The organism is Streptomyces sp. NPDC047043 (genome assembly GCF_040644055.1).
GTDB lineage: Bacteria > Actinomycetota > Actinomycetes > Streptomycetales > Streptomycetaceae > Streptomyces.
Map to the genome: position 1 here is coordinate 109,570 of NZ_JBEYVO010000011.1, position 50,268 is coordinate 159,837.

Annotated in this window: 42 protein-coding genes and 2 pseudogenes (1 of these 44 only partly in view); 17 read left to right on the forward strand and 27 right to left on the reverse strand. The window is 71.2% G+C overall.

All coding sequences use genetic code 11. The annotated features are described in order from the left end of the window. A protein-coding gene (locus ABZ880_RS18915; RefSeq protein WP_361263808.1) for an AlkA N-terminal domain-containing protein crosses the window boundary here: on the reverse strand, positions 1-40 show its start. 1,442 nt of this gene lie to the left of the window's left edge; the window shows 40 of its 1,482 coding nt (coding positions 1-40); it begins with the start codon at positions 38-40; its stop codon lies off the left edge, out of view. A 170-nt stretch (positions 41-210) separates the two neighbouring features. Here ABZ880_RS18915 and ABZ880_RS18920 point away from each other — a divergent pair, with 170 nt between their 5' ends. Further along, entirely contained in the window at positions 211-1,380 is a 1,170-nt protein-coding gene (locus tag ABZ880_RS18920) for an MFS transporter (protein ID WP_361264280.1), read from the forward strand. Beyond that, positions 1,377-1,577, forward strand: coding sequence for a hypothetical protein (locus ABZ880_RS18925; RefSeq protein ID WP_361263811.1), 201 nt, complete (start codon positions 1,377-1,379; stop codon positions 1,575-1,577). The genes ABZ880_RS18920 and ABZ880_RS18925 overlap by 4 nt, the downstream gene beginning before the upstream one ends. 151 nt (positions 1,578-1,728) lie before the next feature. Here the strand turns inward: ABZ880_RS18925 and ABZ880_RS18930 are convergent, their stop codons facing one another. Next, a complete protein-coding gene (locus ABZ880_RS18930) occupies positions 1,729-2,112 on the reverse strand; it encodes a BlaI/MecI/CopY family transcriptional regulator (protein ID WP_361263813.1) in 384 nt (127 codons plus the stop codon). Positions 2,113-2,254: 142 nt separating this feature from the next. On the opposite strand from ABZ880_RS18930, the gene ABZ880_RS18935 reads away from it, so the two are divergent. Further along, on the forward strand, positions 2,255-2,668 hold the full coding sequence (locus ABZ880_RS18935; protein ID WP_361263815.1) for a BlaI/MecI/CopY family transcriptional regulator: 414 nt from the start codon (positions 2,255-2,257) through the stop codon (positions 2,666-2,668). After that, the gene (locus ABZ880_RS18940) at positions 2,665-3,600 is read left to right on the forward strand and encodes a M56 family metallopeptidase (RefSeq protein ID WP_361263818.1); all 936 of its coding nucleotides are present in this window, start codon (positions 2,665-2,667) and stop codon (positions 3,598-3,600) included. Before ABZ880_RS18935 ends, ABZ880_RS18940 begins: the two co-directional genes overlap by 4 nt. 38 nt (positions 3,601-3,638) lie before the next feature. On the opposite strand, the pseudogene ABZ880_RS18945 reads toward ABZ880_RS18940, so the two are convergent. Next, a pseudogene (locus ABZ880_RS18945) lies at positions 3,639-4,665 on the reverse strand (beta-galactosidase small subunit); the annotation flags it as partial. A gap of 134 nt (positions 4,666-4,799) precedes the next feature. On the opposite strand from ABZ880_RS18945, the gene ABZ880_RS18950 reads away from it, so the two are divergent. From ABZ880_RS18950 to ABZ880_RS18965, 4 genes are all read left to right on the forward strand, one after another. Further along, a complete protein-coding gene (locus ABZ880_RS18950; RefSeq protein ID WP_361263820.1) occupies positions 4,800-6,662 on the forward strand; it encodes a M1 family aminopeptidase in 1,863 nt (620 codons plus the stop codon). A gap of 299 nt (positions 6,663-6,961) precedes the next feature. After that, positions 6,962-7,348: a hypothetical protein gene (locus ABZ880_RS18955; RefSeq protein ID WP_361263823.1), complete on the forward strand. Its 387-nt coding sequence runs from the start codon at positions 6,962-6,964 to the stop codon at positions 7,346-7,348. Continuing rightward, positions 7,345-7,539 carry a hypothetical protein gene (locus ABZ880_RS18960; RefSeq protein ID WP_361263826.1) on the forward strand — a complete coding sequence of 65 codons (195 nt, stop codon included), beginning with the start codon at positions 7,345-7,347 and terminating at the stop codon, positions 7,537-7,539. The genes ABZ880_RS18955 and ABZ880_RS18960 overlap by 4 nt, the downstream gene beginning before the upstream one ends. A gap of 183 nt (positions 7,540-7,722) precedes the next feature. Beyond that, entirely contained in the window at positions 7,723-9,240 is a 1,518-nt protein-coding gene (locus ABZ880_RS18965) for a serine/threonine-protein kinase (protein ID WP_361263829.1), read from the forward strand. Between the two features lie 6 nt (positions 9,241-9,246). Here ABZ880_RS18965 and ABZ880_RS18970 read toward each other — a convergent pair. The 5 genes and pseudogenes from ABZ880_RS18970 to ABZ880_RS18990 all read right to left on the reverse strand — a co-directional run. Further along, positions 9,247-9,357: pseudogene (locus tag ABZ880_RS18970) on the reverse strand (O-acetyl-ADP-ribose deacetylase); the annotation flags it as partial. 90 nt (positions 9,358-9,447) lie between these two features. Continuing rightward, a complete protein-coding gene (locus tag ABZ880_RS18975; RefSeq protein WP_361263832.1) occupies positions 9,448-9,960 on the reverse strand; it encodes an O-acetyl-ADP-ribose deacetylase in 513 nt (170 codons plus the stop codon). Beyond that, entirely contained in the window at positions 9,957-11,366 is a 1,410-nt protein-coding gene (locus ABZ880_RS18980; RefSeq protein WP_361263835.1) for an NAD(P)/FAD-dependent oxidoreductase, read from the reverse strand. Before ABZ880_RS18980 ends, ABZ880_RS18975 begins: the two co-directional genes overlap by 4 nt. Before the next feature lie 111 nt (positions 11,367-11,477). After that, a complete protein-coding gene (locus ABZ880_RS18985; RefSeq protein WP_361263838.1) occupies positions 11,478-12,323 on the reverse strand; it encodes an inositol monophosphatase family protein in 846 nt (281 codons plus the stop codon). A gap of 106 nt (positions 12,324-12,429) precedes the next feature. Next, a complete protein-coding gene (locus ABZ880_RS18990; RefSeq protein ID WP_361263840.1) occupies positions 12,430-14,307 on the reverse strand; it encodes a gamma-glutamyltransferase in 1,878 nt (625 codons plus the stop codon). A 289-nt stretch (positions 14,308-14,596) separates the two neighbouring features. On the opposite strand from ABZ880_RS18990, the gene ABZ880_RS18995 reads away from it, so the two are divergent. Then, on the forward strand, positions 14,597-15,589 hold the full coding sequence (locus ABZ880_RS18995) for a phospholipase D-like domain-containing protein (protein ID WP_361263843.1): 993 nt from the start codon (positions 14,597-14,599) through the stop codon (positions 15,587-15,589). Between the two features lie 134 nt (positions 15,590-15,723). Here the strand turns inward: ABZ880_RS18995 and ABZ880_RS19000 are convergent, their stop codons facing one another. From ABZ880_RS19000 to ABZ880_RS19010, 3 genes are all read right to left on the reverse strand, one after another. Then, complete coding sequence (locus ABZ880_RS19000; RefSeq protein ID WP_361263845.1) at positions 15,724-16,551, reverse strand: class I SAM-dependent methyltransferase; 828 nt, start codon at positions 16,549-16,551, stop codon at positions 15,724-15,726. Positions 16,552-16,591: 40 nt separating this feature from the next. Next, a complete protein-coding gene (locus tag ABZ880_RS19005) occupies positions 16,592-17,257 on the reverse strand; it encodes a response regulator transcription factor (protein WP_361263847.1) in 666 nt (221 codons plus the stop codon). A gap of 74 nt (positions 17,258-17,331) precedes the next feature. Next, complete coding sequence (locus tag ABZ880_RS19010; RefSeq protein WP_361263850.1) at positions 17,332-18,435, reverse strand: sensor histidine kinase; 1,104 nt, start codon at positions 18,433-18,435, stop codon at positions 17,332-17,334. A 165-nt stretch (positions 18,436-18,600) separates the two neighbouring features. Between ABZ880_RS19010 and ABZ880_RS19015 the strand changes: the two genes are divergently transcribed. Continuing rightward, positions 18,601-19,605, forward strand: coding sequence for a carboxymuconolactone decarboxylase family protein (locus ABZ880_RS19015; protein ID WP_361263853.1), 1,005 nt, complete (start codon positions 18,601-18,603; stop codon positions 19,603-19,605). 115 nt (positions 19,606-19,720) lie between these two features. After that, positions 19,721-20,377 carry a hypothetical protein gene (locus ABZ880_RS19020; RefSeq protein ID WP_361263856.1) on the forward strand — a complete coding sequence of 219 codons (657 nt, stop codon included), beginning with the start codon at positions 19,721-19,723 and terminating at the stop codon, positions 20,375-20,377. A gap of 28 nt (positions 20,378-20,405) precedes the next feature. Here ABZ880_RS19020 and ABZ880_RS19025 read toward each other — a convergent pair whose 3' ends face one another. From ABZ880_RS19025 to ABZ880_RS19065, 9 genes are all read right to left on the reverse strand, one after another. After that, positions 20,406-21,932, reverse strand: coding sequence for an NCS1 family nucleobase:cation symporter-1 (locus tag ABZ880_RS19025; protein WP_361263858.1), 1,527 nt, complete (start codon positions 21,930-21,932; stop codon positions 20,406-20,408). 298 nt (positions 21,933-22,230) lie between these two features. Beyond that, entirely contained in the window at positions 22,231-23,253 is a 1,023-nt protein-coding gene (locus ABZ880_RS19030) for a TIGR03842 family LLM class F420-dependent oxidoreductase (protein ID WP_361263861.1), read from the reverse strand. A gap of 11 nt (positions 23,254-23,264) precedes the next feature. Further along, a complete protein-coding gene (gene hydA / locus ABZ880_RS19035) occupies positions 23,265-24,668 on the reverse strand; it encodes a dihydropyrimidinase (RefSeq protein ID WP_361263864.1) in 1,404 nt (467 codons plus the stop codon). A gap of 94 nt (positions 24,669-24,762) precedes the next feature. Continuing rightward, complete coding sequence (locus ABZ880_RS19040; protein WP_361263867.1) at positions 24,763-25,605, reverse strand: nitrilase-related carbon-nitrogen hydrolase; 843 nt, start codon at positions 25,603-25,605, stop codon at positions 24,763-24,765. Between the two features lie 332 nt (positions 25,606-25,937). Next, positions 25,938-27,503: a PucR family transcriptional regulator gene (locus tag ABZ880_RS19045; RefSeq protein ID WP_361263870.1), complete on the reverse strand. Its 1,566-nt coding sequence runs from the start codon at positions 27,501-27,503 to the stop codon at positions 25,938-25,940. 27 nt (positions 27,504-27,530) lie between these two features. After that, positions 27,531-28,814, reverse strand: coding sequence for an aspartate aminotransferase family protein (locus ABZ880_RS19050; RefSeq protein WP_361263873.1), 1,284 nt, complete (start codon positions 28,812-28,814; stop codon positions 27,531-27,533). Next, a complete protein-coding gene (locus tag ABZ880_RS19055) occupies positions 28,811-29,653 on the reverse strand; it encodes a nitrilase-related carbon-nitrogen hydrolase (RefSeq protein WP_361263876.1) in 843 nt (280 codons plus the stop codon). Before ABZ880_RS19055 ends, ABZ880_RS19050 begins: the two co-directional genes overlap by 4 nt. 180 nt (positions 29,654-29,833) lie before the next feature. Beyond that, positions 29,834-31,546, reverse strand: coding sequence for a hypothetical protein (locus ABZ880_RS19060; RefSeq protein WP_361263877.1), 1,713 nt, complete (start codon positions 31,544-31,546; stop codon positions 29,834-29,836). A 147-nt stretch (positions 31,547-31,693) separates the two neighbouring features. Then, positions 31,694-31,945, reverse strand: coding sequence for a helix-turn-helix transcriptional regulator (locus ABZ880_RS19065; RefSeq protein ID WP_361263880.1), 252 nt, complete (start codon positions 31,943-31,945; stop codon positions 31,694-31,696). Positions 31,946-31,977: 32 nt separating this feature from the next. Here ABZ880_RS19065 and map point away from each other — a divergent pair, with 32 nt between their 5' ends. From map to ABZ880_RS19080, 3 genes are all read left to right on the forward strand, one after another. Continuing rightward, positions 31,978-32,757 carry a type I methionyl aminopeptidase gene (gene map, locus ABZ880_RS19070; protein WP_361263883.1) on the forward strand — a complete coding sequence of 260 codons (780 nt, stop codon included), beginning with the start codon at positions 31,978-31,980 and terminating at the stop codon, positions 32,755-32,757. A 358-nt stretch (positions 32,758-33,115) separates the two neighbouring features. Next, a complete protein-coding gene (locus ABZ880_RS19075) occupies positions 33,116-34,852 on the forward strand; it encodes an ABC transporter ATP-binding protein (RefSeq protein ID WP_361263886.1) in 1,737 nt (578 codons plus the stop codon). Positions 34,853-34,964: 112 nt separating this feature from the next. Beyond that, positions 34,965-37,514 carry an ATP-dependent Clp protease ATP-binding subunit gene (locus ABZ880_RS19080; RefSeq protein ID WP_361263888.1) on the forward strand — a complete coding sequence of 850 codons (2,550 nt, stop codon included), beginning with the start codon at positions 34,965-34,967 and terminating at the stop codon, positions 37,512-37,514. 3 nt (positions 37,515-37,517) lie between these two features. On the opposite strand, the gene ggt is transcribed toward ABZ880_RS19080, so the two are convergent. Continuing rightward, positions 37,518-39,332, reverse strand: coding sequence for a gamma-glutamyltransferase (gene ggt / locus ABZ880_RS19085; protein ID WP_361263891.1), 1,815 nt, complete (start codon positions 39,330-39,332; stop codon positions 37,518-37,520). A gap of 117 nt (positions 39,333-39,449) precedes the next feature. Between ggt and ABZ880_RS19090 the strand changes: the two genes are divergently transcribed. Then, positions 39,450-40,208, forward strand: a complete 759-nt coding sequence (locus tag ABZ880_RS19090; protein WP_361263894.1) for a hypothetical protein — start codon at positions 39,450-39,452, stop codon at positions 40,206-40,208. 116 nt (positions 40,209-40,324) lie between these two features. Then, positions 40,325-41,890 carry a CocE/NonD family hydrolase gene (locus ABZ880_RS19095; RefSeq protein WP_361263897.1) on the forward strand — a complete coding sequence of 522 codons (1,566 nt, stop codon included), beginning with the start codon at positions 40,325-40,327 and terminating at the stop codon, positions 41,888-41,890. 164 nt (positions 41,891-42,054) lie between these two features. Here the strand turns inward: ABZ880_RS19095 and ABZ880_RS19100 are convergent, their stop codons facing one another. Further along, positions 42,055-42,798, reverse strand: a complete 744-nt coding sequence (locus ABZ880_RS19100; protein ID WP_361263900.1) for an amino acid ABC transporter ATP-binding protein — start codon at positions 42,796-42,798, stop codon at positions 42,055-42,057. A 114-nt stretch (positions 42,799-42,912) separates the two neighbouring features. After that, on the reverse strand, positions 42,913-43,320 hold the full coding sequence (locus tag ABZ880_RS19105) for a DUF6278 family protein (RefSeq protein ID WP_361263903.1): 408 nt from the start codon (positions 43,318-43,320) through the stop codon (positions 42,913-42,915). A gap of 201 nt (positions 43,321-43,521) precedes the next feature. Here ABZ880_RS19105 and ABZ880_RS19110 point away from each other — a divergent pair, with 201 nt between their 5' ends. Beyond that, positions 43,522-45,348, forward strand: coding sequence for an SGNH/GDSL hydrolase family protein (locus tag ABZ880_RS19110; RefSeq protein WP_361264283.1), 1,827 nt, complete (start codon positions 43,522-43,524; stop codon positions 45,346-45,348). Here the strand turns inward: ABZ880_RS19110 and ABZ880_RS19115 are convergent. The 4 genes from ABZ880_RS19115 to ABZ880_RS19130 form a co-directional block, all read right to left on the reverse strand. After that, entirely contained in the window at positions 45,273-46,052 is a 780-nt protein-coding gene (locus tag ABZ880_RS19115) for an exodeoxyribonuclease III (RefSeq protein WP_361263906.1), read from the reverse strand. The genes ABZ880_RS19110 and ABZ880_RS19115 overlap by 76 nt on opposite strands. A 65-nt stretch (positions 46,053-46,117) precedes the next feature. After that, positions 46,118-46,753, reverse strand: a complete 636-nt coding sequence (locus ABZ880_RS19120; RefSeq protein ID WP_361263909.1) for an MBL fold metallo-hydrolase — start codon at positions 46,751-46,753, stop codon at positions 46,118-46,120. A 71-nt stretch (positions 46,754-46,824) separates the two neighbouring features. Continuing rightward, positions 46,825-48,138 carry a 4-carboxymuconolactone decarboxylase gene (pcaC, locus tag ABZ880_RS19125; RefSeq protein ID WP_361263912.1) on the reverse strand — a complete coding sequence of 438 codons (1,314 nt, stop codon included), beginning with the start codon at positions 48,136-48,138 and terminating at the stop codon, positions 46,825-46,827. A gap of 86 nt (positions 48,139-48,224) precedes the next feature. After that, positions 48,225-49,493 (reverse strand): sulfite oxidase, encoded by a 1,269-nt coding sequence (locus tag ABZ880_RS19130; RefSeq protein ID WP_361263914.1) that lies wholly within the window; start codon positions 49,491-49,493, stop codon positions 48,225-48,227. Positions 49,494-50,268 lie beyond the last annotated feature (775 nt).

Sequence of the window (50,268 nt, forward strand, 5' to 3'; positions counted from 1 at the left end):
GTACGCAGCGCTCTCGGTCGGTGTGCATCCCGTTCTGCATGCGTCCAGCATCGGCGATGCGGGCGGGCGGGGCTGGCGAGAATCCGACATCAAGGTGGCGTGCGCTGGGGCGGTCCGGATCACCAGCGGTTCCGTATACCTGAGCGGCCATTCATGTGTGGGTGTGTGGTGGGTACGCTGCCGTCCATGGCGCATGAACGGCAGCGGTCGATGTGGCCGCTGTACGCGGCCGGGTTCACCACCGCCTTCGGGGCGCACGGGATCGCCGCGAACCTCGGGGGTGCCGGGGAGGGTGCGGTCACCTCGCTGCTCGTCCTGGGCGGGCTGCTCGCGCTCTACGACGGCGCGGAAGTGCTGCTGAAGCCCGTGTTCGGCACGGTGGCCGACCGGGTCGGGGCGCGGCCGGTGCTGCTCGGCGGGCTGGCGGCGTTCGCCGTCGCGTCCGCGCTGTACGTCCTCGCGGACAGCCCGGGGTGGCTGTGGGCCGCACGGCTGGGGCAGGGGGCGGCGGCCTCGGCGTTCTCGCCGGCCGCGTCCGCGCTGGTGGCCCGGCTCAATCCGGCGGCCAAACACGGGCGGGCCTTTGGGAGTTACGGCTTCTGCAAGTCCGTCGGCTACACACTGGGCCCGCTGCTGGGCGGGCTGCTCGTGTGGGCGGGCGGGCTGCGGCTGCTGTTCGCCGTGCTGACGGTGCTCGGCGCCGGCGTGGCGGTGTGGGCGCTGGTGGCCGTACCCGTCGTAGCGCCGCTACCGCGGGCCCGGCAGACCGTGCTGGACCTGGCGCGGCGGCTGACGGAGGCGGCGTTTCTGGTGCCGACGGCCGCGCTCGCGGGGGCGACCGCCGCGCTGTCGGTCGGGGTGGGGTTCCTGCCGGTGTCCGGGGCGGCGGCGGGGCTCGGGACGGTGGCGACGGGTGCGGCGGTGTCGGTGCTGGCCGCGTGCGCGGCGGTCGTACAGCCGCGGGTGGGGCGGGCGTTGGACGCGGGGCGGCTCACCGCGCGCGCCGGGCTCACCGCCGGGCTGCTGCTCGCGGCGGCCGGCCTGGCCTGCGCGATGCTGCCCGGCCTGGTCGGCGTCCTGCTCGCCGCCGCCCTCATCGGCACCGGCACGGGCCTGATCACCCCGCTCGGCTTCGCGACCCTCGCGTCGACGACCCCGCCGGAGCGGCTCGGGCAGACCATGGGCGCGGCGGAACTCGGCCGCGAACTGGGCGACGCGGGAGGGCCGTTGCTGGTGGCTGCCGTCGCGACGACGGCGACGCTGACGTACGGGTTCGGGGCACTGGCGGTGGTGTTGGGGTGCGGGGCGGTGGGGGCTGTGGCGGGGGTGCGACGGGGGGAGGCCGGGGCTCGTCAGGGCGGCGACCGGAGCAGCGCGTGAGGCGGCGGATCGCCCTCGGCGGGCCCCGCTTGCTGCTGGCGCACAGCTCGTCTGTCACCGCTGAGCCCGCCCGTCTGCCGCCGCTGAGGCCCACCCGCCTGCCGCTGGTGAGCCGCCCGCTCGTCCTGCTTCCGCTGAGCCGGCCCGCCTGCACCCGCGAACCGGCACCCGTGAGCCGGCCCGCCTTCTGCCGGTGAGCCGCCCGCCCTGCTGCCACCCGTGAGCCACCACCCTGCTGCCGCTGGCCCGCCCTCCCGCCACCCGCGAGCCACCCCGCCGGCCACCGGTGAGCCACCCATCCTCCGGCCGCTGAGCCGCCCCGCTTGCCTCCGATACCGGATCCGCCCCTCACCCCTCCCTCTCGCGGAGCGCCTTGCGCAGGGCCGTCCGCTCCTCCGGGGTCAGTCCCGTGACGAACTGCTGGAGGGCGGTGATCGGGTCCGGGTTGCGGGCCAGGGCCAGGTGCATGGCGTCCGCGGTCATCTGGGCCTCGTTCTTCACCGGGCGGTAGGCACCGCGCCGCCCGTCCGCGTCGCGCAGGACCAGGCCCTTGTCGTGCAGGCGTCGCAGGATGGTGTGCACGGTGTTGTAGGCGAGGTCGCCCTCGATTCCGGACTGGACCTCGGCCGGGGTGAGGGGGCGGTCCGTCGCCCACAGGGTGGCGAGGACCGCGCTCTCCAGCTCTCCCGGGTTGCGCCGCTCGGCCCTGCCGCGAGGGGTCGCGCCTGCCATGACCACCACGTTACGGCGCGTCGGGCCCGCCGGACACCGAGGCGCCGGGAGCCATCACGAGCCACCGAGCGACTACAGTCACGTAGACGGGTCCATCGGACTGTGAACGGTGGACCGATGAGAGCAGCCGAGGAGCGTTTCCATGCCCGAAGGGCAGCAGGACGAGCCGGTCGGAGGACGGGCGGACCGGCGGCCGGCCGGTGAGCTGGAGGCGAGCGTGCTGGCCGCGCTGTGGGCCGCCGACGGGCCGCTCACGCCCGGTGCCGTGCAGGTGGAGCTCGGCGGCGGTCTCGCCCGCACCACCGTGACCACGATCCTCACGCGTCTGCACGCCAAGGGCGCGGTCACCCGGGCGCGCTCGGGCCGCGGCTACGCCTACGCCCCGGTCCAGGACTCCCCCGGTCTCACCGCCCGCCGTATGCACGCCGAACTCGACAAGGACGAGGACCGCGGCACCGTGCTCGCCCGCTTCGTCTCCGATCTGAGCCCCGAGGACGAGCAGCTGCTGCGCACCCTCCTGGACGGCGGGGACGGGACCGCGGGAGACGCCCCGTGATCTACGCCGTGTGGCTTCCGCTGCTGGTGCCGTTGCTGGTGCCGCTGCTCACCGTGCCCGTCGCCCGGCGCGGTGCCGAGCAGCTCTCGCCCCGGACGGCCGCCTGGGCGCTGACCGCCCTCGCGCTGGTCCTCGCCGTCTCCAGTACGGCCGCGCTGGCGCTGCTCGCTCTCGCCGGTTCCCTGCGGCTGCCGTTCGTCGCGGCGCTCGCCCACCTCTCCCCGCGCCTGCTGGGCGTCGGCTCGCCCGCCACCGTGCCGGCCGCGGTCCTGGCCGCGCTCGCGCTGGCGGCACTCGGCGTCGGGCTCTTCCGCAGAGCCCGACGCCATCTCCGTGAACTGCGGGCCGCCCAGCGGCAGTTGGGCGGCGCGTCGAGCGCCGGTGACCTCTGCGTGCGGCACGAGGAGCGGCCCGACGCGTACGCCCTGCCCGGGCGGCCGGGCCGTATCGTCGTCACCACCGGGATGCTGCGTGCCCTCGGCGCACGCGAGCGCGAGGTGCTGTTCGCCCACGAGCGCGCCCACCTCGCCGGCCGGCACCATCTCTTCCTCGCGGCGGCCGAGTTCGCCGTAGCCCTGCATCCGGCCCTGCGCGGGCTGCGCGCCCCGCTGTCGTACGCCCTGGAGCGCTGGGCCGACGAGTCCGCCGCGCGGGCGACCGGCGATCGGGCGCTCACCGCCCGAGCCGTCGGCCGCGCCGCCCTCGCCGCCCGTGCGGCGGACCCCCGCCCCCGGCTGTCCCTCCCGGCCACGGCGGGTCCGGTCCCCCGCCGTGTCACCGCCCTGCTGCACCCCGCCGCGCCCGCTCCCCGCCTGCTCCCCCGCGCCCTGGCCGGTCTGCTCCTGGCCTGCGTGGCTGTATCGGCGACCGCGGCGATGGACGCGGCGACCGATCTGCACGCGGGCATCGAGGTCGCGCAGGGAGAACACTGAGAACTGGGGGCACGGGCCACTGCATCGGCCCCGTCGCGCTACCCGGAGAATTCGGTCGCGCCGGGCCGCCGCGAGAGTTCCTGCGCCTTCCCGACGTCGGTGAGCGGGCGCAATCGGTATGTGCAGGAGTAGTCGCGGTCGGCGAAGAGCTTGTACTCGTCGTGCGTGTGAGCACCCCAGCTGTTGTCGCCGCCCACGCCCATCTGCCGGTGGTTCAGGCGCAGGACAACCTCCTCGCGGGGCGTGAGCCGGTAGTCGTGGCGGGCACCGAGGGACAGGTCCTCCGGGGTGAGGTGCGAGGCGTTGGCCTCGACGAGCGGTTCGCCGGAGACGGGCGGGCCTCGGCCGCGGCCGTCCGTGAGGGCGAGCCGGCGGACGTCGGTCTTGTGGCCGTTCTCCTGCGGGCGGGTGCAGGAGGTCCACTGCCTGGAGACGGTCCCGGAGTACAGGCCGACGTCGGTGTCGTCGTGGCGGTCCCAGTGGTTCTCCTCGGGGCCGCGGCCGTAGTAGTGCAGGTGTTCCAGGCGGCTCGGGAGGAACAGCAGCGTGCCGACCTCCGAGACGTACGGCAGCGTCGCCGCGCCCGGGTGCAGGGTGTTGTCGACCTTGATCTCGCCGTTGCCGAAGACCGTGCAGGTGGTGGTTGTACGTCGACTCGACGGTCGTCGGCAGGGTGCCGCTGACCTTGATCTCCACGGCCCGGTCGCGCAGTTCGCGCACGCTCACGTCCGTGACCTTGCGGCGGGCGCCCGCGGCGCGCCAGGTCTGGTTGCGGGTGTGCCGGCCGTTGCCGTGGTCGTTCCTCGGTGGGCGCCCGCCAGAAGGTGGGCGTGGGGCCGGTGGTGAGGAGCCGGGTGCCGTGGGCCTCGTAGGAGGTGATGAGCCCGCTGTCCTTGGCGACGGTGACGGAGAAGTCGGGGCCCGAGACGGTGCGGGAGTCGTCGTTCTGCTGGTGGCTCAGCGCCGGGACGTTCTCCAGCGGGACGGGGTGACGGCCGGGCTGCCGGCGTCGACGGCGAGTTAGTGCCGGGCCACCTCGAAGCCGGGCTCTGCCCACTTGGTGGACCTCCATTGCGCCGCACGATGTGGCATGCTCCGGTCAACAGATGCACGTAGCCCACGGCCGCCGCCGGCGCACCCCAGCCGACCGGACGGTCGCCGAGCAGGCCGGAATCCCGGCCGCCGCAAAGGAGTTTCGTGTGAGAACGACCCCCCACAGATCCATCGCCGCGCGCGCACTTGCCGTCGCCGCGCTGGCCGCCGTCTCGCTCCCCGCCGCCCCGGCGGCAGCCGCACCGCCCGCCGCCTCGTCGGCGGCCGCGGCCTGCTCTCCGACCCAGGTGGTCGCCAACGGCGGCTTCGAGAGCGGCACTTCGTCCTGGACCCAGTCGTCCACAAGCGTGATCACCAGCCGCTCCGGCCAGAGCGCCCACGGCGGCACCAGCTACGCCTGGCTGGACGGAACGGGCGGCACGCACACCGACACCCTCTCCCAGAGCGTCACGATCCCGTCCGGCTGCAGCACCGCCACCCTCTCCTTCTGGCTGCACATCGACACCGCCGAGGCGACCTCGTCCGTCGCGTACGACAAGCTGACGGCGAAGATCGGCGGCACGACCCTGGCGACGTACTCGAACCTCGACAAGAACACCGGGTACGTGAAGAAGTCCCTGGACGTGTCGGCGTTCGCCGGTCAAACCGTGAGCCTCGCCTTCACCGGCACCGAGGACTCCAGCCTCCAGAGCAGCTTCGTCCTCGACGACATCGCCCTCGACACCTCCGGAGAGACCACCCCGCCGGCCGACTCGACGCGCACGCCGGCCGCACCCTCGTACACGGTCAGCCTCAGCAGCAACACCAGCGGCACCGTATGGACCGGCCACGAGAGCGCGACCTTCACCAACGCCTCCTCCACGGCGCTGAGCGAGGTGTACCTGAGGCTCTGGGACAACTACCACGGCACCTGCTCGTCGATGCCGATCACGGTCAGCAACGTCACCGGTGGCACCGCGGGTTCCCTGTCGGTCGCCTGCACGGCCCTGCAGATCAGTCTCCCCACGCCCCTGGCGCAGGGACAGTCCGCCACGATCGGCTTCGACCTGGGCATCACCGTGCCCAGCGGCGCCGACCGGTTCGGCCACGACGGGGCGTTCAGCTTCATCGGCAACGCGCTGCCGGTCCTCGCGGTCAAGGACGGCTCGGGCTGGCACCTGGACCCGTACACCAACAACGGCGAGTCGTTCTACTCCCTGGCCGCCGACTTCAAGGTGACCCTCGACCACCCGAGTTCACTGCTCGTGCCCGCCACCGGCACCTCGACCGACACCCCCGGCTCCAGCGGCCGCACGGTCACCACCGCCACCGCCTCCAAGGTGCGTGACTTCGCCTGGGCTGCCGGACCGTTCAGCAAGATCTCCGGCACGTCGGCAGCCGGGACCGCGATCAACGTCTACTCCGTGTCGAACATCAGCTCCGCCGACGCCCAGTCCATGCTCAGCACCGCCAAGACCGCGGTCGACGCCCACGCCGCACGCTTCGGCGCCTATCCCTACGGCGAGTTGGACGCCGTCATCGACAACAACTACTGGTTCGGCGGCATGGAGTACCCGGGCTTCGTCCTGGACCTCGTCAGCACCACCGCCCTCACACACGAGATCGGCCACCAGTGGTGGTACGGCATCGTCGGCGACGACGAGTACAACAGCCCCTGGCTGGACGAGTCGTTCACCGACTACGCCACCGACCTGGCGCTCGGCAAGACCGGCACCAACTGCTGGAACAGCGTCTCGTGGGCCTCGTCGGCGGAGAAGATCACCAACTCCATGGCCTACTGGGACGCCCACTCCTCCCGCTACTCCACCGTCGTCTACGGCTACGGCAAGTGCTCCCTGCACGACCTGCGCCGGCTGATCGGCGACACGGCGATGACCAAGTTGCTGAAGGACTACGCCACTTCGCACTGGTACGGCGTCTCGACCACGGCCGAGTTCAAGACGGCCGCGCAGGCCGCCACGACCACGGACCTGACCTCCTTCTGGAGCACGCACCGCATCGACGGCTGACCGGACCGGTTCCCGGCGACCGAGGCTCCCTCGGCAGGCCTGCGCGGCGAACGCCTCGCGGGCCTGCCGATCCGGGGTGCCGCGTCACCCATTGGCGTCGTTCTCAGGGGGACTTTCGGTCCGTCCCTGGGATGGGTGTCCGGTCCCGGGGATGGTTCATATGTCCGACGAGCATGGCTCGGGCGGCGCTTCACAGCGACTGCGGGGTTCTACGGCATCCCGGGCGCTGCTTCACTCCCTGTCACACCTCTGGTACTCGATCGCCCCATGAACTGCCGTGGGGCGCAAGGGAGTTGCCCATGCCCGGAGGCACCATGCGGTCGCGCGTGCGGGCGCTGCTCGTCGTCGGCTCCGTCGCCGCGGCACCCGCGCTGCTCGCCCCGGCCACCGCCCACGCCGCGACCGGCAGACGGAGGACCGTCGCCGCCGGGGAGACCTGGGAGGTCACGGAGGTCACCCGGCTCGACGTCCTCGTCGTGGAGGAGGGCGCCGTCCTCACCGCTCCGGAGGGCCACAGCCTGACCCTGACCGTGAACGGCGTGGAGACCGGGTCCGCCGCAGCCGTATCGAGGGCGTCATCTCCGCCTCGACGTCACGGCACGCCGTCTCCACCATCACCTCGACGGACTGGCGGCAGATCAACCACGTCACCAACACCCCACGGCCCGCCATCAACAACGGTGTGATCGTGAAGCTGGGGGCGGGCTCGGTCTGGACGGTCACCGGGCCGTCGTACCTGACGAAGCTGGTCGTCGACGCGGACGCGACGGTGCAGGCACCGCCCGGCCGGAGCCTCAGCCTGACCGTGGACGGTACGACCAGTGCGCTCACGCCGGGCAGCAGCCATTCCGGGGCGCTGGTGATCACCGTGGCCTAGGGGCGGGCGGCGGGTGCGGGGCGTCAGCCGGCCCTTGCGGCGAACTCCGGGAACTCCGGGAACTCCGGGAACGAGGACGGGACGAGCCTCGTCTTCGTTCAGGGCAATCGACCGAATGGGTTATCGTGCCTCGTCGGCCCCGACTGTTCGCGAACGGGAAGCGGAGAAGTGGACGATCTCGCTGTGTCCGATCTTGGACGGCTCGTCGCCGACCGGTATCAGCTGGTGGAGCGGGTGGGCAGCGGCGGCATGGGCACCGTGTGGCGCGCCGAGGACAGGCTGCTCGGCCGCCATGTCGCGGTGAAGAAGCTGCGCATCCCGCCGCACCTGCACGCGGACGAGGTCCACAGGCTCTACGAGCGCACCCGCCGCGAGGCCCGCAGTGCGGCCCGGATCACCCACCCCAACGTGATCGTGGTGTACGACGTCGTCGACGACGACGGCCTGCCCTGCATCGTCATGGAGTACGTCCCGTCACGCACGCTGAGTGACGTCCTGAAGGAACGCGGCGCGCTGCCACCCGACGAAGCCGCCCGGATCGGCCGTGCCATGGCCGCCGCGCTGCGGGCCGCGCACGACGCCGGGGTCCTGCATCGGGACGTCAAACCCGCAAACGTTCTGCTCGGCAACGACGGGCGGATCGTCCTGAGCGACTTCGGGATCGCCATGGAGTCGGGAACGTCCTCGCTGACCAAGTCCGGCGAGCTGATCGGCTCCATCCGTTACCTGGCGCCCGAGCGCCTGAGGAGCACGCACACCGAGCCCGGTCCCGCCAGCGATCTGTGGGCCCTGGGGGCGACGCTGTACCAGGCGGTCGAGGGGCGGCCCCCCTTCCGCCGCGACACCCCGATCGAGACCGCGTACGCCATCGCCACCGACCCTTACGAGGCCCCGCGCAACGCCGGGCACCTGACCCAGGTGATCGAGGGGCTGCTCGTCAAGGAACCGGAACGGCGCATGGACGTGCACGAGGTCGAACGCCACCTGGCCGATGCTGCAGGCACACGAACCGCTCGACACGATCCGCCCACCCGTACGGCGACGGTTCCCGCCGACCTCGCGCCTCCGGGGCGCAAGGGCAGCGGGAGCCGCCGCCGTACGGTGCTGCTGTCGGTCTCGGCGTTGGCACTCGCCGCCTGTGTGGCAGGCGGCGCTCTGTGGTGGCTCGAGGGCAACCCGTTCGGGCTGCACGGCCGCGCGTCCGGGGCCGCCGCCTCCCCCTCCGCGAGTGCAAGCCCCACTGTGTCTGCACCACCCGCCGGATACCACCTCGCGCAGGCGGACGGCGGCATCTCCGTGCCCGTACGGGACGGCTGGACCCGCAAGACGCTGCCCGGCGGTGAAGTCGCCTACATCGACCCGTCCGGCCTGGTGGGCCTCAGAGTCAACGTCGTCCAGTTCGGGGGCGCCGATCCGCTGCGGCACTGGAAGGACACGGAGGAGGACCAGACCCGTCGCGACAACCCGGGCTATGAACGGGTGCGGATGGCCGAGACCACCTTCCGCGAACGGCCCGCCGGGTACTGGGAGTTCACCTTCGACGGCAGGGCACGGAAGTTCCGCGCGGCAGAACTGGCCTTCGCCGGCGCCGACGGCACCCAGTACGTGATCTACCTGTCGGCACCGGACGCCGACTGGCACACGTACCGGCAGGTCTTCGACACCGCCGTCGACGGGGTTCGTCTGGGTGACGGCGCCTAGCTGCGGTCAACCCACCTGCTGGGCGAACGCCTCGTACGCCTTCTCGTCGAACAGCACGAACCTGACCTCCTCCACCGCCGTCTCCGCGGCCCGCGCGGTCTCCACCGCGATCCGGGCGCAACCGTGGCCGATGTCCCAGACTGGGACGCCGACCTTTCCGATTTTTCGGGGACTCAGGTGCAATGGGTCTGCCCGACCGAGGCCTACTCAGCCGAGTTGCTGGGCGAAAGCCTCGTACGCTCGGTCATCGAAGAGGACGAACCGCACCTCTTCGACCGCGGTCGTAGCGTTCCGCACCGTCTCCACCGAGATACGAGCCGCATCCTCCATCGGCCACCGGTACACGCCGGTGGAGATCGCCGGGAACGCGACCATACGGGCACCCAGCTCGTCGGCCACACGCAGTGACTCCCGGTAGCAGGAGGCGAGCAGTTCGGAGCGGTCCTCGGTGGACGACCAGACCGGCCCCACCGTGTGGATCACCCACCGTGCGTCCAGGTTGCCCGCCGTGGTGGCGACCGCCTGGCCCGTCGGAAGGCCCTTGCCGTAGTGGGAGGCGCGGAGTTTGCGGCAGTCCTCGAGGATGGCGGGGCCGCCGCGGCGGTGGATGGCGCCGTCGACGCCTCCGCCGCCGAGCAGGGAGGAGTTCGCGGCGTTGACGATCGCGTCCGCGGTCTCGCGGGTGATGTCGCCCTTGGCGAGCGTGATGGTGGGCGTCATGTCTGCCTCAGCCTCCTCCAGACGGCCTTCGCCGCGTTGTGCCCCGACATGCCGTGTACCCCGGGGCCCGGCGGGGTGGCTGAGGAGCAGATGAAGACGGCCGGGTGGGGGGTGGTGTACGGGGACAGGGTGAGTTTGGGGCGCAGGAGGGTCTGGAGTCCGCTCACCGCGCCGGAGGCGATGTCGCCGCCGATGTAGTTGGCGTTGCGGACGGCGAGTTCGGGCGGGCCGGCGGTCGCGCGGGCGAGGACGCGGTCGCGGAACCCCGGGGCGAAGCGCTCCAGTTGGCGTTCTATGGCGTCCGTGAGGTCTCCGGTCCAGCCGCTCGGGACGTGGCCGTAGGTCCAGAAGACGTGCTTGCCCTCGGGCGCGCGGGTGGGGTCGGCGACACTCGGCTGGACCGTGATCATGAACGGCCGCTCGGGTGCCCGGTTCTCCCTGGAGGCGGCGCGCAGGGCGGCGCCGATCTCCGCGCTGTCCGCGCCGATCTGGACGGTGCCGGCGACGCGGGCCTCCTCGGCGGTCCACGGCACCGGGCCGTCCAGCGCGTAGTCGACCTTGAAGACCCCGGGGCCGTACTTGTAGCTCTCGTAGTAGCGGCCGAAGCCCGCGATGCGGGCCAGGGCGGTGGGTGAGGTGTCGAAGACGTACGCGCGGGCGGGCGGCAGGTCGTCGAGGCGCTTGACCTCGTAGTCGGTGTGGACCAGGCCGCCCAGGTCCTTCAGATACGCGGTGAGCGCGTCCGAGATGGACTGGGAGCCGCCTCGGGCGACCGGCCAGCCGCGCGCGTGGGCGGCCAGGGCGAAGACCAGGCCGATGGCGCCCGTCGCCAAGCCGGTGAGCGGGGCCATCACGTGTGCCACCAGGCCCGCGAACAGGGTCTTGGCCCGCTCGTCGTGGAAGCGGCGGGTCAGCCAGGTCGACGGCGGCAGGCCGACCAGGCCGAAGCGGGCGAGGGTGACCGGGTCGCGCGGGAGGGCGGTCAGCGGCAGGGACATGAAGTCGCGGGCCAGGGTGTCCCACTTGGGCAGGAACGGCTCGACCAGCCTGCGGTACGCGCCCGCGTCGCGCGCGCCGAAGGAGGCGGCCGTCTCGGCGACCGAGCGGGACAGCACGGCCGCGCTGCCGTCGGTGAAGGGGTGCGCCATGGGCAGCTCGGCGTGCAGCCACTCGAGGCCGTACCGCTCCAGGGGCAGGGCACGGAACGCCGGGGAGTTGATGCCGAGCGGATGGGCCGCGGAACACGGGTCGTGCCGGAAGCCGGGGAGGGTGAGCTCTTCGGTGCGGGCTCCCCCGCCGACGGTGTCGCGGGCCTCGAAGACGGCCACGGAGAAGCCACGACGAGCCAGCTCCACGGCGGCCGTCAGTCCGTTCGGCCCCGCACCCACTACGACAGCATCGAGCATCGACGGCACCTTCGGACCCCTTCGTCAGCCGATGGCCACTGAGGATCAGGATATGCCGGGGCGCTGACAGTCACCGGCGGCGGGTGGTTCCCTCCTCAACAGTCCCCTGACTCAGGCCGTGCCCGACAGGATCCCCTGCACCCGGCGGGCCGTGGCCGCGTCGCGGGCGGCCGTGAACGGCAGTGCGTTGCCGCCCGTGATGCGGAACGGCTCGTCGGCGATCGTCAGGTGGGCGCCGCCCGCCTCCTCGACCAGCAGGATGCCGGCCGCGTGGTCCCAGGCGGCCTCCCAGGAGAAGGCGGTGGCGTCCAACTCGCCGCGGGCGATGGCGAGATACTCAAGGCCCGCCGAGCCGCAGGCGCGGGGTGCGACGCCGTCGGTCCACAGGCCGAGCAGGGCGCGCTTCTGCTCTTCCGTCGTGTAGTCCGGGTGGGAGGTGGCCACTTGGAGGTCCCGGCCGGGGGCGGGCGGGCCGGCGTAGAGCCGCTCGCCGTCGAGGAAGGCGCCCTGGCCCCTTATGGCGGTGGCGAGTTGGTCCCGGGCGGGTGCGTACGTCCAGGAGGCGAGGAGGACTCCGCGGTGCGCGAGCGCGACCAGCGTGCAGAATCCGGTCTCGCCGCGCACGAACTGGCGTGTGCCGTCGACCGGGTCGACTATCCAGACCGGGGCCTCGTCCTGTATCGCCTCGTACGTCGCCGGGTTGGCGTGGACCGCTTCCTCGCCGACGACGACCGAGCCGGGCAGGAGGGCGCGGAGGGTCTCGGTGAGGTACTGCTCGGCCAGGCGGTCGGCGTCGGTGACCAGGTCGTGCGGCCCGCTCTTCTGGTCCACCTCGTGGGCCGCCAGCTGCCGGAAGCGCGGCATGATCTCGGCCGCGGCGGCCTTGCGGACCGCCTCCTCCACGTCGGCCGAGTGGTGGGCGAGAAACTCGTCGATGGTTTCCTTGTCTTCGATCATGGCTCCATGAGAGCACGCGCCACTGACAAACCCCAGCCCCCCGGTGGACGCCCGGTGGAATCGGCGCGAACACCAGGGGTGCGAGGTCGGTGGCCTGGGTGAGAGGTCAGCGGCCGACGGCGTAGCCCTGCATGCCCCGCGGGTTCGCAGCCGCCGACAGGACGCCGGTCTCCGGGTCCCGTGCGACCGCGCACAGGCGTCCCTCGGACCAGGGGTCACCGACGGTGACGTGATGACCACGGCGGCGCAGTTCCCCGACTACGCCGGCGTCCATGCGGGACTCCACGGTCACGCTGCCCGGCCGCATGCCGCGCGGGTAGAACGAGCCCGGGAAGCTGTCGTTGTGCCAGTTCGGGGCGTCGATCGCGCCCTGCAGGTCGAGGCCGCCGCGGACCTGCCCGCGCAGGGCTACGGCGAGGAAGAAGTGCAGCTGCCACTGGTCCTGCTGGTCGCCGCCGGGTGTGCCGAAGGCCATGACCGGCACACCGTCGCGCAGGGCGAGGGAGGGCGTGAGGGTGGTGCGGGGGCGGCGGCCGGGCGTCAGTGAGTTCGGCAGGCCCTCCTCCAGCCAGGTCATCTGCAGCCGGGTGCCGAGCGGGAAGCCCAGTTCGGGCACGACGGGGTTGGACTGCAGCCAGCCTCCGCTGGGCGTGGCCGCGACCATGTTGCCCCAGCGGTCGACGACGTCGAGGTGGCAGGTGTCGCCACGGGTGGCGCCGTCGGCGCGCACCTCCGGTTCTCCGCCACGCGCGCGTGGCACGTCTTCTCCGGCACGCACGCGTGGCTCGCCCGGTACCGGGGACGTCGGCGGCTTGGCTACCGTCGGCTCACCGGCGCCCATCGGGTCGAACCCCGGGTCGTCGCCGACGACCACGTGCGCGTGCCCGCTGAGCCGCGGGGTGCGCCCGTCGGGGCTGCCGGGGCGCAGTTCGTACGAGGCCACGCGGCCGACGAGGTCGCGCCGGGCCGCGTTGTAGTCGGCCGAGAGCAGCGCGTCCAGCGGCACCTCGGCGGCGTCCCCGTACCAGGCCTCGCGGTCGGCCATGGCAAGCTTGCAGCCCTCGATCAGCAGGTGGACGTAGTCGGCGGTCCCGTATCCGGGCAGCTCCGCCGGGAGCAGCGCGAGCTGCTGGAGGAGTACCGGGCCCTGGCTCCAGGGGCGCGCCTTGCACAGGGTCCAGCCGTTCCAGTCGTATGTCGCCGGGGTCTCGTAGGTCGCGGACCAGCCGGCGAGGTCGGCGGCCGTGAGGGTGCCGGTGTGGCGCTCGCCGCTGGTGTCCATGGTGGGGCGCTCGGACTGGCGTATCAGCGCCTCGGCGATGAAGCCGGAGCGCCACACCTCGCGCGCGGCCTCGATCTCGGCGATCCGGTCACCGGCCCCGTCGACCTCGGTGAGCAGCCGCTTCCAGGTGGCGGCGAGGGCGGGGTTGCGCAGCAGCTCACCGGGGTGCGGAGCCTGGCCGCCCGGGAGGTACACGTCCGCGGACGAGGTCCACTCCGTCTCGAACAGCTTCCGTACGGACTCGACGGTCGCGCCGACGTTCTCCACGGGCGCGTGCCCGTGTTCGGCGTATCCGATGGCGTACTTGAGGACGTCGGCGAGGGGCTTGGTGCCGTGGTCGCGCAGCAGGAGCATCCAGGCGTCGAAGGCTCCCGGCACGGCGGCGGCGAGCGGTCCGGTGCCGGGGACGAGGTCCAGGCCGAGCGCCCGGTAGTGCGCGACGCTCGCTCCGGCGGGCGCGACGCCCTGTCCGCACAGCACCCGCACCTCGCCGCCCGCCGGGGCGAGCAGGATCGGCACCTCACCGGCGGGCCCGTTGAGGTGCGGCTCCACGACGTGCAGCACAAACGCACCCGCCACGGCGGCGTCGTACGCGTTGCCGCCGTCCTCCAGCACGGCCATCGCCGACTGGGAGGCCAGCCAGTGGGTGGAGGACACCATGCCGAAGGTGCCCTGGAGGGTGGGCCGGGTGGTGAACTGCATCTCTCACCTCGCTGGTCGGGTGCCCCGGACGGTCCGAAGCGATCACGCCTGCCGAGCATTTCATTCCACGCCTCGAGGCCTGCGAAGAGCGGGGCCTACGAAGATTTTGCGATCCCGCGGGCAGTGCATGAACCGCCTCCCATCTGCATGAAGTCCCCTTTGTCCAGCTGTACGGCCGCTGGGTAATACCGAGTTCACCCACCTTCCCTTCCTCCGCGTTCTACGCGCGTGGTGTCATGCCCACGCTCACCACCCCCCACGTGGGCATCAACTCGACTAGGAGTCACGCATGTTGTGGAAGGTCCTCGGCCGCGCGGGTGTCGCCCTGGCGGCCGGTGCCGCCGTGCTCGCCACCGCCGTCCCCGCGAACGCCGCGAGCTACTCCGCCTTCGCCTTCTCGCTCAGCAGCAGCGAGCCCACGATCTACGACTTCATCAACTCGGCCACCACATCGCTCGACATGACGATGTACGAGCTCGAGGACACCACGGCCGTCAACGACCTCATAGCCCTGAAGAACAAGGGCGTCACCGTACGGGTGGTCCTGGACCGCCAGCACAAGACCGCCAACAACTCGGCGTACACCGCGCTGACGAACGCGGGCGTGGGGGTGGTGTGGTCGCCGTCGACCTTCACCTACACCCACCAGAAGACGATCACGGTGGACGGCACCAAGTCACTGATCCTGACCGGCAATCTGACCTCGCAGTACTACGCGACGGGCCGTGACTACGGTGTCTTCACCGACGACACCCGTGATGTCGCCGCGATCGAGAAGGTCTTCAACGCGGACTACGCCGGCACCTCGATCACCCCCACCGACGGCGACCACCTCCTGTGGTCCCCCACCGACTCCCGCAGCCGCCTGCTGTCCGTGATCAACGCCGCGACCAAGACGCTCGACGTCGAGGAACTGGAGTTCAGCGACAGCACGGTGGTCAACGCGATCGTGGCGAGAGCGGAGGCGGGCGTGACCGTGCGGGTGGTGCTGGAGAGCCCGTCGAGCTACTCCAGCGAGGTCTCCGAGATCGAGGCGGCCGGCGGCACCGTCGTCGGCTACTCCGACCCCGACGGCTTCTACATCCACGCCAAGGCCATGGTCGCCGACTACGGGCTGTCCACCCAGGAGGTGGAGGCCGGCTCCATGAACATCAGCAGCAACTCCCTGTCCAACAACAGGGAGTTGGGCATCATCCTCACCGGCACCGGGGTCGCCCAGTCCGTGGCCACGACCATCGAGACCACCTTCAACAGCGACTACGCGGGCGGTACGGCCGCCTAAGCGGTCTGGGTGAAGTCCGCTACGGGTACCGCGCCCCGCAAGGGGCGCGGGGAACTGCGCGACCAGCCCCCACCGGCCCGCAGGTTCATCACCGTCCTTCCAGCGGAGCGCTTGGCGACACCGAGGACGCCTGCTCACGGCCGCCGTCTGCCCACCGTGAGCAGGTGTCCGCTCGCGCCGAGCAACGTCGGCTCGGACTCGATGCGGCGGGTGGCCGACAGGACGGCCTCCCGTCGCTCCGGGTCGTCCAGCCAGTCCTCGACACCGCCCATCAGCCAGGCGACACCCTCCAGGCCGTACTGGCCCTCCGTGAGGAGTCCGGCGTCGGTGAACTCGCCCGGGACCTCGGCGGGTTGGGCGAAGTAGGCGACGGTGAACAGGCCGCCCTCCGTGCCGTGCCGGCCGTGGCCGCTGACCGCGTCGGTGCGGGCGCGCTGCGCGGGGTCGAAGTAGCGCTCCTCCCGGAGGATGTCGTGCAGGCCCGCGTACCGGTTGATGGTGGCCGCGACCACCGGACCACCGGGCCGGACGACTCGGTGCGTCTCCGCCAACGCCCGTACCCGGTCGGCCCGTTCGGGCAGGTGGTACAGCGGGCCGAGCAGCAGCACCGCGTCGTACGCGGCGTCCTCCGCCTCCAGGGACCGGGCGTCGCCGAGCCGCGCGGTCACCCCCGGCAGCCGGGAGGCCTGCTCGACGTGCAGCGGTACGGGGTCGACGAGTTCGACCCCGTACCCGTCCCGCGCGAGCCACTCCGCGTGCACACCGCTGCCGCCGCCGACGTCGAGCACGCGCGCGGGCGCCGCGGGCAGGATCCGCCGCAGCACGTCCTGGGTACGCCAGTACTCCAGCCGCCCGGCGGGGGCGCCGCCCTGTCTGAGGCGGGCGTCCTCCTTGCCCCGGTTGTAGTAGTCGAGGATCGCCTCGTGGACGGCCGGGCCCTGCGCGCGTGTCGTCTCCGTCATCACCCCAGGTTGCTGATCACCGTGCACGCACCGCAACGGGTTATGTGCCGCAGCGCGGAGCCACCAGCCCCGACTCGTAGGCGAACACCACCAGTTGGGCCCGGTCCCGCGCGCCGAGCTTCGTCATCGCCCGGCTGATGTGCGTCTTCGCCGTGAACGGGCTGATGACCATGTGCGCGGCGATCTCCTCGTTGCTCAGACCGCGGGCGGCCAGCGCCGTGACCTCGCGTTCGCGGCGCGTCAGGCAGTCCAGGCCGGGGGCCGTCGCCCGGTCGGGCGGCCGGGAGACGAACTCGCCGATGAGGGTGCGGGTGACCGACGGGGAGAGCAGGGCCTCGCCGCGGGCCACGACGTCGATGGCCTGGAGGAGGTCGGCCGGTTCGGTGTCCTTGAGCAGGAAGCCGCTCGCGCCCGCCCGCAGCGCCTCGAAGACGTACTCGTCGAAGCCGTAGTTGGTGAGGATCACCACGCGTACGGCCACCAGGGCCGGGTCGGCGGCGATCCGGCGCGTGGCCTCGATGCCCGTCATCACCGGCATCTGTACGTCGATCAGGGCGATGTCCGGCACCTGCGCGCGAACGAGCGCCAGCCCCTGTTCGCCGTCCGCCGCCTCACCCACCACCTCGATGCCGTCCTCGGCCTCCAGCAGCGCCCGGAACCCGGCACGCATCAACGCCTGGTCGTCGACGAGCGCGACCCTGGTCATGACGCCTCCCCTGTACCACTGGTCATGACGCCTCCCCCGCACCCTTCGTCATTGCGCCTCCCCCGCGCCCATGCTCATCCCGCCTCCCGCAGCGGCAGCCGGGCCCGCACCGCGAAGCCGCCTTCGTCGCGCGGGGCGGCGTCCAGGGTGCCGCCGAGGGCGGCGACGCGTTCGCGCATGCCCGTGAGGCCCACGCCCGGTGCAGGCGGGCGGGACGGGTCGGCGGTTCCGTCGTCCTCGACCCGTATCGTCAAGTCGTCCTCGCTGTAGGCGAGTTGGACGGCGATCTTGGCGGCTCCCGCGTGCCGGGCCGCGTTGGTCAGGGCCTCCTGGACGATGCGGTACACCGCCCGGTCGACCGTCGCCGGCAGGGGCCGTTCGGCGCCGCTGACCGTGAGGTCGACGGCGAGGCCCGCCGCGCAGGCCCGCTCCACCAGCAGCGCGGGCGTGCCGGTCGGCTCGTCGGTGCGCAGGATCTCCAGGGTGGACCGCAGTTCGCGCATCGCCTCGCCGCTCGCGTCCTGGATGGCGAGCAGCGCGGGCGGTATCTCCTCACCGCGCTTGCGGGCGAGGTGCACCGCGACTCCCGCCTGGAGCTTGACGATCGAGATGCTGTGGGTGAGCGAGTCGTGCAACTCCCTCGCTATGCGCAGCCGTTCCTCGCCCGCGCGGCGCAGGGCCGCCTCCTCCTTGGTCCGCTCCGCCTCCATGGCGCGCTGCTCGGTCTGGCGCAGATACGCCTGCCAGTTGCGGTCGGCCTGCCCCACGACCACTGCGCACAGGAACCAGCCTGCGAGCAGCGCGGTCCGCTCGACCACGTCGTGGGTCGTCGGGCCCGTCGCGAGGTTCGCCGCCAGGAACACACCGCTCGCCGCGGCGGCCCAGCCCCGGTGTCCCGCACTGGCCGCCGTCGCCACGGCGACGAAGACGGTCAGGGCGGATGCCGGGCCCGGGTGCGCGTGCAGCCCGTAGGCCGCACCGCCCGCCGTGGCGAACACGAGTGCCGTACGCGGGGCCACTCGGTAGAACGCCAGGGCCGCCGAGGACAGCGCCAGGAACACGTAGTCGACGGGCATCGTGTCCGCGTCGAAGGCGGCCACGGTCACGGCGATCGCGCCGACGACGACCGCCAGTGCCGCGTCGGCGAGCCCCTTGCGTGTGACCGAGTACCCGCTCATGCACGCACAGTAGACGGCGGCACCGACAACGGCGTCAGACCTGTGGACGGCTCGGCGACTACTCCCGGCGCAGTACTCCGTGGGGTCGCCGGCCCCGCCGTCGTACTCCCGACTGCCTCCGCCCGTACGACGATTTCGGCCGCCCCCACCGCGCATGCTGCCGCCATGTCCACACAGTTCCGCTTCACGCAGCCGCCGTCGCCCAAGTCGGCCACCGGCAAGGTCGCCGAGGTCTACGAGCAGATCGCCGTCGACTTCGGCATCGACCGGCCCGCCACCTTCGTCGTCCTGTCCTCCGCACCCGAACTCCTCGCACCCGCCTGGGCGTTGATGCGCGAGTCGCTCATCGCCGGCACCGGCAGCCGCACCGGCAAGGAGCTGGCGGCGCTCGGGGTGTCCCTCGCCAACCGGTGCCCGTTCTGCGTGGACGCGCACACCGTCCTGCTGCACGCCACCGGCGACCACGCCCTCGCCGAGCAGCTTGCCCGCGGCGAGGATCCGCAGAGCGAGGAGCACACGCGCGTGCTCGACTGGGGCCTCGCCACCCGCACTCCGGGCGCCGATCTGCGGCCGTACCCGTTCCCGGAGGAGCACGCACCCGCCTACCTCGGCACCGCGCTCGCCTTCCACTTCATCAACCGCATCGCCTCGGCCCTGCTGAACGAACAACTGTTGCCGGGCGGCGCCCAGCGGTTCCGGGCCGTGCGCAGCCTCGCCGGGCGCGTGCTGGGCCGCACCGTGCGCCGCAGCGCCGAGCCCGGAGCGTCCCTGCCCCTGCTCGACACGCTCGGCCCGGGCCCGGACTGGGCGACCGGGACGCCCGTCAGCCCCGCCTACGCGGCCCTGCGCGAGGCCGCCCTGGCGGGCGCCGGCCTCCTCGACCCCGGCGACCGGGTCCTCGTACGGCACACCCTGCAGGAGTGGGACGGGACGCACCCGTCGGCCGTGCTGCGCGGCTTCCCGAACCGGCGGGAGCGGCCCGGCGCGCGCCTGGCACTGCTGGCCGCGCTCGCGCCGTACCGCATCACGGACGAGGACGTGGCCGCCTGGCACATGCCGTGGCACAACGACGAGCAGCTGGTCCGCCTTGTCGCGTACGGGGCCTTTGCGGCCGTCGACCGCATCGAGGCGGCGCTCACTCTTGGGGCACCTGTTCGTGAGCCTCAGTGACCGCGCGGGCACGGAGCGAGTTTCCGCTTCCGTCTCACAGGGAGTCATGTGAAACTGGCGCCCCGTCCGCAGTGCGGACCCCTCCGCACACCGTCCCCCACCGAGAAGTGTGCCCGTGCGCGATTTTCCTCTGCCGCTCGCTCTGACCGCGCGACTTTCACCCGTCGTCGTACTCGCCGCGGCGGGCTGGGCGCTGTCGTCCGGTCCCGCGACGCCGGCCGACGCGCACAACGAGGGGCACAAAACGGGCACTTCATCGCCCTCCGCGCCGTCGGCGACGGCCGTGTCCAAGTCGTACGACGCCGCTCCCGCACCCTGCGGCAGCGTGGCCGTGAAGACGATCAAGTCGCTTGTCCCGGGCGCCAAGACGGCGGGCAAGGAGATCCAGTCGACCGACTCCAAGCTGCGCCGCACCTGCTCCTGGAACGCGCTCAAGGGGTACGACTACCGCTGGCTGGACGTCTCCTTCGAGGTCATGGACTCGGACGAAGCGGCACAGAAGGCGTACAAGAATCGCCTTGCGGAGAAGAGCGGCGGAGGGGATGTTCCGGGCCTGGGTGACTCGGGCTACTCCGTCGTGAACCTCACCACCGAGGACAAGCAGCAGACCCGCGAGGGCGAGGTCGTCGCCCTCGTGTCCAATGTCCTGGTGGTCACCACGTACAACGGCAGCGACTTCGAGAACAAGAAGGCGCCCAGCACGGACGAGATCAACAAGGGCGCCATCAAGGCGGCGAAGGACGCCGTGACAGCACTGAAGGGCAGCCAGTAAGACCGGCTGCCCTTCGCATGCGGGAGGCTCAGGCCTCCAGGCGCTCCCTTCCGCGCAGCAGCATCAGCACCACGTACAGCACCATCGACGTGCCCAGACCGACCGCCCAGCCGTAGTTGGCGAGCGGCTCCAGGGCCGGGATGGGCCGCCCGTCGATCAGCGGCTTGAAGCTGGCGCCGCCGACGGCGAGGACACCGCCGACCACGAAGGCGACGACGGCCCGCCAGTTCCAGCCGCCCTCGTACCAGTAGCGGCCGCCCGTGCGGTACAGGTCGACGAGGTGGAGCTTGCCGCGGCGCAGGATCCAGTAGTCGGCGATGAGGATGCCGGCGACCGTGCCGAGCAGACCGCCGACCAGGCCGAGCCAGGTGAAGATGTAGCCCTGCGGGTCGGAATACAGCTTCCACGGGAAGATCAGCACGCCGATGACGCAGGTGGCGAGGGCGCCGGCGCGGAAACTGACCTTCCTGGGCGCGATGTTGGAGAAGTCGAAGGCCGGCGAGACCAGGTTGGCCGCGATGTTCACGGACAGGGTCGCCACCAGCACGGTCACCAGCGCGAACAGCAGACCGAAGACGTTGTCCGTCTTGGCGGCGAGCTGTACCGGGTCCCAGATCGTCTCGCCGTACACGGCCTGCGAACCGGAGGTGACCAGCACGGAGAGGAACGCGAAGAGCGTCATGGTCGTGGGCAGACCGAGTGCCTGGCCCCACGTCTGCGCCTTCTGCGACTTCCCGTAGCGGGTGAAGTCCGGGATGTTCAGCGACAGCGTGGACCAGAAGCCGATCATGCCCATGAGGGAGGGCCAGAACAGCTTCCAGAAGTCGCCGCCCCAGCCGAGCTTGGAGGGCTGGTCGAGGAGCGGACCGAAGCCGCCGGCCTTGTTGCTCATCCAGATCAGCATCACCAGCGCGCCGACGATGACGAAGGGCGCCGCCCAGTTCTCGAAGCGGCGGATGGTCTCCATGCCCCGGTAGATGATGGCGACCTGGATCACCCAGAAGATCGCGAACGACAGCCACATCGTCCAGGCGTAGCCGCCGACCTTCCCGGCGTCGGACCAGCCGTTGCCGATCAGCTTCCCGGCGAGGAAGTAGATCGCCTCACCGCCGATCCAGGTCTGGATGCCGAACCAGCCGCACGCCACCAACGCCCGTACGACGGCAGGGAGGTTGGCACCGCGGATGCCGAAGCTGGCCCGCGCGAAGACCGGGAAGGGAATGCCGTACTTCGGTCCCGCGTGCCCGGTGAGCAGCATCGGGATCAGCACGATCACGTTGGCCAGGGCGATGGTGAGCACCGCCTGCTTCCAGTCCATGCCGACGGCGATCAGACCGGAGGCCAGGGTCCAGGAGGCCGTGTTGTGGGCCATGCCGACCCACAGGGCGGAGAAGTTGTACGTGGTCCAGGTGCGCTTCTCGACGGGGACCGGAAGCAGGTCCTCGTTCGCGTACGGACCGCTGGGCATCGAGGACCCCGGCGCGATCTCCACGCGCCCGTCGTCGAGGGTGACTTGAGCGGTCGGCGGTATGGCCGTGGGAGCGGTGTCGGTCATGGGCAGGCCAATCAATCAGGGGTGGGTCCGGAAAGGCCGTGCGGGCCGGCGGGGCCGGGGAGGGGCGGGTGCGTTCCCGCGTCGTTCGGTGCGTGCTCTCGGCGTGCCGGGCGAAGGCCCTCGTAGCGGAGCTACTTGGGTCTTCGCCCGGTGCGGCGAGAGTGCGTGCCGGGCGGCGTGGGGATGTGCTCGCCCCTCCCCGGCCCCGCCACCCCTCCCCCGGGACGGCGAGGGAGGGGAGAACTGGAGTGGGGGGATGGGGAGTTGAGCGGTTGGTTCCTATGAGGTTCCCCGGTCGTCAGGCGTTGACGGCCGGGATGACCTTCGTGCCGTACGCGTCGATCACGGTCTCCTGCGCGTCGTGCATGTCGTACACGGCGAACTGGTCGACGCCCAGCTCGCGCAGGGCGTTGAGCTTCTCGATGTGCTTCTCGACCGGACCGATCAGGCAGAACCGGTCGACGATCTCGTCGGGTACGAACTGGGTGTCGGGGTTGTCGGCGCGTCCGTGGTGGGAGTAGTCGTACCCCTCGCGGGCCTTGATGTAGTCGGTGAGTTCGTCGGGTACGGCGGCGGAGTGCTCGCCGTACTTGGAGACGAGGTCGGCCACGTGGTTGCCGACCATCCCGCCGAACCAGCGGCACTGCTCGCGGGCGTGGGCGAGGGCCTCGGGCGAGTCGTCCTCGGTGACGTAGGCGGGGGCGGCGACGCAGATCTTGACGTCGTCGGGGTTGCGACCGGCGGCGACGGCCGCGTCCTTCACGGCCTTGACCATGTACTCGGTGAGGTACAGGTCGGCCAGCTGGAGGATGAAGCCGTCGGCCTCCTCGCCGGTCATCTTCAGGGCCTTGGGGCCGTACGCCGCCATCCACACGGGGAGTTCGGCGCCGGGCTTGATCCACGGGAACCTGACGACCGCGCCGCCGCCGAGGTCGGCCTCGTCGCCGCGGCCGAGCGCCCGGATGACCTTCATGGCATCGCTGATCCGGGCCAGGGTGTTGGGCTTGCGGCCCGCGACGCGCATCGCGGAGTCGCCGCGGCCGATGCCGCAGACGGTGCGGTTGCCGAACATGTCGTTGAGGGTGGCGAAGGTGGAGGCGGTGACCTCCCAGGTGCGCGTGCCGGGGTTCGTCACCATCGTGCCCACGGTCAACTTCTGCGTGTTCGCCAGGATCTGACTGTAGATCACGAACGGCTCCTGCCACAGCACGGCCGAGTCGAAGGTCCAGCCGTATGTGAAGCCGTTGCGCTCGGCCCGCTTCATCAGGCTGACGACCTTCGAGGCCGGCGGGTCGGTCTGCAGGACGAGTCCGAAGTCCATGTGCGCCACTCCTAGTTGAGGTACTGACAGGTGGAGCGCGGGGTGTAGACGCCGTGACCGGCGTGTCCGGTGTACTCCCGCTCAGTGATGACGAGTTCGCCGCGCGAGAGGACGGTCTCGACCCGCCCGGCGGTGCGCTTGCCCTCGTAGGCCGAGTAGTCGACGTTCATGTGGTGCGTCTCGGCGGACATGACCTGCTCGGCGTTCGGGTCGTAGATGACGACGTCGGCGTCGGCACCCGGGGCGATGGTGCCCTTCTTCGGGTACATGCCGAACATGCGGGCCGGGGTGGCGCAGGCGATCTCGATCCAGCGGCGGCGCGAGATGTGGCCCTCGACGACGGCCTGGTGGAGCAGGTCCATACGGTTCTCGACGCCCGGCAGGCCGTTGGGGATCTTCGAGAAGTCGCCGCGGCCGAGCTCCTTCTGGCCCACGAAGCAGAAGGGGCAGTGGTCGGTGGAGACGACCTGCAGGTCGTTGGTGCGCAGGCCCTTCCACAGCTGGGCCTGGTGCTCCTTCGGCCGAAGGGGCGTACTGCACACGTACTTCGAGCCCTCGAAGTCGGGCTCGGCGAGGTTGTCCGTCGACAGGAAGAGGTACTGCGGGCAGGTCTCGCCGAAGACGTTGAGGCCCTCGTCGCGCGCCCGGGTCAGCTCGGCGACCGCCTCCATCGCCGAGACGTGCACGACGTAGAGCGGGGCGCCCGCGACCTGTGCGAGCTTGATGGCGCGGTGGGTGGCCTCGGCCTCCAGCAGCGCCTTGCGCACTTCGCCGTGGTAGCGCGGGTCGGTCTCGCCGCGGGCCAGCGCCTGCTCGACCAGTACGTCGATCGCGATGCCGTTCTCGGCGTGCATCATGATCAGGCCGCCGTTCTCGGCGGAGCGCTGCATGGCGCGCAGGATCTGGCCGTCGTCGGAGTAGAAGACGCCCGGGTAGGCCATGAACTGCTTGAAGGAGGTGACCCCCTCCTCGACCAGCAGGTCCATCTCCTTGAGCGTCTCCTGGTTCACATCGGAGACGATCATGTGGAAGCCGTAGTCGATCGCGCAGTTGCCCTCGGCCTTCGCGTGCCAGGCGTCCAGGCCCTCGCGCAGGGAGTGGCCGACGCTCTGCACCGCGAAGTCGACGATCGTCGTCGTACCGCCCCAGGCGGCGGCCCGGGTGCCGGTTTCGAAGGTGTCGGAGGCGAAGGTGCCGCCGAACGGCAGCTCCATGTGGGTGTGGACGTCGACGCCGCCCGGGATCACGTACTTGCCGGTGGCGTCGATGGTGCGCTCGGCCGTCCAGGCCTCGGCGGCCGGGGTGCCGGACGCGGCGAGGGCGGCGATACGGCCGTCCTCGATCAGGACGTCGGCGTGGAGTTCGTCGGACGCGGTGATGACGAGGCCACCACGGATGACGGTACGGCTGCTCATTCTCCCTCTCCTTATGACGGACGTTGCTCGAAGCTCCCGAGGCCCCGCAGGCCCGATCCCCGTGCACCGGACCTGCGGGAGTGCACGACGCCGGTCAGGGAGCGGTCAGCGGGGCGTACGCGTCGGGACGGCGGTCGCGGAAGAACTGCCAGCGGTCGCGGACCTCGCGCAGCTTGTTCAGGTCCAGGTCGCGGACGACGAGTTCGGTCTCCTTGTCGCTCGCCACCTCGCCGACGAACTGGGCCTCCGGGTCCACGAAGTACGAGGTCCCGTAGAAGTCGTTGTCGCCCAGGTCCTCGACCCCGACCCGGTTGATCGCGCCGATGAAGTACTCGTTGGCGACGGCGGCCGCCGGCTGCTCCAACTGCCAGAGATAGCGGGAGAGTCCGCGCGAGGTGGCCGACGGGTTGAAGACGATCTCGGCGCCCTCGAGGCCCAACGCCCGCCAGCCCTCCGGGAAGTGGCGGTCGTAGCAGATGTAGACGCCGATCTTCCCGACGGCGGTGTCGAAGACCGGCCAGCCGACGTTGCCGGGGCGGAAGTAGAACTTCTCCCAGAATCCCGGTACTTGGGGGATGTGGTGCTTGCGGTACTTGCCGAGGTACGAGCCGTCCGCGTCGATCACGGCCGCGGTGTTGTAGAGGACGCCCGGCTGCTCCTCCTCGTACATCGGCAGGATCAGGACCAGGCCCAGTTCCTTGGCCAGCGCCTGGAAGCGCTTGACGATCGGGCCGTCCGGGATCTGCTCGGCGTACTCGTAGAACGCCTTGTCCTGGACCTGGCAGAAGTAGGGCCCGTAGAACAGCTCCTGGAAGCACAGGACCTGAGCACCCTGCGCGGCCGCGTCGCGGGCCGCCTGCTCGTGTACCTGGATCATCGACTCCTTGTCGCCCGTCCACGCGGTCTGGAAGAGGGCGGCACGAATCACTCTGCTCATCGGGACCTCCGGTCGCTCGGTGTGCTGGGGCGGGCGTCGGAAGTGTCGTCGTCCGCCCGAAGGGCGGGCCCTGCGGCGTCCGGTGCGTGCTCTCGGCGTGCCGCGCGCAAGCCCTCGTACTGGATGTACTTGGGCTTGTGCGCGGTGCGGCGAGAGTGCGTGCCGGGCGTCGCGGGGCAGACGGCACTTCTGACGCCCGCCCCAGAAGACTAGGAAGTCCGAAAACCGGCTTTGAGTTGCAGCGTGTCACGTCTGCGGGCGTACGGCGTGCCACGGTGTCACCCTCTTGTGGGCCCATGTTTCACCGCCGTTTTCCCAGGTCGTGGCATGTTTCACCCCTGTTGCGCGTCGTGCGCGAGGAGCGCGATGTGCACCGAGGCAGCCTGCTCGAAGTCGTCGAGGTCGACACCCAGCCGCCCCTGTATCGCCTCCAGCCGGCGGTAGAGCGCGGGCCGGGAGACATGGTGCAGCTGGGCGGTGCGGGACTTGTTGCGGCCGGTGGCGAGATAGGTCCGCAGCACGGACAGCAGGTCGTCGTCGGCCGAGCACAGCAGCCCGTCCAGCTCCCGCTCCGCGAACGACTGCACATGAGGATCGTCCCGCAGCAGCCGGATCAGCCCTCGCAGATGTACGTCCTTCAGGCGTACGACGGCCGGGAGGTCGAGGGCGGCCGAGGAGTCCGCCACGGCGTCGGCCACGTGCTGCGCCTCGCGCAGTCCGGCCGGCACGTCGTCCCAGGCGATGCGCGGATCGGCAGCTGCCACGACCGTCCTGGTGGACCCCGATTCCGTACGCAGCCTGCCCGCGAAGTGCGCGGTGAGCGCCTCGGCGTCCTGGTCGCGGGCGAGGCTGAGGAGAATCGCGGTCGCCTCGTCGGCGAGCTCGGCGACGAGGCCGGACAGTCCCAACATCCTCAGTACGCGGTCGAGTTGGGCGAGGTCGCCGTCCCGTACGACCAAGGGCACGAAGGTGCGCCGGTTGACGGGCAGTCCGGCGGCACGCGCGCGGGGCAGCAGCTGCCGTGCCGGTACGACACCGCTGACCAGGTCGGTCAGCAGGCTCTGCGCCGACTGCTCCTCCCAGGTGTGCGCGGAGTTGCCGCCGAGCATGCGGTGCAGGACGAGGGCCTCGGCGGCCCGGTCGGCGAGGAGGCGTCCGGTGGCGGTGTCGCCCCGGTGGCCGCACAGCACGATCTGGCCCCAGCGCTCGCCGCGCCCGCCCAGCTCGGCGCGGATCCAGCCGTCGCCCTCGCTGCCGCCGGCCTGCCGGGAGATGCGCTCCCAGTCGCGCAGCACGTCGTCCACGGCCGGCCGCTCCCCCGCCGTGGCGAGGACCCGGTGGGCGAGGTTGGTGACGACGACCGGGCAGGCGCTGTGCTGGGCCACCTCGTCGAGGAGCCGTTGCAGCGGGGCGCCTGCCGTGATCAGCCCGGTGAGAGCGGTCCGTACGGACTCCGAGAGGCTGACGGCGGCGAACTTCCGCCGGATCAGCCGGGCCTGGACCTCTTCCGTCAACTCCGCGAAGGGAAAGGGCCGGTGGAGGACGACCATCGGCAGCCCGCACCGCTCGGCGGCCCGGCGCATGACGTCCGGCGGCGCCGGAAAGGCGCGCCCGAGGCCCAGCACCACGGCGGCGGCCTCCGCGCGGTGCAGGGACCGGATGTACTCGGCCTGCTTCTCCTCGTCGCCGGCGAGCAGCACGCCGGTGGTGAGCACCATCTCGCCGCCGCTGAGCATGACGCCCACGTCGGGCGCCTCGGCGACGTGCACCCAGCGCACCGGCCGGTCCAGCTGGGCCGCGCCGGCCACCACCTCGGGCTCCCCGGCGAGCACCCGTTCCAGGGTCAGCACCTGGCGTACCGACAGGGCGGGTTCGAGGGTCCCGAAGGTGGTGGTCATGGCGTGTTTCCCTTGCTCAATCCACTGCTACTGGAGGCTCCTCAGAGCGCGTTCGATGATCGCGGCGCCCTCCTCGGCCTCCGCGACCGTGAGGGACAGGGGCGGGGCGATGCGCAGGGCGCTGGTGTTGTGGCCGCCGCCCTTGCCGAGGAGCAGCCCGTCGGCGCGGGTCGCCTCCAGCACGGCGCTCGCCGCGTCCGGGTCGGCCTGGTCCGTGCCCGGCTTCACCAGCTCGATGCCGAGCATCAGCCCGCGCCCGCGCACCTCCCGTACGTGCGGAACCTGCGCCGCGACGGCCCGCAGCCGCTCGATGAGCAGTCCGCCGACGCGCCGGGCGTTGCCCTGCAGATCGTGTTCCAGCAGGTAGTTGAGGTTGGCGAGGCCGGCCGCCATGGTGATCTGGGTGCCGCCGAACGTCGAAATGCTGTTGGCGTCCAGGCAGTTCATGATCTCGGCGCGGGCCACGACACCGCCGATGGAGCTGCCGTTGCCGATGCCCTTGGCGAAGGTGATGATGTCCGGCGGGCCGCTTCGGCCGTGTGCCTGCCAGCCCCAGAAGTGGTCGCCGGTGCGGCCCCAGCCGGTCTGCACCTCGTCGGCGATCCAGAGGATGCCGCGCTCGGCGAGGACCTCGCGGAAGGCGGCGTAAAGGCCGTCCGGCCCGGAGGTGAAGCCGCCGACGCCCTGGATGGGCTCGGCGATCAGGGCCGCGGGCGGGCGGGTGTGGCCGAGCAGGTCCTTCAGGTCGTCGACGCAGGCCGCGATGAAGTCGTCGTCGCTCAAGGACGCGTACGGGCCGCGGGTGCGGACGCCGCCGTGGACGTACAGCGTCTGCAGCGGCGACAGGGACGTGGGCGACCAGCCGCGGTTGCCGGTGATGCCGACCGCGCTGAAGGAGCGGCCGTGGTAGCTGTTGCGCATCGCCAGGACGGTGTTGCTCTGCCGGAATGTGGTGGCGAGCAGCAGCGCGGTGTCGTTGGCCTCGGTGCCGGAGGTGGTGAAGAAGACCCGGGCGTCCGGGATGCCGCTCAACTGGGCGATGCGCTCCGCGAGTTCGACCATCGGGCGGTTGAGATACAGGGTCGAGGAGTGCAGGATCCGCCCGGCCTGCTCGCTTACCGCCTTGGTGACCTCGGGCAGCGCGTGCGCGGTCATCGTGGTCAGGATGCCGCCGAAGAAGTCCAGGTACTTGTTGCCGTCCGAGTCCCAGACGTACCGGCCCTCGCCGTGCGTGATCTCCAGCGGGTCCTCGTAGTAGAGGGCGAGCCAGTCGGGCAGCACGGACCGGTGGCGTGCGTACAGGTCGCTCACGGCTGCACCAGCCCCTCGTACGCGTCGGGACGACGGTCCCGGTAGAACGCCCACTGCTGCCGCACTTCCTCGATCACGTCGAAGTCGAGGTCCCGCACCAAGAGTTCCTCCTTGCTGTCACTGGCGACGTCACCCACGAACTGCCCGCGCGGGTCGACGAAGTAGCTCGTCCCGTAGAAGTCGTTGTCCCCGTACTCCTCCTGGCCCACGCGGTTGATCGCGGCGATGAAGTACTCGTTGGCGACGGCCGCGGCGGGCTGCTCGAGCCGCCACAGGTAGGAGGAGAGACCGCGGTGGGTGGCCGACGGGTTGTACACCAACTGGGCGCCGTTGAGGCCGAGTTGCCGCCAGCCCTCGGGGAAGTGGCGGTCGTAGCAGATGTAGACGCCCACCTTCCCGACGGCGGTGTCGAAGACCGGCCAGCCCACGTTGCCGGGTTTGAAGTAGTACTTCTCCCAGAAGCCCTTGACCTGGGGGATGTGGTGCTTGCGGTACTTGCCGAGGAAGGTGCCGTCGGCATCGATCACGGCCGCGGTGTTGTAGTAGAAGCCGGACTGCTCGACCTCGAAGACCGGCACGACGATCACCATGCCCGTTTCGCGCGCGAGCTCTTGCATACGACTCACGGTCGGTCCCTCGGGCACGGGCTCGGCCCAGCGGTAGTGCTCGGGCTCCTGGACCTGACAGAAGTACGGGGCGTTGAAGACCTCCTGGAATCCGATGACCTTCGCACCCCGGCGGGCCGCCTCGCGGGCGTGCTCCTCGTGTTTCGCCACCATGGACTCGGTGTCGCCGGTCCAGGTGGCCTGGACCAGAGCGGCGCGTACGACGTTGGCCATGAGCTGCTCCTTCGGCGGGTCGTCAGAGCCTCTACGCCCGTAGATGCAGGCCGTAGAGGGATGAACGTAAGCCTCCGGGAGAGCCTTGCCAAGACCATCGCCGTTAACCCGCGGAGTCGATCACGTTTCGCACTCCTGTGGGTGAGTGGAGTTGCTGGTGAGGGAGTGGAAGGGGTTGTGTCAGGCGGCGAAACCGGCGACCCGGAGGGCGTGCACCAGATCCCAGTGTCGCTCGTCCGAAACACCCTGCGCAGCCTCGAGCAGCAGCGGCACGAGGGCCTGCGGGTCGGGTTCGGCGCTGCGGGCCGCCTCCTCGGGCGTACGGACGCGGACGTACGCGTCGAGCAGTGCGCGCACCTCGCGGCGACGGCCCTCTTCGGCCAGCCCCAGCACGGCCCGCCCTATCTCGGTGGCCGGACGGGCGACGCCCTGCCGCAGGATCTGCTCCCCGTCCTCCCCGCGCCCGGCCGCGACCAGGGCGTCCGCCGCGGCGACGAGCTTGTCGGCGGGCAGCGAGGCGGCCTCCCACAGCAGGGTCGCCCAGTCGGCGCCCAGCCCCGCGCGCTGCAGCCCGGCGGCGAGCAGCGGGAACCGGGCGGCGGGCCAGTGGGCGGCCTCCACGAGCAGCGCGTGCGCCTCGCCCGTGCGCCCCTCGGTGCGCAGCCGCACCAGCGTCTGCACGGCCCCGGCGACCTCCCGCGGCCCTTCCGCATCCAACGGCGCGGGCTCCGGCTGCACCGGCGCCTCCACGACCTCGGCGGCCCCGGCGAACCGGGCTCCGCGCGGGTTGCGGCCGGTGGCGGCGGCCGGGGCGGGCAGCGTCGGCAGGGTGGGATCGGCGGTCGGCGGTACGACGACGGGGGCGGCCTCTTCCTCGACCATGCCGGCGAAGCGGGCACTGCCTCGGCGGCGTTTGCGCTGTTTGGGGGCCGCTTGCTTGGGGGCCTTTTGTTGGTGGGCCGCCTGATCCCGGGTGGGCGATTCGGCGGGTGCCGGTTCCGGTGCGGCCTGTTGCCGTATGTGCTGCCCAGGGCCGGACGGCTGCGGGGCCGGGTCCGGGAATTCGCCGCCGTAGGAGACGGGACGCTGCGGCGCTGCTGGATTTGCGGCTTCGAAGGAGCCGCGGTGCTGTGCTCCGCCCTGGTTCGCGGCCTCGAACGGGCCACGGTACTGCGGCGTGCCCGGAGTAGCTGCCCCGTACGGATGGTCCGACCCGGCCTGGGCCTCAGGGGCGTATGAACCGCGCTGCATACCCGCAGCGCCGTGGTCGTAAGGCCGTCCGTCGCCCGAGGACGCCTCGTCCGCCGCGAAGTCCCGGTCGATCCGGTACACGGCCCCCTCTCCCAGGTGACCCCGGCGGATCGCCGCCGCCTGGCCGCCGGCCGTGCGGTGGTCCAAGTCGGCCATGCGGGCACGGAGTTCGGCGCAGCGGGCGGTGGCCCGTTCGTGGTCGTCGCGGGCCCAGGCGAGGTCGAGGCGGATGGCGTCGGCCTCCTGCCGGGTGGTCGCGGAGGCGAGCAGACGGCCCAGTTCCGCCTGGCGTTCGGCGGCGTAGCGCTGTTCGCGGAGCATGACGTCGAGCCGGTCGCCGAGCGCGTCGCGGCCGCCCGGCCGGGCGTCGAACGCGGCCAGCGCTGCCGAGTGCAGGGCGCGGGCCCGGTCCTTCTCCTGGGCCACGGCACCGGGGCCGTACTCCGCGGCGAGATCCTGCAGCAGCGCCTCCAGCACGTCCCAGGGCGGCACTTCACGCCCCTCGAGACAGGCCCGCATACCCTCGGGATCGCGCTGCCAGAACACCGCGCACCAGCCGCCACCCGGATCCAGGCGCGTCAGCAGGCGGTCCAGGTAGTCCACGAACTCCCGCAACCTGCCCGGGAGTTGATCCACAGCCATCGCTCAACTCCCGCCAGACCGGAGCACTCCGGTCCGTAAGGCAACACCAGTCGTGTTACGGGCGCGCTACGGGGAGTTTTCGACGGGCGCGCGGACCCTTCATTACGCGATCTTGACCGATGTGCGCCGGATCCCGCCCGACGTGCGTCACACGGCCAGCAAAGCGCACCGCTCCACCAACTCGTCCATCGACAGCCCGAGCGCCCGGGCGAGCGCAGCGACGGTGAAGAAGGCCGGGGTCGGCGCCCGTCCGGTCTCGATCTTGCGAAGCGTCTCCGCGGAGATACCCGCCTGAGCCGCAACGTCCGCCATGCTCCGCCCGCCACGGGCCTCGCGGAGCAACCGCCCGAGACGCTCGCCGCGTTCGCGCTCTTCCGGGGTGAGAGGGGTGCGCACCATGCCGTCATTGTAATACCGGTATAGTAATTGGCATGGTGGAGCTGAAGACAGACACATCGATCGACGCCATGTACGCGGCGGGACAGGTGGTCGGGCGGGCCCTGACGGCCGCACGGGACGCCGCCGACGTGGGCGTTTCCCTGCTGGAGCTGGACGAGGTGGCACGCGGGGTGCTGCGGGGGGCGGGCGCGTCCTCGCCCTTCCTCGGCTACCGCCCCTCCTTCGCCCCCTTCCCTTTCCCCGCCGTCATCTGCGCCTCGGTGAACGACGCGATCGTGCACGGCATCCCGACCGCCTACCGCCTGCGCGACGGCGACCTGGTCTCCATCGACTGCGGCGCCGAACTGGCCGGCTGGGTGGGCGACTCGGCGATCAGCTTCACGGTCGGCACCCCGCGCCCGGCGGACGTACGGCTGATCGAGACGGCCGAGCGCGCCCTGGAGGCCGGCATCGCGGCGGCCGTCGTGGGCAACCGCATCGGCGACATCGCGCACGCCATCGGTTCGGTGTGCCGGTCGGCGGGCTACGGCATCCCGGACGGCTTCGGCGGACATGGCATCGGACGCCGTATGCACGAGGACCCCGGGGTGCCGAACGAGGGCCGGCCCGGCCGCGGAATGCCGCTGCGCCACGGCATGGCCCTCGCCATCGAGCCGATGGTGATCGGAAGCGGACGGGACGGCTACCACGCGGCTCCGGACGGCTGGACGCTGCGCACGAACGACGGCTCCCGCGCGGCCCACGCGGAGCACACGGTGGCGATCACGGATGCGGGGCCACGGATCCTCACCGAGCGCAATTCAAAGCATTAACACAGCTTGCTCCTGAGCCCTTCTAATCACCGCATGCAGATCGACGTCTTTTCCATGAATTCCCTGGGTCGCTGAGCAGGCTCGGGCGGGCCGCCCGTATACATGTCCGAGACGGGCGGATAAATAGCCGCCGGCAATCAGCTGTAATGAGCTGCAATCAGCGAAGGAGTTCTCATGGAAAACGTGCGCATGCGAGTACCGGTCCCCCGGCCCCCGCGGCGGCGCCCCGTACCTCCCCCGCCGCCTCCGCAGGGGCCGCGCCCGCCCCGGCCGAACGACGCCGGACGCTGATCGTGCGGCGCGGGCCGGGCGAAGGGATGCCCTTCGCCCGGACCGCGCCCGAGGCGGGAGGAAGGCGATGTTCCGGCGGCACGCGAAGATCTCACCGGCGGCTGCTTTTCGAAGACTGTGGCCGCTCACCCGGCCGGAAAGAGTTCACCTCTGGACCGCCGTATTGTGTCAGACGATTTCCGTCGGATGCGACACTGCGGCAATTCAGGTTTTCTCCTATCTCACCGACACGGTGCTCACTTCGGCGCAGCCGGAGAAATTCTGGAAACCTGCCGGATTATGGTTCGCGGTGGCTCTGCTGGGCGCGGGCGTGACGTTCGCGGCCCATCAGCTGACCAGCCGCGCCGAGGAGGGCTTCCGGCTGCGCTGCCGCGACGAGGTCTTCCAGCACGCGCAGCGGCTGCCCCCGCACTACTACGAGAACAACCCGCCGGGCGATCTGCTGGCCCGGTTCACCGGTGACATCGACGAGGCGGAGCACGTGGTCGCCTCGGGCCCGGTGCAGCTGCTCAACACCGCCGTCAGCCTGCTGTTCTTCGCGGGCGCCGCGCTGTGGCTGCGCTGGGAGCTGGCGCTGCTGACCTTCGCCGCGGCCCCGGTCCTGTGGCTGGCCACGCGCCGGCTGTCCCGCCCGATCAGGGCGCTGTCCCGTGCGGAGCGCGACCGCTACGGCGAGCTGGTCGACGCGCTCGACGAGAACCTCCTGAACATGCCGGTGGTGCAGGCCTACAACCGGCAGGACACCGAGCGCCTGCGGGTGCACCGGCGCGGCGCCGCCCGGATGCGCAGCAGCCTGGACCGCGCCCGGCTGTCCAACGCCTACCTGCCGCTCGCCAACGTCGTCGAGTCCGTGACCGTGCTGGCCGTCGTCGGGGCGGGCGCCTGGGAGATAGCCGAGGACCGGCTGACGGTCGGCGGCCTGCTGGCCTTCGCCGCCTACCTCGGCCACCTCTACCCGCAGGTGCAGTCCCTCGGCGGCCTCGCCGTGAGCATTTCCTCCGCCACCGCGGCCTGCGAACGCCTCTTCGAGGTGCTCGACACCCGCCCCGCCGTCAGCCGCAGCACGCCCCGCACCGAGGGCGGCACCGGCCCACCGCACGGCAGCGGCCCAGGCGTCGTGACCCTGGAGAACGTCGGCTTCACCTACCCCGGCGGCGACCGCCGCATCGTCAGCGGCCTCCACTTCACCGCGTACCCGGGCCAGTTGGTCCTCGTCGACGGCCCGAGCGGCGCGGGCAAGTCCACCCTGGCGAAACTGCTGCTGCGCTTCTACGACCCCACCGAGGGCCGCATCCTCCTGGACGACCGTGACATCGCCACCCTCCCCCTGCGCAAGCTCCGCGAGCTGATCACCCTGGTCCCCCAGGACCCCATGCTGCTGGACGGCACGATCCACGAGAACATCGCCTACGGCCGCCCCGGCGCGGACGAGCACAGCATCCGCCGCGCGGCCGAGCTCGCCGACGTGGACGGCTTCGCCCGCCGCATGCCCCGGGGCTACCACACCCCCGTGGGCCCCGGAGGACGGCAGCTGTCGGGCGGTCAGCGCCGCCGGGTGGCCATCGCGCGGGCGCTCGTACGGGACACCCCGGTCCTGGTCCTGGACGAGCCGACGACCGGCCTGGACGGCAACTCGGCCCGGCGGGTGATGGATCCGCTGCGCCGCCTCATCGCGTCCCGCACCACGTTCCTGATCACGCACGACCCCCAACTGGCTGCCCGGGCCGATGCCGTCCTGCCCGTGGGAGAACTGCCCGTGTTCCTGGAGGTGCCCCCCTCGGGCGGTCGTGCGAAGGTGGTGTAACCGGTCCGAAGGTGGTGTAACCGGGCCCTTGCAGGGGCACCCGCGTGGACCGGCACGTCGATCAGCGAGCGCGTCCCGTCAGGCGCGGGACGCCGGAACGGAACGAACGCTCATGACCAGCGGATTCAACGGTCCAAGCGACTTCGGATCGGATCCTTTCGGAGAATTCCTCGCCCGCTTCTTCGGTGGCCCGCGCCAGGGCCCCCGACAGATCGACATCGGGAGGCTGCTCAGTCAGCCCGCCCGGGAACTGGTCCGCGGCGCGGCCCAGTACGCCGCCGAGCACGGCAGCCGCGACCTGGACACCCAACATCTGCTGCGGGCCGCGCTGGCCACGGAGCCGACCCGCAGCCTCCTCAGCCGCGCCGGCGCGGACCCCGACTCCCTCGCCTCGGAGATCGACGAGCGCTCCGGCCCGGTGCAGCACACCCCGGACCAGGCACCGCCACCCACCTCGCTCTCCCTCACCCCGGCCGTCAAGCGCGCCCTGCTGGACGCGCACGACCTGGCGCGGGCGAGCGGCGCCGGCTACATCGGCCCCGAACACGTCCTCAGCGCCCTGGCCGCGAACCCGGACTCGGCCGCCGGCCACATCCTCAACGCGGCCCGTTTCGCGCCCTCGGCACTGCCGCCGGAGACACCCGCGGACACCACGCAGCCCCGCAGCGAACGGCCCCGCTCCACCGGCACCCCGACCCTCGACAAGTACGGCCGCGACCTCACCGACCTGGCCCGGCAGGGCCGTATCGACCCGGTGATCGGACGGGACCAGGAGATCGAGCAGACCATCGAGGTGCTCTCCCGCCGCGGCAAGAACAACCCGGTGCTGATCGGGGACGCGGGCGTCGGCAAGACCGCCGTCGTGGAGGGCCTGGCACAACGGATCGCCGACGGGGACGTGCCCGACGTACTCATCGGACGGCGGGTCGTCGCCCTCGACCTCACCGGTGTCGTCGCGGGCACCCGTTACCGGGGCGACTTCGAGGAACGCCTGAACAACATCGTCGGCGAAATCCGCTCCCACTCCGACCAGTTGATCGTCTTCATCGACGAGGTGCACACCGTCGTCGGCGCCGGTGGCGGCGGCGAGGGCGGCGGCGCGATGGACGCCGGCAACATCCTCAAGCCCGCGCTGGCCCGCGGCGAACTGCACATCGTCGGCGCGACCACCCTGGAGGAGTTCCGCCGGGTCGAGAAGGACGCGGCGCTGGCCCGCCGCTTCCAGCCGATCCTGGTGCCCGAGCCGTCCGTCGCCGACACCATCGAGATCCTGCGCGGCCTGCGCGACCGCTACGAGGCCCACCACCAGGTCCGCTACAGCGACGAGGCCCTGGTGGCCGCCGTGGAACTCTCCGACCGCTACCTCACCGACCGCCGCCTGCCCGACAAGGCCATCGACCTGATCGACCAGGCCGGCGCCCGGGTACGCCTGCGCGCCCGTACCAAGGGCACGGACGTACGGGCCCTGGAGCGCGAGATCGAGCAGCTGACCTGCGACAAGGACCAGGCGGTCGCCGACGAGAAGTACGAGACGGCGACCCAACTCCGGGACCGCATCACGGAGTTGAAGCAGCGCATCACGGACACCTCGGGCGGCGACGAGGCCGACGAGGGCCAGCTGGAGGTGACCGCCGAGGCGATCGCCGAGGTCGTGTCCCGGCAGACCGGCATCCCGGTCGCCAGCCTCACCCAGGAGGAGAAGGAGAAGCTGCTCGGCCTGGAGGAACACCTCCACCAGCGGGTCGTCGGCCAGAACGAGGCCGTCAGCGTGGTCTCCGAGGCCGTCATGCGCTCCCGCGCCGGGCTCGCCAGCCCCGACCGCCCGATCGGCAGCTTCCTCTTCCTCGGCCCGACCGGCGTCGGCAAGACCGAACTGGCCCGCGCCCTGGCCGAGTCCCTGTTCGGCAGCGAGGAACGCATGGTCCGCCTGGACATGAGCGAGTACCAGGAGCGCCACACCGTCAGCCGCCTGGTGGGCGCCCCGCCCGGCTACGTGGGCCACGAGGAGGCAGGCCAGCTCACCGAAGTCGTACGGCGCCACCCGTACTCGCTCCTCCTGCTGGACGAGGTCGAGAAGGCCCACCCGGACGTCTTCAACATCCTCCTCCAGGTGCTGGACGACGGCCGCCTGACCGACTCCCAGGGCCGCACGGTCGACTTCACCAACACGGTGATCGTCATGACCAGCAACCTGGGCTCCGAGGCGATCACCCGCCGCGGCGCCGGCATCGGCTTCGGGGCGGGCGGCGCGGAAGCCGACGAGGAGGCACGCCGCGAACAGATCCTCCGCCCCCTGCGCGAACACTTCCGCCCGGAATTCCTCAACCGCATCGACGAGATCGTCGTCTTCCGCCAGCTCACCAGCGACCAACTCCGCCAGATCACCAACCTGCTGCTGGAGAAGACCCGCCGCCTCATGCACGCACAGGGCGTCACGGTCGACTTCACCGACGCCTCGGTCGACTGGCTGGCGGAACGCGGCTTCCAGCCGGAGTACGGCGCCCGTCCTCTGCGCCGCACGATCCAGCGCGAGGTCGACAACCAGCTGTCGCGCCTGCTGCTGGACGGCACGATCGCCGAGGGCGGCACGGTGACGGTGGACGTCGAGGACGGGCGTCTCGCATTCCGTACGGAAGCTGCGACGCCCGCTCCCGAGTTGTGACGGCTACGGCGCCGGATCCACCACCTGAGCCGATCCACCACCCCGCCGCACGGTCTCAGCCGCCGCCAGCCACTTCCCACCCGGCAACCGCTGCACACCGGTCGCGGCACCGATCTCGGGGTTGAGCTTGAACGAGTGCCCGATGGCCTCCAGCTGAGCCCTCAGCCCACTGGCACTCGTGTCGTTGTACAGCGCAGGCTCCAGCTCGGTCTGCGCAGCATTCCGCTGACTGGCCCGCGGCGCGGCGATCGCATCGACAAGCGGCAGCCCACGGTCGAGGAACTCGGTCAGCACCTGCAGCACGGTCGTGATGATGGTCGCCCCACCCGGCGAACCCACCGCCACCACCGGCCGGTTGTGCTTGTCCAGGACGATCGTCGGCGAGATCGAAGACCGCGGCCGCTTGCCCGGCCCGGGCAGGTTCGGGTCGTGCACGGCCGGGTTGGCCGGCGTGAACGAGAAGTCCGTCAACTCGTTGTTGAGGATGAACCCACGCCCGGGCACGGTGATCGCACTGCCCCCGGTCTGCTCAATCGTCAGCGTGTAGGACACGACGTTCCCCCACTTGTCGGCCACCGTGAGGTGCGTCGTGTTCTCACCTTCGTACGTCGTCGGAGCCGCCGTACCACCGGTGTTGCAGGAAGCCGGGTTCCGCGGATCCCCCGGCGCCACCGGACTCGTCAGCACCGCATCGTCCTTGATCAGGCAGGCCCGCGAGTCGGCGTACTTCTGCGACAGCAGCTCCTTCGTCGGTACGTCCTCGAAGGCGGGGTCGCCGACCCAGCGCCCGCGGTCCGCGAACGCGATCCGGCTGGCCTCGATGTAGTGGTGCAGGTACTGGACCTCACTCGCCTTCGAAAGATCCGTGTGCTCAAGGATGTTGAGGGCTTCCCCGACCGTCGTGCCACCGGAGGACGAGGGCGCGATCGAGTTGACCTTCAAACCCCGGTACGACGTCTCTGTGGGGGCCTGGAGCTTGGCACGGTAGGCCGCGAGATCCTTGTCGGACAGCTTGCCCGGCCGGGCGTTCCAGCCCGAACTCGGGTCCACGGGCGGGTTGTTCACGGTGTCGACGATGTCGTCCCCGAGGTCGCCGTGGTAGATGGCCCCGACGCCCTTCTTACCCAACTCCTCGTAGGTCTGGGCCAGTTCGGGGTTCTTGAAGGTGGATCCGACCACCGGGAGCTGCCCACCCGGCAGGAACAGCTTCGCCGTGTCGGGGAAGTAGCGGAACCGGGTCTCGTTGGAGGCGGTCTGCGAGCGGAAGGTGTCATCCACCGTGAACCCGTCGCGCGCGATCCGCTCGGCCGGCTTGAGCACCGTCCCGAGTCTTCTGCTCCCCCACTTGTCGAGCGCCGTCTGCCAGGTGGCGGGCGTGCCGGGCGTCCCGACGCTCAGACCGCTGCTGACGGCGTCGGCGAAGGCGAGCGGCTTGCCGTTCTCGATGAACAGGTTGGAGTCGGCGGTCAGCGGCGCGGTCTCACGGCCGTCGATCGTGCGCACCGTACGGGACTTGGCGTCGTAGTAGACGAAGTAGCCGCCTCCGCCGATGCCGGAGGAGTAGGGCTCGGTGACGCCGAGCGCGGCGGCGGTGGCGACGGCCGCGTCGACCGCGTTGCCGCCCTTCCTCAGGACCTCGATGCCGGCCGCCGAGGCGTCCGCGTCCACGCTCGCGACCGCGCCGCCGTAGCCGACGGCGACCGGAACCTTGGCAGGGGTGCTGCTCGTTGGTGCGGCAGGTGGCGCCGCCGCCCCGACCGACACCACGGCGGCCGAGACCGCCAGGACCGACAGTTTCCGCGCGACTGGGCGACGCATCCGTACCTCCGTTGAAGGGCCGTTCGCGCAGCCTATGCCATCACCATGGCCACGTCAGGAAGGCATGACAGGCCGCGTCGAACACGGGTTTGCGTTGGCCCGCTACCATGCGCGCCCATGAATGACGACGTGCGCAACATCGTCCTGGGCGTGGTCGCGGCGGGCATCAGTGCCACGCTCGGCTGGCTGGCCCGTACCTACCTGTGGCGGCGGAAGCTCCGCCGCAAGCAGGCGTTCTTCGGGCTGCCCGACAACTCCGAGTCGCTGCTCGTCGTCAACCGCGACGCAGCCAGCGCCGACCTCGCGGTGCACCGCTACGACGTGTTCGCACTGTTGGAGCTCTCCGCGCTCATCAAGGACTGCGGCGCGAACGCCGAGGTGGTCACGCAGGACGCGGCCCGGCAGGGCTTCGGCGAGCGCACCGAGTTCTGCGTCGGCGGCCCGAGTTCGAACCGGCGCATGGCGGCCCACATGCACGCCATGCTGCCCGGGGTGCGCGTCAACACCGACCCGGAACCGGGCCCGGACCGGCTGGCGTTCCAGATCGGCAGCGAGCGCTACCGCATGGAGAAGGGCCTGTCCGAACACGTACTGCTGGCCCGGCTCACGGCCGGGCAGCCGGGCCTGAGCCGGCCCGTCTTCCTGTTCTGCGGCCAGACCGCGATCACCAACCAGGCAGCCACCCGCTACCTCGCCCGCAACCACGAAAGACTGGCCCGCAAGTACGGCAACAGCGCCTTCGTGCTCCTGCTGAAGGTGGTCAACTCACAGGCGTACGGCCCGGACGTCGCCGAGCTGGTCGCGGACGTGACACGGGCGGCGCAGACACCGCTGCCGACACCTGCGGCTCCCCGCAACTCGCACCGGGCCTCCTGAATTCATTCACACCACAACAATCGTTACTCCCACGTAACTTACCGACGGGTTACCTCCGGTAAAGGGGCGAGGTTACCGTTCGGTCACTTTGCACTGACACGAGTGAGGAGTGACCCGTGGGACATCATCGCAAGGCCCTGCGCACGACCGCCGTGGGCGCCGTCTCCGCGACACTGATCGCCGGTGGCGTCCTCGGAGTCGCCCCCGCCGCCCAGGCGGCGAGCGCCGTCCGCTTCGTCGACATCACCGGCGACGGCGGCACCGTCCTGAAGGCGAACGTCATCACGCCCGCGGGCGCCGACGGCTCGCGCCGCTACCCGCTGCTCGTGCTCCCCACGAGCTGGGGCCTGCCCCAGGTCGAGTACCTCGCACAGGCCCAGAAGCTCGCCGACTCGGGCTACGTCGTGGTCAGTTACAACGTGCGCGGCTTCTGGCAGTCCGGCGGCGAGATAGAAGTGGCGGGGCCGCCCGACATAGCCGACGCCTCCAAGGTCATCGACTGGGCGCTCGCCAACACCCCCGCGGACTCGAAGCACATCGGCATGGGCGGCGTCTCGTACGGCGCCGGCATCAGCCTGCTCGCCGCCGCGCACGACAAGCGGATCAAGGCGGTTGCGGCGCTGAGCGGCTGGGCCGACCTGATCGGCTCGATCTACTCCGGCCGCACCCAGCACGTCCAGGCGGCCGGCCTGCTGGACGGCGCGAGCCTCGTCACCGGCCGTCAGAGCCCCGAAATCCGGCAGATCTTCAACGACTTCTACGCCTCCAACCTGTCCAAGGAACAGGACATCATCAACTGGGGGAAGAAACGTTCGGCCGGGACATACGTGGACCAGCTCAACAAGAACGGCACGGCCCTCATGCTCGCCAACTCCTGGGGCGACACGATCTTCCCGGCCAACCAGTACGCGGACTTCTACGAGAAGCTGACCGGCCCGAAGAGACTGGAGTTCCGCCCCGGCGACCACGCGACCGCCGAGCTGACGGGCCTGTTCGGGCTGCCCAACGACGTCTGGACGGACACCGAGCGCTGGTTCGACCACTACCTCAAGGGCGTGGACAACGGCATCGACCGCGAGGCGCCGGTGCAGCTCAAGTCCCGCTCCACGGGCGGCTACGAGGGCTATCCGGACTGGAAGTCGGTCGCCGCGACCGAGCGGAAGATCGCCCTCGCGGGCACGACCACGATCCACACGAACGTCGACTCGGGCGCCGACGGCGGCATCGTCTTCCTCTCCAGCATCCTCGACCAGGTGGCCCAGCTGCCCCCGATGGCCTCCATCCCCCTGCTCCCCCGCCGCTGGGCCGCCGTATGGCAGTCGGAGAAGTACGCCACGGCCCAGCAGATCCGCGGTACGGCCGAGTTGCACACCACGGTCACTCCGACCAAGGAGAGCGGCACCCTCGTCGCCTACCTCTACGACGTGGGGCCGCTCGGCCTCGGCAAGCTGGTCAGCAACGCGCCGTACACCTTCCACGGGCTCACGCCCGGAAAGCCGTTCGGTCTCGACCTGGAGCTGTTCTCCACGGCCTACGACGTCCCGGCAGGGCACCGTCTTGCCCTGGTCGTCGACACGGTCGACCCGCTCTACATCGAGCACAACCCGTCCGGCGCGCAGCTGACCTTCTCCTCGCCGGCGAACGACCCGTCGTACGTGTCGATCCCGCTGCGCGAGCAGTGATCTCCGGCTGCCACCGGCCGGGTACGGCTCCGTGACTGCTGCCCCCTACGGTTCGTCAAGGACCGTGGGGGGATCCCCATCCGGCGGCGTCCGTCGGGGTCGCCGCCGATGCGGGGATGAACCGCACATCGTAGTCGAGGTCCGAGGACACGACTTCCTCCCGCTCAGTGCTTGAGGATCTTGGACAGGAAGTCCTTGGCGCGCTCGGTGCGCGGGGCGGTGAAGAACTCCTCGGGGGTGCGGTCCTCGATGATGCGGCCGTCGGACATGAAGACGACGCGGTTGGCGGCGGAGCGGGCGAAGCCCATCTCATGGGTGACGACGACCATCGTCATTCCCTCGCGGGCGAGTTGACGCATGACCTCCAGGACCTCGTTGATCATCTCCGGGTCGAGTGCGGAGGTCGGCTCGTCGAACAGGAGCGCCTTGGGCTCCATCGCCAGGGCGCGGGCGATGGCCACGCGCTGCTGCTGGCCGCCGGAGAGCTGTGCCGGGAACTTGGGCGCCTGGTCGGCGAGTCCGACGCGGTCGAGGAGGCGACGGGAGCGCCGGTCGGCGTCGTCCTTCTTGCGTCCGCGGACCTTGATCTGGCCCAGCGAGACGTTCTGCAGGACGGTCTTGTGGGCGAAGAGGTTGAACGACTGGAAGACCATGCCCACATCGGCACGGAGTCGCGCGAGGGCCTTGCCCTCCTCGGGCAGCGGCTGCCCTTCGAGCAGGATCGTGCCGGACCGGATGGTCTCCAGCCGGTTGATCGTTCTGCACAGCGTCGACTTTCCCGACCCGGACGGGCCGATGACCACGACCACCTCCCCCTTGCCGACGGTGAGATCGATGTCCTGCAGAACATGCAGCTCACCGTAGTACTTGTTGACTTCCCGCAGTTCGATCAACGGATCGACGGCCATACGCAGCCCTACCCACTCTCAGCGGTGTCGTGGTTGCCGCAAACTATCCACATAAAGGTGGAGTTAATACACGACACGCACTTTTCGGGCATTAGCCGTATTTACGTCTGCGCTTCATACCTCGGCGACCTCGGCGTACCGCTGCGAGAGCTCGGGCACGCCGCTCGCGGCCCACTCGTGGCCGGAGGTCACGACGTCGAACTCACGGCCGGAGGCGAGTCGCACGACGGGCTCGTCGTCCGGCGAGATCTCCCAGACCGCGCCCGGCACGGTGCGCACGATCACGGTGCCCAGATACAGGCCGGCGTCGTTGCCCAGCCAGGGCAGCACCTCGGCATCGTCCCGCCAGCGCGGCAGCAGCTGGTCGAGCGCCTCCAACGAGGCGGCGGAGTCGTCCAGTTGGACGCCCGCCCGGGACGCCTGAGAGCGGAGCAGTTCGCACTCGGAGAGGAGTTCGGCGAGGCCCTCCGGGTCGCGCACCGGGGGACTGTCGCGTCGCCTGCCGAGGAAAGGGATGTTCATAAGCTCAGCCTCGCATCGTCCACGGCCTGGCACCACAGGGCGCGCACGGTGCCCACGGCGCCGCCCCTGGTTGGCCTGAGTGTCACCTGTGCACCTCCTTCACCTGTGGCTACTGTCGTGACGTCAGTACCCCGGCAGTGAGGGAGTCCGGACGTGCGCCCACGGCCCTTGAGGCGAGGACTCCCGGCAGTCGCCGTCGCCATGCTCGCCCTGTGCGCCGTGACCGTGCCCGCCGGAGCCGCACAGGCGGCGCCCCCTGGCGGGCCGCTGCCGCTGGAGCGGCTCTTCGACGGCTCGGCGGTCAGCGACGACGCCCACCCGGACACGGCGGACCTCGACGGCACGGGTGCCTCACTGTCGGCGCAGGACCTGGCGGCGGCGGGCTGGACGCCCGGCCGCACGCTCACCGTCCAAGGGGCCCGGCTGACCTGGCCGAACCGGCAGCCGGGCGAGCCGGACAACGTGCGGGCCGACGGGCAGGCGGTGCGCGTGAGCGGGCGCGGCGACGCCCTCGCCTTCCTGGTCGCGGGCACGGGCGGCGGCGAGGCGAGCGGCACGGGCACGGTCTCGTACATGAACGGCGCCCGCTCCTCGTACCGGCTGACCGTCCCCGACTGGCGCACCGGGCCGCTCGCCACGAAGGCGGTCTCGCTGCCGCACGTCAACACGCGCGACGGCCAAATCTCCGAGCGGGCACGGCTGTACGTGGTGACGGTGCCGCTGCTGCCGGGGCGCCAGGTGTCTTCCGTACGGCTGCCGCGCGCGTCCGGCCTGCATGTGTTCGCGCTGGCGGTGCGGGCGTCGAACCGGGGCTGGACGGGCAGTTGGGCGGCCGCGACGGGCGGTCATCCGACCGTGGGGCCGTGGAGCGACCGGACGCTGCGGCTGGTGGTGCACACGTCGGCGGGCGGGCCGCGGGTGCGGCTGCGGTTCGACAACACCTTCGCGGCGGCGCCGGTACGGATCGCGAGCGCGACGGTGGCCGTGCAGGCGCAGGGGGCGACGCCGCGGGACGTGCCGGTCCCGCTGTCCTTCCGGGGCGCGGCGGGGGTGGAGATCCCGGCCGGGGCGCAGGCGTTCAGCGATCCGCTCGACTTCCGGGTGCCGGCGGACACCAATCTGCTGGTGAGCTTCCATCTGCCGGACACCGTCGCCGCGGCGCCCGTGCACAAGCTCGCGGTGCAGCGCTCGTACGTGAGCGGGCCGGGCGACCATGCGGCGGACGGTTCGGCGGCGTCGTACACCACGACCGTGACGAGCTGGCCGCTGCTGACCGGTGTGGACGTGGGCGGCGGGCCGGGGTCGGTGGTGCTGCTCGGGGACTCGATCACCGATGGCGACAAGTCCACGACGGACGCGAACCGGCGGTGGCCCAATGTGCTGGCCACCCGGCTGCTGCAGCAGAATGTGGTCCCGCACTATGGGGTGCTCAACCAGGGGATCTCCGGGAACCGTGTGGTCACCGACCGGTATCCAGGCGACGGGGTCTCCACCGACACCGCCGGGGTGAGCGCCCTGCACCGGCTGGACCGCGATGTCCTCGCCCAGACCGCGGCCCGTACGGCGATCGTCTTCGAGGGCGTGAACGACGTGCGGTGGCAGACCACGGCCGCGCAGGTGATCGCCGGGCCGCGGGAGATCGCGGACCGGGGCCACGCACACGGGCTGCGGATGCTGGCGGCGACGATCCTGCCGTGCGAGGGCGAGGCACTGTGCACGGCCGCCGCTGACGCCGAGCGGGTCGCGGTCAACGCCTGGATCCGGAGCAACGAGGTGTTCGACGGCGTGCTCGACTTCGACGCCGTGCTGCGCGACCCCGCCCATCCGGCGCGGATACTGCCCGCGTACGACAGCGGGGACCATCTGCATCCCGGGGACGCGGGGTTGGCCGCCCTCGCCGAGTCGGTGGACCTGACGCTCCTGCAGGGACCGGGCGCCGGCCCGGACGGGAGCTACACCTCCAGGTCGACGACCACCGGCGCGTGGTCCGACGCGCCCTTGCCCTTGCGCTCCTCGCGGTCCACGTAGGCGTCGGAGACGGCCTTGGCGAACGGCTCGTTGCCGTACACCAGGTCGATGCGCATGCCGCGGTTCTTGGGGAAGCAGAGCTGGCGGTAGTCCCAGTAGGTGAAGGGGTGGTCGTACTTCAGGGGGCGCGGGACCACGTCCGAGAGGCCGGCCTCGCGCAGGGAGGCCAGGGCGGCGCGCTCGGCCGGGGTGACGTGGGTGAGGCCCTCGAAGGCGGCCACGTCGTAGACGTCGTCGTCCGTCGGCGCCACGTTGTAGTCGCCGAGGACCGCGAAGGGGCGGCTGCCGGCCGCGTCACCGGCGACGGCCGCCTTCAGGGCCTCGAACCACTGGAGCTTGTAGGCGTAGTGGGGGTGGTCCACCTCACGGCCGTTCGGCACGTACACCGACCAGACGCGGACCGGGCCGCAGGTCGCCGAGATGGCGCGGGGCTCCGGGGCGCCGTCGTACCCCGGGTCGCCGGGCAGGCCCTTGACGACGTCCTTGAGGCCTACGCGGGAGAGCACCGCCACGCCGTTCCACCGGCCGGTCGCGTTCACCGCCGACTCGTAGCCCAGGTCGCGCAGTTGGTCGAACGGGAACTGCTCCTCGGCCAGCTTGGCCTCCTGGAGGCAGAGCACGTCGGTGCCGCTGCTCTCCAGCCAGGCCAGAAGCCTCGGCAGGCGGGCGGTGATCGAGTTCACGTTCCAGGTCGCAATGCGCATGCCTCACAACCTACCGGGCGGGTCTGACAACGCCGCCGCCCCGCCCGCCGTCCATGGCGCGGGGCTCAGACCTCCGCCGACTCGCCCGGGGTCAGGCGCAGGTGGTCGGAGCCGCCGAGTGCGCCGATCTGGCGGTCGTAGATCGGGCGGGCGAGGTCGGTGAGCAGGGCGTCGTGGATGTCGTACGCACGCTGGGGTTTGACCTCCCGGACGTACTCGATGACCTCGGAGATCTTGTTCCAGGGGGCCATGACCGGGAGCATCAGCGTCTCGACCGGGTGGTCGGGGACGGTGAGGGCGTCGCCGGGGTGGAAGACCTTGCCGCCGTCGATCAGGTAGCCGACGTTGGTGATGCGCGGGATGTCCGGGTGGATCACCGCGTGCAGTTCACCGTGGACCTGGACGTCGAAGCCGGCGGCGGTGAAGGTGTCGCCGTGGCCGACGGTGTGCACGCGGCCCGGGAAGGCGGCCGCGATCTGTTCGGCCACGGAGGCGAGGGTCCAGATCTCGGCGGCCGGATTGGCCTCCATGGCGGCACGCAGCCGGCCCTCGTCGAAGTGGTCGGGGTGCTCGTGCGTGACGAGGATCGCGTCCGCGCCGACGGCGGCGTCCTGCTCGCTGAATCCGCCGGGATCGAGGACGAGCGTCCGCCCGTCCTTTTCGAGACGTACGCACGCGTGCGACTTCTTCGTGAGCTTCATGGCTCCCATCCTGCCCCGTCCGTGGCCGGTACGGGCGGCTGAGCCTGGTGCTCTCACTGCCCCGCTGACGATCACTCCGTAGGAGTCGTCTCCTCCTTTATGACCTGCTGCGCCACCTTGAACGCGCTGTTCGCCGCCGGTACGCCGCAGTAGACCGCCGCCTGCAGCAGCACTTCCTTGATCTCGCTCGGCGTGAGGCCGTTGCGCAGCGCGGCGCGGGTGTGGAAGGCGAGCTCGTCCAGGTGGCCGCCCGCGACCAGGGCGGTGAGGGTGACGCAGCTGCGTGAGCGGCGGTCCAGGCCGGGCCGGTCCCAGATCTCTCCCCAGGCGTACCGGGTGATGAACTCCTGGAAGTCCCCGGAGAACTCGTCGGCCTGCGCCAGCGCCCGGTCGACGTGGGCGTCACCGAGCACCTCGCGGCGGATCTTGATGCCGGCGTCGTAGGGGTCGGGCCGCCCGTTCGCCGGCGGAGGCACCACGACGGCCGGGGCGATCTCGGCAATCGGGGCCGACTGCGGCGGCTGCAGGGGCGGCGCGGCCAGGGCCGGCTTGACCGGGGCCGCCGGGATGGCGATCTGGCCGGTGGACGACTCGACGTAGCCGGGCTGCCAGGCGGTGGAGAAGTGCCGTACCAGAAGGTCGGTGACGGCGGCGGGCTGCTCGACCGGCACCAGGTGCGAGGCGCCGGGGACGACGGCGAGACGCGCGTCGGGGATGCCGGCGACCAGGGTGCGGGCCGCGGCGGGGCCGGTGACCTTGTCCTCCGAGCCGACGAGGACGAGGGTCGGTACACCGACGCTGCCCAGCTCGGACCGTACGTCGAAGGCGGCCAGCGCCTCGCAGGAGGCGATGTAGCAGCCGGGGTCGGTCGTGCGCACCATCTGCACGGCCCACTCGGTGATCGCGGGCTGCGCGGCGGCGAACCCGCCGGTGAACCAGCGGTCGGGGGATGTGCGGGCGATGGGGTCGAGCCCGTTCGTGCGCACTATCACGCCACGCTGCCGGAACTCGTCGGCGGTGCCGAACCGGGGCGAGGCGGCGATCACCGCGAGCGAGGCGAGCCGCTCCGGGTGGCGCAGGGCCAGCTCCAGACCGATCGCACCGCCGAGCGCACAGCCCGCATAGCCGAAGCGATGCACGCCCAGCGAGTCGAGCGCGGCCAGCAGCCGGGAGCTGAGCTCGGCGACGGAGCCCGCCGGGTACGCGGGCGCGCCGCCGTGCCCCGGCAGGTCGAAGCGGAAGACACGCCACTGCTTCGCAAGCTCCGGCACCTGGCGGTCCCACATGTGCCAGGTCGTGCCGAGCGAGGGACCGAGGATGAGGACCGGGGCGTCTTCCGGGCCGTCGAAGCGGTACTGGAGGGCAGGGGTCTTCGTCTCACTCACCGCTCCACGCTAACCGCCTTTTCTCGCCGTCCGTGCGCTGGGCCCCCAGTCCCCACACGTGACTCCTGCGGATCACCGGTGAACCCTCACACCGCCTTCACCGGATGGCGGACCACGGCGTCGAAGAGGTAGCCCTGGGTGTTGAGGACGGTGGTGTCGGGCTGGGTGCGGCCGGTCGTGTCGGTGGCGCGGGCGAGGAGCGTGTACGCCCCCGGGGCCGACGCCCGCCAGTCGACGGACCACCGGACCCATCCGTTCCGCTGCGGGGCGTCGTGCAGACGCGCGCGGCGCCAGCTCGTGCCGCCGTCGGTGCTGACGTCGACGCGGGCGATCCCGCCGTGGCCGGACCAGGAGCGGCCGGTGAGCCGATGCCGTGCGTTCGCGTCGAGGTTCGCGTCCCAGGCCAGCTCCCAGGCGCTCTTGATCGTCTGCCGGGCCAGTGGCGCGCTGCCGCCCGCCGGATAGGCGTCCCCGAACAGCCGGTAGAAGTCGGTGTTCCAGGGCGAGTAGAGCGGTTGCGCGGACACCTCGATTTCGCCGACCCACTTGATCGAGGAGATCCCGATCCAGGACGGCACGAGGACCCGTACGGGATGACCGTGGTCGTACGGCAGCGGCTCGCCGTTCATCTCGTACGCCAGCAGTACGTCGTCGAGGGCCTTGGAGACGGGAAGGGGGCGGCGGACCCGGCCGAGATCGGTGCCGTCGGCGGTCACGTAGTCGGGGTCGAGTCCGCGGGGCATGACGTCGACGGCGTGCCGCCCGAGCCCCGCATGCCGGAGGACATCGGCGAGCCGCACACCCCGCCACCTGGCGGTACCGATCGCACCGAGCGTCCAGGCCGTGCCGGTGACGGTCTGCCCCTGCTGGCCGGTGAAGAAGCTGCGCCCGTTGCCCGCGCACTCCACGAATGCGGTACGGGTGACGGCGGGCAGCTCCTTCAGGTCGTCGAGGGTGAACTCGACGGTTCGGTCGTGGGTGAGACCGTCACCGTGGACGGTGAGGGTCCAGCCGGCGGCGTCCAGAACGGGAGTGGAGGTGTGGTTCCGGACGAAGAAGTGGTCGACCGGGGTGTGGTAACCGGTGCCGGCGAGAGAGGCGAACTTGGTCTCGGCGTTGGTCCCGCGGACAGTGAACCAGTCGTCGGGCAACGGTTTGACGATGCCGGGCGAAGTGGCGGCCGCGGCCGGGGTGTTGAGGCCGAGGGGGACGGCTGCGGCGGATCCGGCTCCGGCTGCGGCGAGGAGCCGGAGCATGTCCCGCCGGGAGACACCGTCGGCACGGGCTTCGCCGGAGAGCCATTGGCGGAGTCTGCGGCGGTCGTAGGTGGATTCGGGAGACTTGGGGGTGCGCATGGGTCTGCCTTTCCGTACGAAGAGGTGGGCGAGGCCTTGCGGGATGCGAAGAACGCGGAGGCGCGGGCGCGCGGGGAACATGGCGAACGCTGAAGTGGTCGTTCTGGAACGGCTGTTATGCGGCAGGAATCACGCGAAGGATCAACAACAGCGACACGACGCGAGCACGCGGAACCGCGAAGCGGCGGGGCGGCGTCGGCTGAGGATCATGGGCGCCATCGTACGAGGGTGTGGTGGGCGGGGGTGGCGAAACGGCGGAGTCGGGGCGGGGGCGGGAGCGGGAGGGCGGCGCAGTTGGAATGGGAACGTGCGCGGTCGGAGCGAGACGGGACGGCAGCTCCGGTTGGACCGGGAACGTGCGCGGGACGGGACGGCGGAGTCGACGTGGCAAGGGGGGCGGCGGAGTCGGGGCGGGGCGGGGTTGTCTCGGGCCACGGACCCTTCGGCATACGAGCCAGCTCAGTAGGGCGGTCCCGTCGGGGCGGGGTCGGGTGGCGCGGGGCGTCAACGGTCTTTGGAGCTCAGGGAGAGTTGGGCGTGTTCGGCGCGTGACCGTGCTCACCGGGGCCGTGTCAGGCGGCGCGAAGCGCCAGCGGTCCTGGACTCGGCGGCCGTACGGCGTACCCAGTCTCGTGAGCTCACCCATCCGGTCCAGATCGAGCGGTGCCAAGCATCAACGATCCAGGGCTCAGCGGCCGTTCAGACCAGTCGGCGCGCCCACCGGGATGAGGTCGGGGATTGAAGGCACCAACGGCCCGGGATCAGAGGTCGTTCG

Coding starts and splice junctions, on each gene's coding strand:
- ABZ880_RS19090 (WP_361263894.1), top strand. CDS start 39,450: ATGAATGACGACGTGCGCAACATCGTCCTGGGCGTGGTCGCGGCGGGC.
- ABZ880_RS18930 (WP_361263813.1), bottom strand. CDS start 2,112: ATGGCAGGCGCGACCCCTCGCGGCAGGGCCGAGCGGCGCAACCCGGGA.
- ABZ880_RS19010 (WP_361263850.1), bottom strand. CDS start 18,435: ATGAGCGGGTACTCGGTCACACGCAAGGGGCTCGCCGACGCGGCACTG.
- hydA (WP_361263864.1), bottom strand. CDS start 24,668: ATGAGCAGCCGTACCGTCATCCGTGGTGGCCTCGTCATCACCGCGTCC.
- ABZ880_RS19055 (WP_361263876.1), bottom strand. CDS start 29,653: ATGGCCAACGTCGTACGCGCCGCTCTGGTCCAGGCCACCTGGACCGGC.
- ABZ880_RS19105 (WP_361263903.1), bottom strand. CDS start 43,320: ATGAACATCCCTTTCCTCGGCAGGCGACGCGACAGTCCCCCGGTGCGC.
- ABZ880_RS19005 (WP_361263847.1), bottom strand. CDS start 17,257: ATGACCAGGGTCGCGCTCGTCGACGACCAGGCGTTGATGCGTGCCGGG.
- ABZ880_RS19100 (WP_361263900.1), bottom strand. CDS start 42,798: ATGGCCGTCGATCCGTTGATCGAACTGCGGGAAGTCAACAAGTACTAC.
- ABZ880_RS19080 (WP_361263888.1), top strand. CDS start 34,965: ATGACCAGCGGATTCAACGGTCCAAGCGACTTCGGATCGGATCCTTTC.
- ABZ880_RS19030 (WP_361263861.1), bottom strand. CDS start 23,253: ATGGACTTCGGACTCGTCCTGCAGACCGACCCGCCGGCCTCGAAGGTC.
- ggt (WP_361263891.1), bottom strand. CDS start 39,332: ATGCGTCGCCCAGTCGCGCGGAAACTGTCGGTCCTGGCGGTCTCGGCC.
- ABZ880_RS18980 (WP_361263835.1), bottom strand. CDS start 11,366: ATGCTCGATGCTGTCGTAGTGGGTGCGGGGCCGAACGGACTGACGGCC.
- map (WP_361263883.1), top strand. CDS start 31,978: ATGGTGGAGCTGAAGACAGACACATCGATCGACGCCATGTACGCGGCG.
- ABZ880_RS18990 (WP_361263840.1), bottom strand. CDS start 14,307: ATGCAGTTCACCACCCGGCCCACCCTCCAGGGCACCTTCGGCATGGTG.
- ABZ880_RS18985 (WP_361263838.1), bottom strand. CDS start 12,323: ATGATCGAAGACAAGGAAACCATCGACGAGTTTCTCGCCCACCACTCG.
- ABZ880_RS18975 (WP_361263832.1), bottom strand. CDS start 9,960: ATGACGCCCACCATCACGCTCGCCAAGGGCGACATCACCCGCGAGACC.
- ABZ880_RS19115 (WP_361263906.1), bottom strand. CDS start 46,052: ATGCGCATTGCGACCTGGAACGTGAACTCGATCACCGCCCGCCTGCCG.
- ABZ880_RS19060 (WP_361263877.1), bottom strand. CDS start 31,546: ATGGCTGTGGATCAACTCCCGGGCAGGTTGCGGGAGTTCGTGGACTAC.
- ABZ880_RS19045 (WP_361263870.1), bottom strand. CDS start 27,503: ATGACCACCACCTTCGGGACCCTCGAACCCGCCCTGTCGGTACGCCAG.
- ABZ880_RS19075 (WP_361263886.1), top strand. CDS start 33,116: ATGTTCCGGCGGCACGCGAAGATCTCACCGGCGGCTGCTTTTCGAAGA.
- ABZ880_RS19130 (WP_361263914.1), bottom strand. CDS start 49,493: ATGCGCACCCCCAAGTCTCCCGAATCCACCTACGACCGCCGCAGACTC.
- ABZ880_RS19065 (WP_361263880.1), bottom strand. CDS start 31,945: ATGGTGCGCACCCCTCTCACCCCGGAAGAGCGCGAACGCGGCGAGCGT.
- ABZ880_RS19110 (WP_361264283.1), top strand. CDS start 43,522: ATGCTCGCCCTGTGCGCCGTGACCGTGCCCGCCGGAGCCGCACAGGCG.
- ABZ880_RS19025 (WP_361263858.1), bottom strand. CDS start 21,932: ATGACCGACACCGCTCCCACGGCCATACCGCCGACCGCTCAAGTCACC.
- ABZ880_RS18935 (WP_361263815.1), top strand. CDS start 2,255: ATGCCCGAAGGGCAGCAGGACGAGCCGGTCGGAGGACGGGCGGACCGG.
- ABZ880_RS19015 (WP_361263853.1), top strand. CDS start 18,601: ATGTCCACACAGTTCCGCTTCACGCAGCCGCCGTCGCCCAAGTCGGCC.
- ABZ880_RS19000 (WP_361263845.1), bottom strand. CDS start 16,551: ATGACGGAGACGACACGCGCGCAGGGCCCGGCCGTCCACGAGGCGATC.
- ABZ880_RS18995 (WP_361263843.1), top strand. CDS start 14,597: ATGTTGTGGAAGGTCCTCGGCCGCGCGGGTGTCGCCCTGGCGGCCGGT.
- ABZ880_RS19120 (WP_361263909.1), bottom strand. CDS start 46,753: ATGAAGCTCACGAAGAAGTCGCACGCGTGCGTACGTCTCGAAAAGGAC.
- ABZ880_RS18920 (WP_361264280.1), top strand. CDS start 211: ATGTGGCCGCTGTACGCGGCCGGGTTCACCACCGCCTTCGGGGCGCAC.
- ABZ880_RS19040 (WP_361263867.1), bottom strand. CDS start 25,605: ATGAGCAGAGTGATTCGTGCCGCCCTCTTCCAGACCGCGTGGACGGGC.
- ABZ880_RS18955 (WP_361263823.1), top strand. CDS start 6,962: ATGCCCGGAGGCACCATGCGGTCGCGCGTGCGGGCGCTGCTCGTCGTC.